This window comes from Algoriphagus aquaeductus, assembly GCF_003253485.1.
GTDB lineage: Bacteria > Bacteroidota > Bacteroidia > Cytophagales > Cyclobacteriaceae > Algoriphagus > Algoriphagus aquaeductus.
The window spans coordinates 1-57671 of the sequence record NZ_QKTX01000004.1; the positions used below are offsets into that span (position 1 = coordinate 1).

Annotated in this window: 53 protein-coding genes (1 of these 53 running past the window's edge); 27 read left to right on the plus strand and 26 right to left on the minus strand. The window is 43.9% G+C overall.

All coding sequences use genetic code 11. The features are described 5' to 3' along the window. The first annotated feature begins 414 nt into the window (after positions 1 to 414). The 18 genes from CLV31_RS06290 (at position 415) to CLV31_RS06370 (ending at position 15876) form a co-directional block, all read left to right on the plus strand. Entirely contained in the window at positions 415 to 1443 is a 1029-nt protein-coding gene (locus CLV31_RS06290; protein ID WP_111392041.1) for a zinc-binding alcohol dehydrogenase family protein, read from the plus strand. Then, positions 1440 to 2258, plus strand: a complete 819-nt coding sequence (locus CLV31_RS06295) for a sugar phosphate isomerase/epimerase family protein (protein WP_111392042.1) — start codon at positions 1440 to 1442, stop codon at positions 2256 to 2258. Before CLV31_RS06290 ends, CLV31_RS06295 begins: the two co-directional genes overlap by 4 nt. Before the next feature lie 382 nt (positions 2259 to 2640). Further along, positions 2641 to 2982: an L-rhamnose mutarotase gene (locus CLV31_RS06300; RefSeq protein WP_111392043.1), complete on the plus strand. Its 342-nt coding sequence runs from the start codon at positions 2641 to 2643 to the stop codon at positions 2980 to 2982. Positions 2983 to 3252: 270 nt separating this feature from the next. Continuing rightward, on the plus strand, positions 3253 to 3588 hold the full coding sequence (locus CLV31_RS06305; protein ID WP_111392044.1) for a HopJ type III effector protein: 336 nt from the start codon (positions 3253 to 3255) through the stop codon (positions 3586 to 3588). Positions 3589 to 4088: 500 nt separating this feature from the next. After that, a complete protein-coding gene (locus tag CLV31_RS06310) occupies positions 4089 to 5303 on the plus strand; it encodes a tyrosine-type recombinase/integrase (RefSeq protein ID WP_111392369.1) in 1215 nt (404 codons plus the stop codon). 44 nt (positions 5304 to 5347) lie between these two features. Further along, positions 5348 to 5917 carry a hypothetical protein gene (locus CLV31_RS06315; RefSeq protein ID WP_245943337.1) on the plus strand — a complete coding sequence of 190 codons (570 nt, stop codon included), beginning with the start codon at positions 5348 to 5350 and terminating at the stop codon, positions 5915 to 5917. A 178-nt stretch (positions 5918 to 6095) separates the two neighbouring features. After that, complete coding sequence (locus CLV31_RS06320; RefSeq protein ID WP_111392046.1) at positions 6096 to 6983, plus strand: DUF695 domain-containing protein; 888 nt, start codon at positions 6096 to 6098, stop codon at positions 6981 to 6983. 193 nt (positions 6984 to 7176) lie between these two features. Continuing rightward, entirely contained in the window at positions 7177 to 8907 is a 1731-nt protein-coding gene (locus CLV31_RS06325; protein WP_111392047.1) for an NACHT domain-containing protein, read from the plus strand. 163 nt (positions 8908 to 9070) lie between these two features. Next, complete coding sequence (locus CLV31_RS06330) at positions 9071 to 9931, plus strand: helix-turn-helix domain-containing protein (protein ID WP_111392048.1); 861 nt, start codon at positions 9071 to 9073, stop codon at positions 9929 to 9931. Between the two features lie 69 nt (positions 9932 to 10000). Then, entirely contained in the window at positions 10001 to 10534 is a 534-nt protein-coding gene (locus tag CLV31_RS06335) for a carboxymuconolactone decarboxylase family protein (RefSeq protein ID WP_111392049.1), read from the plus strand. Positions 10535 to 10560: 26 nt separating this feature from the next. Then, positions 10561 to 10986 carry a hypothetical protein gene (locus tag CLV31_RS06340; protein ID WP_111392050.1) on the plus strand — a complete coding sequence of 142 codons (426 nt, stop codon included), beginning with the start codon at positions 10561 to 10563 and terminating at the stop codon, positions 10984 to 10986. Between the two features lie 2 nt (positions 10987 to 10988). Beyond that, entirely contained in the window at positions 10989 to 11201 is a 213-nt protein-coding gene (locus CLV31_RS06345) for a hypothetical protein (RefSeq protein WP_111392051.1), read from the plus strand. After that, the gene (locus CLV31_RS22245; protein ID WP_111392052.1) at positions 11198 to 11434 is read left to right on the plus strand and encodes a thioredoxin fold domain-containing protein; all 237 of its coding nucleotides are present in this window, start codon (positions 11198 to 11200) and stop codon (positions 11432 to 11434) included. Before CLV31_RS06345 ends, CLV31_RS22245 begins: the two co-directional genes overlap by 4 nt. Before the next feature lie 3 nt (positions 11435 to 11437). Continuing rightward, on the plus strand, positions 11438 to 11848 hold the full coding sequence (locus CLV31_RS06355) for an OsmC family protein (RefSeq protein ID WP_111392053.1): 411 nt from the start codon (positions 11438 to 11440) through the stop codon (positions 11846 to 11848). A 170-nt stretch (positions 11849 to 12018) separates the two neighbouring features. Next, on the plus strand, positions 12019 to 12942 hold the full coding sequence (locus CLV31_RS06360) for a toll/interleukin-1 receptor domain-containing protein (RefSeq protein ID WP_111392054.1): 924 nt from the start codon (positions 12019 to 12021) through the stop codon (positions 12940 to 12942). A 201-nt stretch (positions 12943 to 13143) separates the two neighbouring features. Continuing rightward, positions 13144 to 13404, plus strand: a complete 261-nt coding sequence (locus CLV31_RS21715; protein WP_146250872.1) for a hypothetical protein — start codon at positions 13144 to 13146, stop codon at positions 13402 to 13404. A 235-nt stretch (positions 13405 to 13639) separates the two neighbouring features. Next, on the plus strand, positions 13640 to 14104 hold the full coding sequence (locus CLV31_RS06365; RefSeq protein ID WP_111392055.1) for a hypothetical protein: 465 nt from the start codon (positions 13640 to 13642) through the stop codon (positions 14102 to 14104). 254 nt (positions 14105 to 14358) lie between these two features. After that, positions 14359 to 15876, plus strand: coding sequence for a M20/M25/M40 family metallo-hydrolase (locus tag CLV31_RS06370; RefSeq protein ID WP_111392056.1), 1518 nt, complete (start codon positions 14359 to 14361; stop codon positions 15874 to 15876). A 1160-nt stretch (positions 15877 to 17036) separates the two neighbouring features. Here CLV31_RS06370 and CLV31_RS06380 read toward each other — a convergent pair. After that, positions 17037 to 19292 (minus strand): helix-turn-helix domain-containing protein, encoded by a 2256-nt coding sequence (locus CLV31_RS06380; protein WP_111392058.1) that lies wholly within the window; start codon positions 19290 to 19292, stop codon positions 17037 to 17039. Between the two features lie 115 nt (positions 19293 to 19407). Here CLV31_RS06380 and CLV31_RS06385 point away from each other — a divergent pair, with 115 nt between their 5' ends. Continuing rightward, entirely contained in the window at positions 19408 to 20025 is a 618-nt protein-coding gene (locus tag CLV31_RS06385) for an FMN-binding negative transcriptional regulator (protein ID WP_111392059.1), read from the plus strand. 348 nt (positions 20026 to 20373) lie between these two features. On the opposite strand, the gene CLV31_RS06395 is transcribed toward CLV31_RS06385, so the two are convergent. Together CLV31_RS06395 and CLV31_RS06400 are read right to left on the minus strand one after the other, a co-directional pair. Then, on the minus strand, positions 20374 to 21765 hold the full coding sequence (locus tag CLV31_RS06395) for a S8 family peptidase (RefSeq protein ID WP_111392061.1): 1392 nt from the start codon (positions 21763 to 21765) through the stop codon (positions 20374 to 20376). A gap of 258 nt (positions 21766 to 22023) precedes the next feature. Then, positions 22024 to 23631 carry a DUF748 domain-containing protein gene (locus tag CLV31_RS06400; protein ID WP_111392062.1) on the minus strand — a complete coding sequence of 536 codons (1608 nt, stop codon included), beginning with the start codon at positions 23629 to 23631 and terminating at the stop codon, positions 22024 to 22026. 227 nt (positions 23632 to 23858) lie between these two features. Between CLV31_RS06400 and CLV31_RS06405 the strand changes: the two genes are divergently transcribed. From CLV31_RS06405 to CLV31_RS06420, 4 genes are all read left to right on the plus strand, one after another. Continuing rightward, entirely contained in the window at positions 23859 to 24653 is a 795-nt protein-coding gene (locus tag CLV31_RS06405; RefSeq protein WP_111392063.1) for an endonuclease/exonuclease/phosphatase family protein, read from the plus strand. Next, a complete protein-coding gene (locus CLV31_RS06410; RefSeq protein WP_111392064.1) occupies positions 24650 to 25489 on the plus strand; it encodes a 3-keto-disaccharide hydrolase in 840 nt (279 codons plus the stop codon). Before CLV31_RS06405 ends, CLV31_RS06410 begins: the two co-directional genes overlap by 4 nt. A 256-nt stretch (positions 25490 to 25745) precedes the next feature. Further along, positions 25746 to 27923, plus strand: coding sequence for a carotenoid oxygenase family protein (locus tag CLV31_RS06415; RefSeq protein ID WP_181452581.1), 2178 nt, complete (start codon positions 25746 to 25748; stop codon positions 27921 to 27923). Between the two features lie 6 nt (positions 27924 to 27929). Continuing rightward, positions 27930 to 33056: an adenylate/guanylate cyclase domain-containing protein gene (locus CLV31_RS06420; protein WP_111392066.1), complete on the plus strand. Its 5127-nt coding sequence runs from the start codon at positions 27930 to 27932 to the stop codon at positions 33054 to 33056. 7 nt (positions 33057 to 33063) lie between these two features. Here the strand turns inward: CLV31_RS06420 and CLV31_RS06425 are convergent, their stop codons facing one another. The 20 genes from CLV31_RS06425 to CLV31_RS06520 form a co-directional block, all read right to left on the minus strand. Next, a complete protein-coding gene (locus tag CLV31_RS06425) occupies positions 33064 to 34470 on the minus strand; it encodes a Gfo/Idh/MocA family protein (RefSeq protein WP_111392067.1) in 1407 nt (468 codons plus the stop codon). 158 nt (positions 34471 to 34628) lie between these two features. Further along, positions 34629 to 34838, minus strand: coding sequence for a YgaP family membrane protein (locus CLV31_RS06430; protein WP_111392068.1), 210 nt, complete (start codon positions 34836 to 34838; stop codon positions 34629 to 34631). Positions 34839 to 34961: 123 nt separating this feature from the next. Further along, positions 34962 to 35291, minus strand: a complete 330-nt coding sequence (locus tag CLV31_RS06435) for a type II toxin-antitoxin system RelE/ParE family toxin (protein WP_111392069.1) — start codon at positions 35289 to 35291, stop codon at positions 34962 to 34964. Continuing rightward, a complete protein-coding gene (locus tag CLV31_RS06440) occupies positions 35281 to 35514 on the minus strand; it encodes a hypothetical protein (protein WP_111392070.1) in 234 nt (77 codons plus the stop codon). Before CLV31_RS06440 ends, CLV31_RS06435 begins: the two co-directional genes overlap by 11 nt. A 38-nt stretch (positions 35515 to 35552) precedes the next feature. Beyond that, positions 35553 to 36590, minus strand: coding sequence for a glycoside hydrolase family 113 (locus CLV31_RS06445; RefSeq protein WP_245943338.1), 1038 nt, complete (start codon positions 36588 to 36590; stop codon positions 35553 to 35555). A 3-nt stretch (positions 36591 to 36593) separates the two neighbouring features. Continuing rightward, positions 36594 to 37346 carry a DUF6503 family protein gene (locus CLV31_RS06450; RefSeq protein ID WP_111392071.1) on the minus strand — a complete coding sequence of 251 codons (753 nt, stop codon included), beginning with the start codon at positions 37344 to 37346 and terminating at the stop codon, positions 36594 to 36596. A gap of 174 nt (positions 37347 to 37520) precedes the next feature. Continuing rightward, positions 37521 to 38252 carry a hypothetical protein gene (locus CLV31_RS06455; RefSeq protein ID WP_111392072.1) on the minus strand — a complete coding sequence of 244 codons (732 nt, stop codon included), beginning with the start codon at positions 38250 to 38252 and terminating at the stop codon, positions 37521 to 37523. 182 nt (positions 38253 to 38434) lie between these two features. Further along, positions 38435 to 39712, minus strand: coding sequence for a glycosyltransferase family 87 protein (locus CLV31_RS06460; protein WP_146250873.1), 1278 nt, complete (start codon positions 39710 to 39712; stop codon positions 38435 to 38437). A gap of 44 nt (positions 39713 to 39756) precedes the next feature. Beyond that, positions 39757 to 40683: a hypothetical protein gene (locus CLV31_RS06465; RefSeq protein ID WP_245943339.1), complete on the minus strand. Its 927-nt coding sequence runs from the start codon at positions 40681 to 40683 to the stop codon at positions 39757 to 39759. After that, the gene (locus tag CLV31_RS06470) at positions 40637 to 40990 is read right to left on the minus strand and encodes a HepT-like ribonuclease domain-containing protein (RefSeq protein ID WP_111392074.1); all 354 of its coding nucleotides are present in this window, start codon (positions 40988 to 40990) and stop codon (positions 40637 to 40639) included. Before CLV31_RS06470 ends, CLV31_RS06465 begins: the two co-directional genes overlap by 47 nt. Continuing rightward, complete coding sequence (locus CLV31_RS06475; protein ID WP_111392075.1) at positions 40980 to 41282, minus strand: nucleotidyltransferase family protein; 303 nt, start codon at positions 41280 to 41282, stop codon at positions 40980 to 40982. The genes CLV31_RS06470 and CLV31_RS06475 overlap by 11 nt, the downstream gene beginning before the upstream one ends. A 19-nt stretch (positions 41283 to 41301) precedes the next feature. Continuing rightward, positions 41302 to 41994 carry a glycosyltransferase family 2 protein gene (locus CLV31_RS06480; protein ID WP_111392076.1) on the minus strand — a complete coding sequence of 231 codons (693 nt, stop codon included), beginning with the start codon at positions 41992 to 41994 and terminating at the stop codon, positions 41302 to 41304. A gap of 8 nt (positions 41995 to 42002) precedes the next feature. After that, positions 42003 to 43472 (minus strand): cellulose synthase family protein, encoded by a 1470-nt coding sequence (locus CLV31_RS06485; RefSeq protein WP_111392077.1) that lies wholly within the window; start codon positions 43470 to 43472, stop codon positions 42003 to 42005. Beyond that, a complete protein-coding gene (locus CLV31_RS06490) occupies positions 43473 to 45017 on the minus strand; it encodes a 4Fe-4S binding protein (RefSeq protein ID WP_111392078.1) in 1545 nt (514 codons plus the stop codon). Further along, positions 45014 to 46366: an NAD(P)/FAD-dependent oxidoreductase gene (locus tag CLV31_RS06495; RefSeq protein ID WP_111392079.1), complete on the minus strand. Its 1353-nt coding sequence runs from the start codon at positions 46364 to 46366 to the stop codon at positions 45014 to 45016. The genes CLV31_RS06490 and CLV31_RS06495 overlap by 4 nt, the downstream gene beginning before the upstream one ends. 39 nt (positions 46367 to 46405) lie before the next feature. After that, positions 46406 to 47170: a DUF547 domain-containing protein gene (locus CLV31_RS06500; protein WP_111392080.1), complete on the minus strand. Its 765-nt coding sequence runs from the start codon at positions 47168 to 47170 to the stop codon at positions 46406 to 46408. 86 nt (positions 47171 to 47256) lie between these two features. After that, positions 47257 to 47760, minus strand: a complete 504-nt coding sequence (locus CLV31_RS06505; protein ID WP_111392081.1) for a rhodanese-like domain-containing protein — start codon at positions 47758 to 47760, stop codon at positions 47257 to 47259. 51 nt (positions 47761 to 47811) lie between these two features. After that, a complete protein-coding gene (locus CLV31_RS06510) occupies positions 47812 to 48525 on the minus strand; it encodes a Crp/Fnr family transcriptional regulator (RefSeq protein WP_111392082.1) in 714 nt (237 codons plus the stop codon). Between the two features lie 73 nt (positions 48526 to 48598). After that, positions 48599 to 49075, minus strand: a complete 477-nt coding sequence (locus tag CLV31_RS06515) for a type I restriction enzyme HsdR N-terminal domain-containing protein (RefSeq protein WP_111392083.1) — start codon at positions 49073 to 49075, stop codon at positions 48599 to 48601. A gap of 52 nt (positions 49076 to 49127) precedes the next feature. Continuing rightward, entirely contained in the window at positions 49128 to 49811 is a 684-nt protein-coding gene (locus tag CLV31_RS06520) for a ComEA family DNA-binding protein (RefSeq protein ID WP_111392084.1), read from the minus strand. Positions 49812 to 50001: 190 nt separating this feature from the next. On the opposite strand from CLV31_RS06520, the gene hemA reads away from it, so the two are divergent. Then, positions 50002 to 51270, plus strand: coding sequence for a glutamyl-tRNA reductase (gene hemA, locus CLV31_RS06525; RefSeq protein ID WP_111392085.1), 1269 nt, complete (start codon positions 50002 to 50004; stop codon positions 51268 to 51270). Between the two features lie 86 nt (positions 51271 to 51356). After that, the gene (locus tag CLV31_RS06530; protein ID WP_111392086.1) at positions 51357 to 52916 is read left to right on the plus strand and encodes a WG repeat-containing protein; all 1560 of its coding nucleotides are present in this window, start codon (positions 51357 to 51359) and stop codon (positions 52914 to 52916) included. 14 nt (positions 52917 to 52930) lie between these two features. Here the strand turns inward: CLV31_RS06530 and floA are convergent, their stop codons facing one another. The 3 genes from floA to proS form a co-directional block, all read right to left on the minus strand. Continuing rightward, complete coding sequence (floA, locus tag CLV31_RS06535; RefSeq protein ID WP_111392087.1) at positions 52931 to 53941, minus strand: flotillin-like protein FloA; 1011 nt, start codon at positions 53939 to 53941, stop codon at positions 52931 to 52933. Positions 53942 to 53943: 2 nt separating this feature from the next. Beyond that, the gene (locus tag CLV31_RS06540) at positions 53944 to 54402 is read right to left on the minus strand and encodes an NfeD family protein (protein WP_111392088.1); all 459 of its coding nucleotides are present in this window, start codon (positions 54400 to 54402) and stop codon (positions 53944 to 53946) included. 92 nt (positions 54403 to 54494) lie between these two features. Further along, complete coding sequence (proS, locus tag CLV31_RS06545) at positions 54495 to 55976, minus strand: proline--tRNA ligase (RefSeq protein ID WP_111392089.1); 1482 nt, start codon at positions 55974 to 55976, stop codon at positions 54495 to 54497. Between the two features lie 119 nt (positions 55977 to 56095). Between proS and CLV31_RS06550 the strand changes: the two genes are divergently transcribed. Continuing rightward, entirely contained in the window at positions 56096 to 57496 is a 1401-nt protein-coding gene (locus CLV31_RS06550; RefSeq protein ID WP_245943340.1) for a hypothetical protein, read from the plus strand. Between the two features lie 80 nt (positions 57497 to 57576). After that, a protein-coding gene (locus tag CLV31_RS06555; protein ID WP_111392090.1) for an OmpP1/FadL family transporter crosses the window boundary here: on the plus strand, positions 57577 to 57671 show its 5' portion. Its footprint extends 1420 nt past the window's final position; the window shows 95 of its 1515 coding nt (coding positions 1-95); it begins with the start codon at positions 57577 to 57579; the stop codon falls past the right edge of the window.

Sequence of the window (57671 nt, forward strand, 5' to 3'; positions counted from 1 at the left end):
GTTTGCCCAAGAGAAGAACCTCTGGCTCATGTATGCCCGATGGAATTTATTAATGAATGTTGAACCAAACGGTCAACGCTATTTAGGGAAGGTCAACATTCGGTGTTCATCATTCGATGTTCGGTATTCGATATTTCTTGGATATTAGGAGTTTATGAGATTTTGAGATTAATAAAACTGATTATACGCTATTCTGCCAGTTGACGAATATTCCACTGATTTTGGGCTGGAAGACCGATGACCGAAGACCGAAGATTCCCCAAAATATGGCGTTAACTTGGTCTTCTGACCTTCAGAAATGCTACTTGCAAGATTCCGTATATTCATTTTAATAAAATAGAAAGATTGAACTAGCAAGAGAGTCAAAATTCGCTCTCTATGTCATAAATCGCACTTCGTAAATCGTACTTAAAAATGAAAGCATTTTTCCTTACCGAAATCGGTAAAACAGAAGTGAGGGAAATCGAAAAACCCAGCCCAAAATCCGGAGAAGTGCTGCTCGAAGTCGGCAAGGTCGGATTTTGCGGCGGTGACCTCAATGGGTTCAAAGGCCTTTTTCCCCTGCAGGAATACCCCAACGTACTCGGCCATGAAGTCGGGGCGACCATTGTGGAAAAAGGAAATGAGGTACCGGAGACCATCCAAATCGGCACCCGCGTCACCCTCTATCCATACCTCGCCTGCGGCACCTGCGTGGCCTGTCGCAAAGGCCGCCCTAATGCCTGCAAAACCAACAAAACCATGGGCGTGCGCCGTCCGGGTGCCATGACCCGATACATCACCGCCCCTTGGCAGGATGTGTTTCCTTCCGACAAACTCAGCCTCAGCGAACTCGCCTTGGTGGAACCCTTGACCGTAGGTTTCCATGCCGCAAGTCGGGGCCGGGTCAGTTACGAGGACCGGGTAGCCGTGATCGGATGCGGCATCGTGGGTTTGGGTGCAGTAGCCTCAGCGGTCAACAAAGGCGCTCAGGTCATCGCAGTGGATCTGGATGATTCCAAACTTGACATTGCCAAGCAAATCGGAGTGGCCCATACCATCAATCCCAGTAAAGAAGACCTTCATACGCGACTCCAGGAAATTACCAATGGAGACGGACCGAATGTAATTATCGAGGCCGTCGGCAGTCCGCAGACCTATCGCAGTGCGGTGGAAGAAGTAGCCTTTTTAGGCCGGGTGGTCTGCATCGGCTATGCCAAGGCTCCGGTGGAGTTCAACACCTCCCTCTTTGTCCAAAAGGAAATCGAAATCCTCGGCTCCAGAAACTGTGTGGGCAAAACCGACTTTCCCGAAGTGATCGCCTACCTCGAAGCCGGAAAATTCCCCGTGGATGCCGTCATTTCCAAAGTGATCCCGATCGATGAAGCACCCGAAACCATGGACGCTTGGGCCAAAAACCCGCAGGGAATCATCAAAATCATGCTCAACCTCGAAGACCAATGATCCGATCCGCCGTCACGCTCAACCTGATTGAAAGCATGTCCCAAGGTCCATGGATCTTTTGGCATAACCTGGAGGAAAGCCTGAAAAAGGCCGCCCAGCTCGGTTTTGATGGAGTGGAGCTCTTCACCCGATCCGGCGCAGACCTCGATGTCCCTCACCTGAAAGAACGACTCCATCACTACGGGCTGCAACTCGCCGCTGTGGGTACCGGTGCAGGTAAAGTACTTCATGGCTTGACCCTCACCGACCCCGATGCTGCGATCCGCCAAAAGGCAATTGACTTTATCAAAGAAATGATCACGTTTGGCGCCCAATTCGGTGCTCCTGCGATTATCGGTTCCATGCAGGGAAATATCCTGCCCTCAGGAAACCGGGAAGAAACCTTCGCGCTATTGGCCGAAGGCCTGAAGATTCTCGGTAATCATGCCGGATCTCTGGGAGTGTCCCTCATTTACGAACCGCTCAACCGCTACGAAACCAACCTGTTCAACACCTTGGAATCAGGAAGTGGTTTTCTGGAAAGAAACGACCTGAGCAACGTCAAACTCCTGGCAGATCTTTTTCACATGAATATCGAAGAAGACAACCTGGCCGAATCCATTCGGAAATTTGGAAAGGACATCGGGCATTTTCACTTCGCCGATTCCAACCGAAAACCCATGGGTTTTGGTCATACCGAGATGGCTCCGATTGCCGAAGCCTTGAGGGAAACCGGATATGAGGGCTATGTCTCTGCCGAGGCATTCCCTTTCCCCCATCCCGATGCCGCCGCAGAGCAGACCATCAAGGCGTTTCAAAGGTTTTTTAGGCATTAGTAAAAATTACGATTTACGAGGTCTTGGGAAAGTGTTGAGGCTTGTGACAAGGGATGCTTTTTCTTGTTTCAAACTTTATAAAAATCGAATATCAACTGCTGAACACCGAACGCAGGACCCAGAACGGCGAACACCAAAGAAAGGGACAATCCGCAACCAAAATCCCAATAATCTCAAAAGATTGCTTCGGGGCTTTGAAAATTTATCGTTAATCTCAGGTTTGAAAAATGCCCCTCGCAATGACGAGACAACTCGACAACGCGTAGCGGACCACCCGACAACCAAAAAATATCGAATCCTGAACGCTGAATATTGAACGCGGAATATATCGAACACCGAAGTTTTACAAATCCGAAATCAACAATCCGAAACCCGAAATCCCATGAAACGCTTCTGCCTAGCCCTTGACCTGATCGATGACGCCGAATCCATCCGTGTCTATGAAGCCCACCACGCCCCCGGTGCCGCATGGCCCGAAGTCACCCAACACGACATTGACTGTGGGATTCTGAACATTGAGATTTTCCGAACCGGCAACCGGATGTTTATGATTCTGGAGACGGTGGACGACTTCACTTTTGAGAAAAAGGCCGAAATGGACGCCGCCAATCCCATTATTGCCAAGTGGGAAGCGCTGATGTGGGGATTTCAGCAACCCCTCCCCTGGGCCAAACCCGGCGAGAAATGGGTACTGATGGATCGTATATTCAAATCCGGGTTATAAGTTTTAACCACACAGAACACGGGGATTTTATAGAGCACCCAAAGAGGAAAGGCTTTTCTTTTTTTGATCAGCCGACCAAATAATAGTCTCATTGAACTACGAGAATCCCTTCTTTGTGAACTCTCCATTTTCCTCCGTGCACTCTGTGGTTAAAAAGTCCATTTAAAAGTAAACTCAGTGCTCACTTAGGAGATCTTCTTTGTGAACCCTCCTTTTTCCTCCGTGCACTCTGTGGTTAAAATCCCGATATTCGCCCCAAAATCGAACCCCATGACCTTATCCGAAAAAATAAACCAAGCCCCAGAGACCATCACGTTTCCGGAAGTCATCGCCTATATCGATGCCCACTACGACTTCACTCCCACCCGCTTCACCAACGGCACGGCAATCAACGAGGCGGGACAGAACAACGGCAGCTGCAAGATATTTTCCTTTGCCAAACTTCTGGGCTTAAGTCAAGCCCAAACCCTCGAGCTTTTCGGTGATTATTATCGAAAAGATGTCCTTGACTATCCTTTCGGCTCCGACCACCAAAACATCCGTAACTTTATGCAAAGCGGCTGGGAAGGGATCCAGTTTGAAGGAGAGGCGCTGAGGAAAAAGTAAAAAAGTTGCCGCTCTACAGACCTTCCAGGTTTTTGAAAATCTGGAAGGTCTTTTTTTTCCTGGATCAACAAGCAACATTCAATGGGGTATGGGATTTATCAACTAACTCACTATTCCTGTTTTATGATTATCCCCTTTCTCTCATTTACAAAGTTGAAAGCAACACAAAACTTGTAATTCCTGTGAAGTGGCTCCGAAGGAGCCAAACAATTCATGCACCTGTACGAAGTGCAGGGAAAACAAGCTATTGATTATCCTTGAGCCCTGGAAGGGTGAAACATCAAAGATCCGACCCTTCCTTTTACAGTTTTTTACTTTAATCCCCGGCTTCACAGGGGATCATAAATTGTTTCAATCCTTCGAATCTTGGTCAGACTAAAATTTGTCTACTTGCCAAATGCATGGTTTTAATTCTATGAAAGGCTTGATTGCGGATATCCGTTTCCTATTTTATTTTCAAGCCAGATTCTTTAGATTCCTATTCACTTTTAGATCATGCTATGAAACAGATTTTTGTCAAAAGTGGCATTTGGAAAAAACAAGGGTTGGTTTTGATCGAGTTCCCATTCGATCAAGAGCTTATAAAGCTCGTCAAAACCATTCCGAATATCCTGTGGAACGCCGGGAGAAAAGCCTGGATTCTTCCTTATCGAGACGAAACTTTGAACCAAATCTTGGACACTTTCAAGGGAAAAGCCTGGGTGGATTACAGTCAGTTCCAAAAAATATTACCCGAAGCGCTTCCTCCGGTTTTACCCAATCTAAGCCCCCACCTCACTCAGGAAATCGATGAATTCACCGCATGGATGCAAAACAGGCGCTATGCAGCATCTACAGTCCATACCTATTCACAGTGCCTGAGTTTGTTTTTCAGGTATCTCCAAAACAAAAATCCGGAAGAAATTACCAGCGTAGATTTGGAAAATTTTCATCAATCCTATATTCTTAAGAGAAAATACTCCGCTTCTTTCCAATCTCAGGTAATCAATGCGGTGAAATTGTATTTTTCGACCAAACTAAATAGGAAACTCAACCCCGTCACAATCGAACGGCCAAGACAACCCAAGCTTTTACCCCATGTACTCAGCAAAGAAGACGTGAAACAGATCCTCGAAGCCCATACTAATATCAAGCATAAGACCATGCTGAGTCTCACGTATGCATGCGGACTGCGAAGAGGGGAACTGCTTGGACTGAAGCTAACTGACATTGACTCGAAACGGGAACTCCTCCGAATCAATCAGGGCAAAGGGGCAAAAGACCGGATAGTGCCGATCAGTCCGAAGGTAATCGAGATGCTGAGGGAGTATTACTTAGCAGAAAAGCACAGGGTATATTTATTTGAGGGGCTGGTAGCAGGACATCCTTATTCTGAAAAGAGCCTGGAAAATGTCATGAATCAAGCAGTGAAGAAAGCAGGACTTAAAGAAAAAGCTACCCTCCATTGGCTTCGACACTCCTATGCCACTCATCTGCATGAGGGAGGTACAGATCTAAGGCTTATCCAGGAACTACTCGGCCACCGCAGTAGTAAAACAACCGAAATCTATACGCATGTTTCGACAAAATCTTTACAAAAGGTAAAATCACCGTTTGATGATTTATGGAAAATAACCGCCACAAAATCTGGCCATTTATGGCGCTTAGCGACCCAAAAAAAAAACACTAAGCCCAAGTTTAAGGCGGTAATAAACAAGTTAGCATACATTAAATGAACAGAAGCAAGATTTACAGTATCCTTTCATTTTTATTGCTAGTCATGGCAATTATCCAGGCTCCTTTATTCTATTACTACACCTTTGGAATGATAGCAATATTAATTATTGCTCCATATGTAGTCTTTGGATTTGGATTGACAATTTGGCTTCTGGTCATAATGGTTAAAAAATCAGATCAGATAAAAAGAACGCCCAAAATTATCCTTGGATTAACATTTTTAATTGGAAGCTTGACCTTGGTTTTTGGTGAATCGCTGATAGAAAAATTAGACTGGAGTTTAAGGAAAAAAGAAAGAGAAGAGATAATTGAATTAATAAAACAGGGCAAGATCCAACCAAATGGAGAATTTAATAATGGAATAGCAAAATTAAGCACTTGGAATTTCCCTCCGATTTCTAATGGTGGAAATGAAATCTTAATTTATCAGTCAAGCGAAGGATTTTTTACAGTTAAATTTTTCATAAATAGAGGATTTTTAGATCATTATTCAGCATTTATATATTCAGAAGATAAAGATGAAATAAAAGAAATAGAGGAAAGAATTACCTATTCAAATGGATTACACAAAAACAAAAAAATAGATAATAACTGGTATAGAGTATCTTATTGAAAAAAGGGAAAACGTATGCTAACATCACCTTGGAAGACAGCGGGCGGTTCCGAGTAAATTGAAAGTTTAGTATCTTTAAGAAGTTAGGAGTAGGCTGGAAGAGAACGGCTCCGAATGCCCGCCGTCTCCAAGCTGAATCCCGTTACCTGCAAGCGTAGAACGACACAACATCGAGACAATGACCAAGAAAATAATCATCGGAATAACTATTTTAGCACTAACAATAACAGTATTTTCAATGGGACTTTTTGACAAATTATACGGCAAGACAAATCCTACACAAACGACATCAAATTCTCAATCCAAAGTTGGACATCAAGAAGAATGGGAGTTTTATTTCAGTAACGTGAATGACAAGTTAGGTTCAATATATGTTAACCTTGGGCTTCGTAAAGTAGCCCCAATTGCAGACAAACCAAATGTTGTTTGGGTTTCTATCAAAATGAATAACCCAAGAGAAGACGGACTTTCATCACAAGAAGAAAGCGGTTTGTTGGGCGATATTGAAGATGCTTTGGTTGAGAAAATTATTTCTAAACATAACGCTATTTACGTTGGACGGCTTACATCAGCCGGTGACAGAGATTTATATTTTTATTTTGGTGACACAACACTTTACGATAAGACAATTTCAGAAGTTATGGTCGCTTATCCAAAATATCAATTTGACTTTGGTTCAAAGGAAGACAAAGAATGGGGTGGCTATTTTGACTTTCTCTATCCCTTACCGCAACAATTTCAAAGCATTCAAAACAGAAGAGTAATTGAACAATTAGAAAAAGGTGGTGACAACCTGACAAAAGAAAGAGAAGTATTTCATTGGATTTACTTTAAATCGGAAAGTGACCGAGAAATTTTTTTAGAGAAAATTAAAAATGATAATTTTTCAATCGTTGACAAAGGAAGCGACAAATCTTATGGCGAGTTTGCTTACCGACTTCAACTAAAACGAGTTGACAAGGTTGATCAAAACAGCGTTGATGAATATGTTATTTATTTATGGAAACTAGCTAATGAAATTGGTGGTGATTATGACGGTTGGGAAACATCAATAGAAAAAGACTAACTATGACGATAGACAAAACGCCAGCAGGTAACAGCCGTTTTGCAAAAGCGGGGGTTTCGTGCTTCTATGACAGTGAAGTGCAAAATTCAAGCTTTGTGCTTCTAATGATGTTTAGTGCTGAAAATCCCCGCCTTCGCAAAGCGGCAAAACGTTATAAGCCATTTTAGGACGACGCTACATAAAACAATAAAACATGGAAATCAAAGACATCTCAACTTTTTTTAAAGGCCCTTTGGAGAAATTGACAACATTAGTTGGAAACGAAGTTCAACAGACTTTTTCAAATCGCCTTTTGGAGTATCAAGTGGAAGAATATAAAAGGAATTTTTTCTCAAAAACAATTCTTCATAGAGCCGAGCCTAAACCACTCAATGAATTTTATCAACCATTATTCATAAGACTTCATAAGAAAAACATAGAAGACAAAAGAGTTTCTACAGCATCAGCTAAAAAACTCCTGAATAAGTATAACTACATTACAATAATTGGAAGTGCTGGTAGCGGTAAAAGTACGATAGTTAAATACCTCTACACAAACTGCTTTAAAGAAGGATATAAAATTCCAATAAAAGTTGAATTAAGGTATTTGAATGAATTTAAAGGTTCAATTAACGACTATATTTTCAATGAAATATTTCATTTTCAAAAACTTGGTTTTTCTAATTCAATTATTGATAGACTATTAAGTTCAGATGGTTTTGTGTTTTTCTTTGATGGATATGATGAATTAAACTCAGCTATAAAATCTAAAACGACTAAAGACATAGATTCATTTGTTCAAAAATACCCATCAAACAAGTATGTTATAACTTCAAGACCTTATACAAGTGTAGACCTCCTTCCTCTTTTCTCAAACTTTTATGTTTGTGACCTTGAACCTAATGAAATTGCATCTTTTGTTAAAAAACAAATTCCAGAATCTGAATCAGAATTAGCAGAGAAAATTATCAAGGCTATAAACAAGTCAGAGAATCGCTCTTACGGAACATTTCTGAGTAACCCTTTATTACTTTCAATGTTCATATTGACTTTTCAATCATACTCTGACATACCTCAAAAGAGAAGTGAGTTTTATGACCAAGTGTTCGATACATTATTTTCAATTCACGATGCAGTATCTAAACTTGCTTATGTTAGAGAAAAAACATCTGGACTTTCAAAAGACCAATTTGAAGAAATACTACAATTGTTTTCATTCCTATCTTATTTCGAAGAAAAATTCATTTTCCCTAGTAATTATCTAACAGATAAACTAGATATTATTAAGTCGAAAAAGAAAAATCTGACATTTGACAATGATAAATTCATTGAAGATTTACAAGTTGCAATCGGAATTCTTAATAAAGAAGGGTTAGACTATACTTTTCCTCATAGGTCGTTGCAAGAATATTTTGGAGCATTATATATAAGCAAAGTTAGTTCTGATAACAAAAAAGTTTTATACGGCAAATTGAAATTAGAAATAGAAGAGAATCTAGGGAGTTTAATGTCTAAAGACCATTTTTATGGTTTGCTTGCTGAAATGGATTATAACAACCTAAGTTCACTTGTTTCAATTCCATTAATTGAAAGCATACATAATGAACTTAAACAAATTGAAGATATAACTGACAAAGTTGCTTACCAGTATTACGGCAAACTCTTACTACCTTTTTACATTTTATTAAAGTCACCGACAAATCATAAAGAAATTCACGAAGAATTGGTTGACAAAAATATAAGATATACCTTTTTTGGACATCGTAAAAACAGATTTGAAATGCCGAAAGATTTACCAAAAGAGATTTACGAATCAATGAATTTTAAACTTATGAAAAGTAAAGTTCTAAATTTTAAAAATTGCGGTGATAGAATCATTCAAGCATTAAGACAAACTATCATAGACAATGAAAAAAGTGACAGTGAAATAATTGGACTGATATAAAAACGGCTTATAACAGGCGTTTGGCTCAATGGCGGGTGAAGTGGTTAATTGAACATTCTACCTCGCATCAACTTTTGTGGTGTATTGACAGTTTTGTGCTCCGAAATCCGCCACTGCGCCAAGCGCCAAAACGTTACCTGCCATTTTAAAATAACAACTTCTAATGATATACAAGGGACAGAATAACGAATTTATTGAATTAACCGACCTTCAAAAAGGCAGTTCGTTATTTTTTGACAATACGGTTTCTTTTCCACTAACATTTGTTTGGATTAGAGGGCAAAAGTCCGAAATAAATTTTGAGGGAATTAATTTAAACCTCAATAATAACTCTATTATCTGTCTTACATCTTTTCATAAAGTTGAATTCAATATAATAAAATCTGCAAGAGCTATAAAATTTAACAGAGAGTTTTATTGTGTCAAAGACCACAACAGTGAGGTAAGTTGTAAAGGTCTTTTATTTTATGGTGCAAATCAACTGCCATACTTTCAAATACCAGATGACGAAATGGAAAAGTTTGAAACATTTTGGCGAATGTTTCAAATTGAAATGCAGTCAAAAGACGACCTGCAATTAGAGATGCTTCAAATGATGCTAAAAAGGTTTATCATACTATGTACCCGTATCTATAAAACACAAATGAATCTTACTAAATTAGAATTTAAAGAGGTAGATATTGTCAGAGAATTTCAATTTTTAGTAGAACAACACTTCAAAACAAAACATTCAGTTCAGGAATACGCAGACCTCTTAAATAAGTCTGTAAAAACCCTGGCAAATACTTTTTCAAAGGCTTCGGATAAAAGTCCTTTACAAATCATACACGAAAGAAAGGTTTTAGAAGCAAAGAGAATGCTTAGGTTCACGGATAAGCCTATAAAAGAAATAGCCTACGAACTTGGCTTTGAAGACATACAGACATTCAGCCGTTTTTTTAAAAAAATGGAAAGTCTAAGCCCTACCGATTTCAAAAAAATGCTTTTGGGAAGTATTGCCAACTCATCGGGAACGATGACCTAACATAACCCTCCTTAATCGCCCCATCTTTGCATCGTAATTAAATCATTAACATTTTAAAATTTAAAAACGATGACAAAGTTCACTGTTCCTACCCGAGGAGAAGTATCGGAAAACAATCAAGCTATTTTTGATAACTTGCAAAAAGGCTTAGGATTTGTGCCAAATTTGTATGCTTACTATGCCAAAAATGAAACGGCATTGGGCGATTATCTTGCTTTGCAAAATCGCAAATCAACACTCAAAGCCAAAGAGAGAGAAGTTATCAACTTGGTAACAAGCCAAATTAACGGTTGCCGTTATTGCCAATCGGCTCATACTGTTTTGGGCAAAATGAACGGATTCACGGATGAGCAGGTAATTGAAATGCGTAAAGGGTCTGCATCTTTTGATACTAAATTAAATGCTTTGGTGAAATTTACAGCCTCCGTGTTGGAAAATCGTGGAAGAGCAACCGAAGAAAGCAAGGATGCCTTTTTTGAAGCAGGTTACACAGAAGCCAATTTGATAGATGTGGTAATTGCAGTTGGTGATAAAACCATCAGTAATTACATACATAATGTGGTTGACTTTCCCATTGACTTTCCAATTGCCCCTGAGCTTTAAATTATTAACTTTTAAAATTTTTCAAGATGAACACAAATAAAATAAATTGGAAAAACGCCATTATTGGCGGCGTCTTAGGTACAATTGCCTTTGATATCATTGGTTTCTTTTTTACAGGAACTTGGTGGGATATACCCGGTCTTTTGGGTGAAAAAACAGGTTTAGGCTTTGCCTATGGAGTTTTTGGCCATTTTTCAAATGGAATTCTATTAGCTATTTTATATGCAGGCATAGCTCCATCTTTGTGGGGACCTACTTGGCTTAGAACTCTCTTTTTTGTTACAGCCGAAACAGTTGCACTTGTTTGGTTTTTTATGTTTCCGCTATTAGGTGCGGGTATCGCAGGTACTAAAATGGCGGCAATTATTCCACTTGTCTCTTTGGTGAGACACATAGCTTATGGGGTGCCTGTTTGGTATTTTGTTCATAAATTTCAAAATAAAGAAAATTAAAGATGCCAAGTAAAATAGTTATAGCATTTTCAGCCATCGCAATGGTGGCTGTTTATGCCTTTGCAAATCCAAAAGTGGATTTCAAAGCCGACACAGAAGAGGGTATTCAGTTCCATAACGGAACTTGGGAAGAAGCCATACAGATTGCAAAAAAAGAAAACAAATTGATTTTTTTAAACATTTACGCCACTTGGTGTGACCTTGTAAGCAACTGAAAAAGAATACTTTTTCAAGTGCAGAAGTTGGAACATTTTACAATGAAAAATTTGTGAATGTGGCTCTTGATGGTGAGCAAGGTGAAGGCAAGATGCTAATGCAAAAATATGCTCTTAGGAGTTTTCCTTCATTGCTTTTCATAGACGGAAACGGAAAAGTGGTTGGTCAAACTGTTGGTTATCATAACCCGAGTCAATTCCTTGAATTAGGTCAAATATTTTCAAAAAAGTAAATTATGGCAACAGTAATCAAAATAAAAAACTTACCCGAAGGCTACCAAAGCATTATCACCAATGGCACACATACCATAGTAGGTGATGAACCAGTAAAAAGTAAAGGAACTGATTTAGGTTTAAGTCCTTCCGAATTGGTATTGAGTGGATTGGCAATGTGCAAAGTAGCAACCGTTCGTTTTATTGCTCGAAAGAATAATTGGGGAATAGGCGAAGTAAGAGCAGAACTTTCACAAGAAGTTAAAAGGGACAGCAGTGGTTTAAAAACCAACATCAAAGTCGCTATTTATATTGAAGGTGATATTTCGCAGGAGCAAAAAGACGAACTACTTAAAGAAGCCAATGCCTGTTATATACATCGCCAAATAATGGGAGAATGGAATATTGAACACGCCACCGAGTTGCAACAATAAATAAACGGCAGGTAACAGCACCTATACGCAAGTGGGGGTTCAGTGCTTCGGTTGACAAATTTTCGTATATTTGAACTGTAGTTCTTCGTAGGAAAGTTTAGTGCAAGAAAGCCCCCACCTGCGTATAGCTGCAAAACGTTAGCGGTAATTAATAGAAACAAATAGTAGCAATGGATAATCCAACAGCATTTATCTCATACTCACATGATGATGAGGAACATAAAGGATGGGTATTAAAACTTACAAACAGGTTGATAAGCAATGGCGTGAATGCGGTTCTAGACCAACACAATTTATCCTTAGGAGGCGACTTGCCAAGTTATATGGAAAACGGCCTTTCTAATGAAAATAGAATTATTTGTGTATGCAGTGAACGATACACTGAAAAAGCTAATAAAGGTCAAGGTGGTGTTGGTTACGAAAAGATGATTATGACCGGAGAACTCCTGCAAAACATAAACACAAAGTGGATTATACCAATTATTAGAAAAAATCCAGGATCCAAAGTACCCAAGTTTTTGACGGGAAAAATTTATGGGAACTTTAACAACGATGATTCATTTGAGCACGAATATGAAAAGCTTCTAAGAGAGCTTTTAAATATCCCGCTCCACCCTAAACCTAAACTAGGTCAAAGCCCCTTTATCACAATAAAGGAAACTGGAAGAATAATTTTCAAACCTAAATCTGAAAAATATCACTCCCCAGCCTACTCAGGTATTGTCAAATTTGACTATTCAAATAATAACGGGAGCTATTCAATAGGAGAAGGTGATTTATTGTTTGAAACAAAATGGTCTGGCGCAGGTGCAGACTCAATCCATGCCTATACTGATTCATCATCAATTGATTGTCTGGCATTAGTCACAAAACATGAAAAGATTGAGGATATAATCAATGTCGATGAATTTGATTACTCATCAAGAGTGAGAACACCTGCTATTGGTGACATTGTGATATGGCAGAACCGTAATGGTTACTTCGCTGCAACACAAATAATTGACGTAAAACATATGAGAAGAAATGCTGACTTTGATGAGCTGACATTTAAATACGTAATCTTAACTAATGCAACATCTGACTTTTCAAAATAAAATACCGCTAACAGCACCTAAGAAAACATGGGGCGGACAGTGGTATCTTCAAGGTTCATTCTTTGTAAGTACCTTTGTCATGGCAGACAGGTAATCGCTTCGAAAGCCCCACGTTTCTTAGCTGCAAACCGTTAGCGGTCATGCTATGACGACAGTGCAAACTCAAACGGACAAGCATAAAACAAACGAAAATCACAAACAATGGCAAAACTTTTCTTCTCACGATACACTATTACATCGGGCGGACAATACACCGACAAGTTTGACTTTCTTTTGAACGGTTTAAAGAACGAAGCAAGCACAACTTACCGCAGCTATGTGTATCGCTTTTTTGACACAGAAGTTCTTGAGGTTATTGAAAAATATTGGGACAAAGGGATCGAGTGCAATTTACAAACTAGGAGTTGGCTCATAGTTGGCTCAGTTGGCTCACAATGGGCTCAAGGTTGGCTCAAAGGATAAAACAAATGAGCAGAAAAGAACACCGAAGCGATAACATCACCTATACGCAAGCAAGGGTTTCGTGCTTCGTAGGACAGGAAAGTGGAGAATTTAAAGTTCAGTTCTTCGTAGGAAGTTCAGTGGTAAAATGCCCTGCCTGCGTATAGCTGCAAACCTTTACCAGCAATGTTAGAAGACCACACAACCACCTAAAACGACTGGTAAATGCTTGACAAAACCAAAACTTGCAATTTTTATGATAAAAGCAGTACGTAAGATGATAAAACAATTGTCCTCAGAACCCAAAAAACTCTTTCTAATAGACAGCATAGGAGCTTTGACTACTGCATTTTTATTGTTTGTAGTACTGAGAAATTTCAACGAATACTTTGGAATGCCTGAAAGTATACTGACTTATCTTTCAGTAATTGCTGTTTTTTTCTGCATTTATTCTACGACTTGTTTTTTTGTCATTAAAGCAAACTGGACACCTTTTATTAGGATTATTAGCATTGCAAATCTGCTTTATTGTGTCTTGACTATTGGCCTTGTAATGTTCTATAACCCTCAACTTACCACTATTGGGACAGCTTACTTTTTAGGGGAAATAGCCATTATTATTGGACTTGTTTACATTGAACTAAAGGTTGCAACTGAAATAAAAAATACCAGAATAGTTAAATACAAAAACGACTGCGAAGGAAACACAGAAAACCGGTGAGGTTTTTATGAGAATGGAATCGGGATACCCGGAGGGACTTTACCCAACCTATACGTTGAGGCTTTTTCATGATGCTCCTTTCCCGATTTCTCAGTAAATCTGTAGCATCAAATCACCCGAGCATGAAATGCCCATGAGTAAATGCTTCTCACACAGGGGGATGATTATCTAAGGCATTGCCCCGATGAAAGATCGGGACAGGCTACCTGCCTGCGGTAGGCAGGTCTGACCATTAAAAATTACGTTATAAACAGATGAAATATTTCCCCTTACTCCTCGCCTTCCTGATTTCCTCTGGACTTTTTGCACAAGCTCCGGATCGCGCCCGTTTGGAATCCCTCACAGAGCAACACTGGCAAGCAGGCTTACGACTCCTCAACGAGATCGTTTCCATGCCCAACGATGCCGTCTTTCCGGAGCAAATCGAAGTCAATATCCAATGGTGCGAGCAGGTTTTTGCTGCCCGGACCTGGACCACCGAGCGATTGGAGACAGGAGGAATCCCCTTGCTTTTGGTGGAGAAAAAGCAGCCCAATGCCGCCAAAACCGCCCTGTTCTACTTCCACGTCGACGGGCAGGCCGTGGATATCAGCAAATGGGATCAGCCCAACGCCTACGAACCTGTACTAAAAGCACAGGCTGCAAACGGAACTTGGGAAGCACTTCCCATGGAACGACTGCGAACCGAATACCATCCCGATTGGAGGATTTTTGGACGCTCCACATCGGATGACAAAGGGCCCTTGGCCATGCTGATCACCGCTTGGGACGCCTTGACGGAAGCGGGGATTTCTCCGGATTACTCCGTGAAAATCATCCTGGACTTCGAAGAGGAACAGGGTTCGCCCCGACTTCCGGCTGCAGTCATCCAATACCAAGACAAGCTCAGCGCCGACCTGATGCTGATCATGGACGGCCCACGCCACACCTCCAATCTTCCTACGCTCAGTTATGGTGCCAGAGGGATTTCTGAGCTTTTTCTCACCACCTACGGTCCCAAACTCCCGCAACACAGCGGCCACTATGGCAATTATGCCCCCAATCCTGCCCTGCTGATGTCCCAACTGTTGGCTTCCATGAAGGATGAAAACGGTCGGGTGGTCATTCCCGGATTCTATGATGGGATCACTTTTACAGAAGCAGAGCAAAAGATCTTTACTGCGGTGCCGGACAATGAACCTGCGGTAAAAAAACAATTGGGGCTAGGCCGGACCGACCAAGTCGGCAAAAGCTATCAGGAAAGCATCAATTATCCATCCCTGAATATCCGGGGAATGTCTGCCGGATACACCGGAGCGCAGGCTACCACGATCATCCCCGCCACGGCAGTGGCCGAACTGGACATGCGCCTGGTCCCCGAGTCCGATCCCCTGAGGCTATTTGGGCTGATCAAAGATCATATCCGGAAACAGGGTTTCCATATCGTGGATAAGGACCCAACGGACGAGGAGCGCATGACTTTCCCCAAAATCGTAAAGGTAAACACCTCGATTTCCTATCAGGCCTTCCGCACACCGATGGATTCACCGACAGGGGCCTGGCTGAGAAAAGCCATGAATCGGGCCTTTGGTCAGGATCCGGTGCAGATTCGGATTTCCGGAGGATCGATTCCTATTTCCCCTTTTGTGGATGCCTTGGGTATTCCTGCCGTCACTATCCCCACCGTCAATGCCGACAACAACCAACACAGTCCAAATGAAAACCTCCGACTGGGCAATTACAAAGAAGGGATATTGACCATCATGAGTGTGCTGAGTGAGAAGATGTATTAAGAGTAGGGGGTAAGGAGGTATGGGAGTTAGGAGGTTGGGACTGACGAGTGACGATTTACGACGGGCAGCGTGAAGATTATGACCACAACCGGTTCAAGTTTAAGCCTTCCGACTTGGACCCACCTGTTTGCTGTCTGCAGACTGCTTTTTATTTTAGTACAGATCGCGCCTTCAGCGCTCTTGTCATCCTTCCTTATCATCCAGCCCAGAATTGAATTCTGGGTTTTTACAGAACCTGCCTTTGGCAGTAACAACGACTGGTTCAAGTCTTCAGACTTGGACCCACCTGTTTGCTGTCTGCAGACTGCTTTTTATTTTAGTACAGATCGCGCATTCAGCGCTCCCTTCATCCCTCCTTATCATCCAGCCCGAAATTGAATTTCGGGTTTTTACAGAACCTGCCTTTGGCAGTAACAACGACTGGTTCAAGTCTTCAGACTTGGACCCAACTGTATGCAGTCTTCAGACTGCTTTTTATTCTATTACAGATCGCGCATTCAGCGCTCCTCTCTTCCGTCCTTTACATCCAGCCCGAAATTGAATTTCGGGCTTTTACAGAACCTGCCTTTGGCAGTAGACCACAACCCGTTCAAATCTTCGGGCTTGGACCCAACTGTATGCTGTCTTCAGACTGCTTTTTATTCTATTACAGATCGCGCATTCAGCGCTCTTCTCATCCTTCCTTATCATCCAGCCCAGAATTGAATTCTGGGTTTTTACAGAACCTGCCTTTGGCAGTAACAACGACTGGTTCAAGTCTTCAGACTTGGACCCAACTGTATGCAGTCTTCAGACTGCTTTTTATTCTATTACAGATCGCGCATTCAGCGCTCCTCTCTTCCGTCCTTTACATCCAGCCCGAAATTGAATTTCGGGCTTTTACAGAACCTGCCTTTGGCAGTAGACCACAACCCGTTCAAATCTTCGGGCTTGGACCCAACTGTAAGCAGTCTGCGGACTGCCTGGTCACCCATATAAAACAAATGGTTTGGAGGCAAGGAATTTAGGAGGTTGGGAAGTTGGGATTGACGATGGGCAGCTCTTCAGTGCTTTTTGAAGCTTGATTTAAGATCAACAATTCATCTTTTTGTGACCTTTTCTTTACTCTTTGTGAGCTCCGCGGTACAGAAAAAATTTCTTTCCCAAGTAGTAAATCCCGCTCATTCCTCACTCCCGCTATACAGCACCAGCCTCAGCGTGCCGAAGTCGTATTTCCCACCGAAATGTTCGAAATAGGCCTTGAGTGAATCAAGCTTTTCTTCCACATGTCGGATTTCCTGGATGGTTTTTGAATCAATCAAATCTTCGAGCTGTAGTTGCCCCAATTTGACGCCATGGGCCAGGTGGCCCATGATGGTGGAAACGGTATAGCCCCGCTCTTCCGCGATCTGCTCAGGAGTCTTACCTTCCAGAAAAAGACGGATACTCCAGGCTTTGGTATCTTCTTTCTTTTCTTTTGGAGGCTTGGGTTCCTTTGATTTTTTCCGGCCGGATTTGTTTTTGGAGGAAGTCTTTTCGGGTAGTTCTTTTCGAATCTGTTCCACCAGATTGATCCGGACTTGCCTGACCCGAAAGTCGATTGCTTCCATTTTCTCAGCCACTTCTCCTTTGAGGATGGCTTGGATCAGATTTCCGCTTTTGGCAATGGCGGTATATTTTCGGAGTAGCTCTATTTCGAGTTCTTCGATCCCGTTTTGATAAGTTTTGATACGGGCAAAGTCTTCAATTCTAAGCTGATGTCTGAGGAGAATTTCCAGGGCTTTGACCAGCAAATCGAGGTAATAGGCTGTTCCTTTTTCGACCCGTTCCAGCAATTTTCCCTCCTGCCCGGCCTGGATGAGTAACTGGAGTTGCTGCCGAAACTTGCGGGTATTTTCCCGCTCCTTTTCCATGATCTCAAAAATCACCGGCAGATCCTTTCTCAAATCTTCCTCCTCAAACTCCATCGAAGTCTCCTGATCCCGATCAAACTGAGTCAGAGAAGCCATCAAGGTATCAAACTCAAAAGTCGAATCGATAAGCTGATGGAGGTAGGCTTGCTGGTTTTGATAAAGAAGTGCGACCAAGTCTTGGGAAGCTGACTTGTATTGGGTGAATTCGACCACCTTGGCATCCGAATAGATCACGTCTGTCTGCACCCGAGTCCTCAGGACCAACCCCTCCAAACTTCGCAATCGGCTGAGTGCGACATAGACTTGGCCGGGGGCAAAGGCTTGTCCCACATCCACAATGGCCCGATCAAAGGTCAAGCCTTGGCTTTTGTGGACCGTCACGGCCCAGGCTAGTTTGATCGGAAACTGCGAAAAAGTGCCGATCACTTCCTCTTCGAGCTCTTTGGTGTCGGGATGGATTCGGTACTTTTTATTTTCCCACAGCTCCTTTTTCAAAGTAAACTCCTCTCCGGAATCATCCATCAAGACCACCACCTGATCGGATGTGAGTTTGCTGACTGTCGCCAGCTTTCCATTGAAGTATGAGGAAAGCCCCGAAGTGTCATTTTTGATAAACATGACCCGGGCACCGACTTTGAGCTCGATCGACTGGGGTAAAGGATACAAGTGCTCGGGAAACTCCCGCTCAATCTCTGCATCATAGAACAAGGCCTCCCCTTCCAGACTTCGGAGTTCGCGGAGGTTGATCTCATCTGCCTTGTAATTATGCGTAGTCAGTGTGATGCAAGGGGGAAGATCCCGGATTTCATCGAGGGTTTTGTAATGCTGATTGAGGATGCGGACATCCTCGGAGGTGGAGCGATTGTCGCGAAGGTTGTTGAGAATGCGGATAAAGGTCTCATCCTGCTGACGGAAGATCTTATCCAGCTCAAGGTAAACCAAGCCGGAGTTTTGAAGCGCCTTGGCCTCAAAGAAGTGCATGGATTTGTAAAATCGGCTCAGTACGCTCCACTCCTCATCTTTCACCACCGGAGGCAACTGATACAAGTCCCCGATAAACAAGACCTGAACCCCGCCAAAAGGAATCTGGTAATTTCGTTTTACGCTACGCATGCGGTAGTCGATGGCATCCAGGATATCTGCCCGAAGCATACTCACCTCATCAATCACAAGCAAATCGATGGATTTGAGGACATTTCGACGAAACTGATTCAGCGGATGCCTTCGAGCGAGCGTCTGTTGGGTGAAAAAACCGTGTCGGTCCGTGTAATTGCCCTCCGGCTCACGCACCGGGAGAAAAGTCCCGAAAGGCAACAGAAACTGGGAATGAATGGTGACCCCTTTGGCATTGAGTGCGGCAATACCGGTGGGTGCCAAAATCACAAATCGCTTGTGCGTGTGCTGGGCAAGTGCCCTGAGAAAAGTGGTCTTTCCTGTCCCTGCTTTTCCCGTTAAAAAAATGGGAGCACTGGTGTTGTTCACAAATCGTGCCGCCAACGCCAGCCGGTCAGTGGATGTATTCATTTAACTAAATTAGCCTTTTACTCTGGAATTTTCTGAATTTGAGGAAAAAGTAAGGGTAATTTTTGTGGGTTGAGGAAGTTTGGGCAACTTTTGAAGTTTGTAATTTGATTCACTCATGTATATCCATCCTCTCAATGCTTGGGAAAGCGAACCTGAAGTCATCGAATTTATCCGGAAAAATGCCTTCGGCAGTCTGATTTCCATGGCCGACGGTCGTCCTTGGGCCACCCACCTGCCTTTGGTACTGGATCAAAATCCAAACGGTCAGGCCGTTTTACATGGACATCTTGCCAAGGCTAACGCGCAGTGGAAACAGCTTCCTGAAAACGAAGATGTGTTGGTCCTTTTCCAAGGGCCCCATGCCTATATTTCTTCCTCCTGGTACAACCATGAAAATGTCCCAACCTGGAACTACCTCGCTGTGCATATCTATGGTAAAATCCGGATGATCGAAGGAGAAGAATTGATGCATCACCTGAAGACCCTGGTGAATATCTATGAACAGGGCCGTCCCAACCGGGTACAGGTAGAAACCATGAGCGAAGCCTACGTAGAAAGTCAGATTCGAGCCTTGGTAGGAATAGAAATCAGCATCACCGAAGTCCAGGCAAGCGCCAAGCTTTCTCAAAATCGGGATGAAGTCAACTATCAAAATATCATTGCCAAGCTTGAGGAAAGTGAGCTGCCGATGGATCAAGAAGTGGCTGCTGAGATGAGAAAAAGAAGGCCTTAGCTTCGGTTTTCAAAAAAATCTGAAAAACCCATGGTTTTCCGCAATAGCATCACCAACCAAATTGGCTTTGATTAATGGGTCAGATGCTTCAGACTTCCCGACTCTCGTCGGTAAGGTGCTCGGCACAGGCGACCGATACTTCGACAAGCTCAATACAAGGACCGAAGAATTCTTGATTTCAACCTTTTTGAGAAAATTCATAAGCTCGGTAAGCGTACTGGTAAGAAAGCAGATAATCCTTAAAAAACAGGGCAAGTTTTGAAAACCTGTCATGTTTAAAGCTGGGAAAAAGGACAAAAAAAGAGCCCCAATCGGGGCTCTTCAGCTATTAATACCTATTCAATGGGTTTAAAATCCTGATACATTGAGGCGGCCATTAGTCACCACCCGGCCTGAAAGTGAAGCAGTAGGGGTGGCCGAGCTCAAGATGGCATTTTTGATCTGGGCAGCCGTGGCCGAAGGATTCAATGAAGCATACAAGGCTGCTGCTCCGGACACATGTGGAGTGGCCATGGAGGTACCGTTGTAGCTGGCATATCCGGATCCGATTGAGGCATTCTTTCCTTTGCCTACAGCCACCGGCACGGTAGACCAAATCCCTGAACCAGGAGCTCCGATATCAACTGAAGTGGCTCCATACTGAGAAAACGAGGATAACGCACCAGAACTGGTAATCGAAGCCACGGCAATAATGTTGGGAGAAGTATAACTGGAAGGATAGCTGGGTGTGGCATCATTGTTTGTGCCGGAGTTACCTGCTGCTGCGATAAACAAAATGCCTGCGGCATCTGCCCGGTCTATGGCGTCCTTCAGGGCTTGTGAAAAGCCTCCTCCACCCCAGGAGTTGTTGGTGGCAACAATTTTCAAACCATGACGAGTCTTCAAATCGGTGAAGTAATCCACCGATTTGATGGCATTGGCTGTAGTGCCGCCTCTGGATCCCAAAAACTTGGCACCGATCATTTTCACATTCCAAACCACACCGGCCACTCCTTTTCCATTACCGCCTACACCACCGATCGTACCGGCTACGTGAGTACCATGATCATCGCCTGTACCGTCGAAAACGGTATTGTTGTTTCCGTCAAAATCCCAACCATAGACATCATCCACCAGTCCGTTTCCATCGTCATCTACACCGTTTCCGGCGATTTCACCCGGATTAACTCCGGCATTGGCCGCAAGGTCTTCATGATCATACATGTATCCTTCATCGATGATACCGATGTAAACTGTAGCCGAACCCAACTTATTTTCAGCCCAGGCCTCATTGGCCCGGGAGCCAAATTGGTTATTATTGGCAGACATTCCCCAAAGCTGACCGCTGGAAAAATAGGTGTCATTTGAAGTGGCGAAGTGCTGGTAAACCCAGTTGGGTTCGGCATATTCCACTTCCGGCATATTGCGCAGACGCTCAATGGCCTCCAACGTACCCAGGTTACTTTGGACTAAAAGAAGGTCTCCATTGGGACCGCCTTTCCGGGCATTTGCCAGTTCCATGGCTCCGGTTTTGATTTCCTCCACTACTTCAGCCTGAATCATCGAAAGGATGTCCTGTGAAAGCCGGGTTCCAACAGTGGTAGTCTTATACTTGATCAATAATTGACCCGGAACGAATTCCTGATGGGTAACGCGCTGAACCGCGTCAGACACGGCTACTTCATTTTCGATGATTTCACCGCAAGAGGCTGCTACACCCAATAGGGCGGAAAAAGACAGCACAGAATAAAGTTTTCTCATAAGGTAAATTTGGTTAATGGTATTTTGGAAATGTAGCCGTTCATCAGAACATTCACAATACCTTCATCCACCTTTCAATAAATATTTTTTTTGGATAAACAAAACAGCACTTTATTCCTAAAATCTTACCGTTTATTTCAATTTGAACTAATTTTTAAATTTTATTTTTAGAATAATTATTCCCAGGAATCCTTTTCTATGGTTGATTAACCCCTTGATCGGTAAAAAATAAGGATAAACAGCTCTGATTTAGAAAACCTATTTCTCAGAGGATCTTAAAATATCCTTCGCTGCACCCCCGGGCACGATATTCAACATCCCTTCTTTGGTGCTTTGCCACATCAGGTAAAAAGGTCCCCGATACACATTCCTTCTCAGCGTATAGGAAGGAGTCAGGTACTTTCGGTCCCCCGGCATATTGGAGTGATTCAATGCCAGATTGGCCACTGAGGAGAGCAATTTGTTTTTCTTTTGGGTTCCCTTCTTAAAAAGTTCAATTTTCAAATCCGTGTAGTCGAAAACAAAATTGACACGTGCTTCCCGGGGATTGGCGTGGATATCCAGATTCATCCGGTGGAGTTGACCATCGACAATATCCCCATTCATGATGGGCTTGAGGATCGCATTGATCTCGGTCAATTTAAAATTTCTGAAATCGGCGGAAAGCCGAAATTCATCCCGGTCGTAGGGAACCTGAAGATCCATATCCAGATTTCCTTTCCCTTCGATTTTTCCCTTGATTTTCGCATCAAAATGGGAGTAGATCATTTGATATTCCGGAATGGAAGTAATTCGGGTCACCGTCCCTTCCAAGTGAGTAAAATGGATATCCCAATGCTCTCCCGATGGGGGCACATTTTCACCATAGGTAATATTCCCGTTTCGAATCAAAAGCGTGTCGAGCTTGAGTGGAAATCCGATTTTTTGGATCATACCCTGAAACATGGGTTTCGCCTCCTCAACAGGTCTGGGCTTGAATTTATTCCTGAAATCCGTCAGCCTAAATCCTGCTAATTCCAGCTTTTGCGCTCTCAAGTCCAAATCCGAATAAAAATTGCTGGTGGCTTCAAAGCCCTGAAAATACAAACTGTCCAAATGGACTTCGATCAAATCTGTCTGAAAATCCAACTTTCGGGAAGCGGCTTCCAATCCTTCCGGAAACCTCAACATCACGTCCTCCACCAAAAAAGTCTGGGCTTTGGTATCAAAATTCACCTTTCCGATTTTCAGTTCTTGCCCATTGGTCAGCAGGTATCCCAGACTATCAATAGACATCCTGATTCTGCCGTATTCAAAAGGAATAGGGTGGCTCCATTGGACAGAATCTGTACTCAGATCATTGGCTACAATATTCAGATTAATGACGCTTCCGATCACCTCATCACCCAGAAAAATAGTCGAATGGGCATTCCCCAATTGAAAATTTCGTATCCCTCCTCTGGAAAGAATATCTCCAAAAAGACTTTGAAATGCCTCTCCGGCCTGATCCTCCTCAGGGGTATCCACCGGGATGAATACCTGAAAAACCGGTTGGTAAAAGCGCAATTCCTGAATGTCCAAAATCCTCCTAAAAAACAGTTTGGTGATGTCGAATGAACTCAAAAATGCCTGAGCCACCTCTCCTTCCACAAAGGTGCCGGATGGCTTTCCCACAGGCCGAATCCGTAACCCATTGACGGAGATCACCCGCCTGAAAAGATCGTATTCCACTTTTTCAAAGCTGATGTCGTAGTTTCGGTCCGGATTGGCATTGATTATCCCCACGAGATTTTTATTGATCCACCGTTCTCCGAGATAAACTCCCAAGTAGAGACCGAATCCAATCAGAAAAATCAGAATCAAAAGAACACTAAAGAGTTTTTTCATAGAAAAAGAAGTGAAAAAGTAGCCCTTGGATATCCCATAGAAGTGCCACTAGAAGGTAAGATAATCAAACAAACTGAAAATTGGCAGAGGCGAACCGGTAGCTTCACCCAACCTGACAGTCTGATAATAAAAAATGCCCCCTGATCAAAAACCTTACGGTCCTGAAGGAATTTTACCCGTTTGAAAAATTTGCAGCCGCTATAGAGTACAATTTTTTACATTTGGAAATGAAGCAATCCTTACTCTTATTCTTGTTTTCCTGGATTTGGTTTGGCAATACCAACGCTCAGGAAATCAAAATTTTAACCTACAATATTTTTCATGGCGAATCTCCGGATAAGCCGGGTACTCCAAATCTTGAAAAAATCAGTGACCTTTTTGTTTTGATGCAACCCGAGGTCATTGCCCTTCAGGAGGTGGATTCGCTCACAGGGCGTTACCTCAGCATCTACCCGGATTCCCTGGACCTGATCAAGCGAATGATCCGAGATACCGGCTATCGGGGTTACTTTGCCAAAGCCATGGATTTTGATGGGGGTGCCTACGGAGAGGGACTTCTGGTCAAAAAAGGATCTCAATATCATACCCAAAAACTACCCAATCCAGCCGGTGGAGAACCCAGGGCTGCAGCTTGGGTAAAAGCGGAGCTCAAAACTTTAGAGGAATTTTACTTTGGGGGCACCCACCTTTGTCATGAATTCGAAGCCAATCGTATCGCCCAGGTTGATTCGCTTTTCACCTATGCCGAAACCTTGAACAAACCTGTAATTCTGGCTGGAGACTTTAATTTTACGCCAGATTCACCCGAATACAGCCGAATACCCAGTCATTGGAAAGAAGCCGGTGCAGAAGCCGGAAACACTCAACACACCTATGGAACTGCCGAATCCGGTGCAAGAATTGACTACATCTGGTATGATTCCCGAAAATTTGAACTAGTAGAATACAAAGTTCTGGACTTGCCCTACTCCGACCACTATCCGGTTTGGGCCGTTCTCAGGATGAAAAAAGAAACCCCATGAAAAACAAACTGCTCGCCATCGGAACCCTACTCCTAGCTGCTTCATTTTTCCATTTTTCTGTCAAAAAGGATGAACACAAATGGATCGAACTTTTCAATGGTAAAGACCTAACAGACTGGACTCCCAAAATCCGAACTCACGAATTGGGAGTCAACTTTGCCAATACATTTCGGGTAGAAGATGGTTTGATGAAAGTCCGCTATGACGGGTATGAGAAGTTTGATCAACAATACGGACATATTTTCTACAAAGAGCCTTTTACCTACTACCTGTTGACGGTCGAATATCGGTTTGTCGGCGAGCAATGCCCCGGAGGCGAAGGCTGGGCTCTACGAAACAGCGGGGCCATGCTGCACGGGCAAGACCCAAAGACCATGCTGAAAGATCAGGATTTCCCGATCTCGATCGAGGCGCAGTTTCTCGGTGGAAATGGGACAGACAAGCGCAGCACTTGCAATCTCTGCACCCCTGGAACCCATGTGGTCATGGATGACAAGCTTTTCACTCCTCATTGCATCAATTCCCAATCGGAAACCTACCACGGCGATCAATGGGTAAAAGCCAATTTTATCGTCTTGGGAGACCGGGAAGTTCACCACCTAGTCGGAATGGACACGGTCATCAGTTATTACCAACCTCAAATCGGCGGAGGGAATGTCTCTCCTGTGGACCCTGAGGTGAAAAAAGATGGCAAACTCATCGAAGGCGGCTACATCAGTCTGCAAAGCGAAAGTCATCCGATTGATTTTAAAAGAGTGGCCCTGATTGATTTGTCACCGGTAAAAGACCAGCCGGAACAACTCAAAAAATGGGTAAATGAAGGGCTGAAAGACTGAAAAGCATCCCATTCAAGCACGTTTGCCCGTCTTGCTGAATTCAGATTTGGCAGACGGGCTTTTTTTTAAGGGAAACCAAGGCAAAACGAAATATTTTGGACCATTTCAAGAATAAAATTTGGAAAAATTCCAGAGAATCTAAATTATTTCCCTAAACCCATACCTTTTTCCGACATTTTTTAACTTATCTTCCATGAAAGGATCCGAATGCTAACTAAATAGCCCTTTCGAAATGAAGCTGCTAAAATTTCTAGCCATGATATTTAATATTTTTAGAAAAAAGCGAGATAAAAAGTCCAAAAACGGGACTCCAAAAGAACCACTGCTCAGCACTTCACGGGAGGAATTTGAAGGCACACTTGAGGTAAAAGAGGGGAAACTTCCCGAGGACATCCACGGTGTATTTCATGTTTCTTTTCCTGTGGGTTCGGTCAACTCCGGAGGTCTCCCCTTTCCCAAGAAAAAGGCCAATGGGGAAGACAATCCCGAATATGGAAGTCCCATCATGAACGGAGACGGATTTGTGATTCAACTGGATTTCAACCCAAATCCCAATCCAAAAGTTAAAACCAAACTGATGAAAACCCCTTGCTACTATGCCGATGAAGCGACTAAGGAAGGGACCAAACACCATGGTTTGATGGGCTTTCACAACATGGGAATCACCCGAATGAGCATGGTACTGGGCGGAAGAAACCAACTGAACACTGCTACACAGCCTATAAAATTTAAAAACCAAATCAATGGTAGCCTTCTCGCCACCTACGATGTGGGCCGACCCTATGTCCTCGATCCCAAAACCCTGGAATTGGTCACACCCGTAGGCCGTGCAAGGGAGTGGATGACGGCACAGCCCCCGATGGTCCCTTGGCCATTTGGCTTGATTCAGACCTCGGCCCACCCGGCCTTTGATCCGATCACCCAAGAGCTTTTCACCGTCAACTATTCCAAAAACAAAGGTTCCTACACCCACTTAGAACAATCCCTCCACCACCTCAAGCATAATCGACACCTCTTCAAATCCAAGCTGGAAGCGCTTGCCAATGAACTCGTGGATCATGAAGACACCGAGCAGGTCAAGTCTCGGGTCAATCAGTTTTTTCACCATCTCAATGACCACGTCGGCGGAAAAAAACACGATCCCGAAGAACCAAAGGGAGATGTTTTTATGAATCTCTTGCTTTGGAAAGGAGAAGGAGCCCTTACTTCCTGGACGCTAAGTGACCAAGATGGAAGTAAACTGGCCATCTATGAGTGCATGCATCAAATGGGCCTCACCGAAGACTACATTATCCTGACTGACTGCTCCTTTAAGTTTGCCATGGACATGCTTTTTGACAATCCATTTCCCGAAAGCAAAATCATCGAGCGTCTGATCCGAAGATTGGCTACCGTCAAAATGGAGCCTTTTACCACCACTTATATCATCAAGCGAAGGGAACTCAAGCCTCAGGGAGGGTTTGCGATTGCTTACCGATTGGATCTGCCGATCCCTTTGGAGACGATCCATTACAGCTGCAACTACGCAAATCCCAACGGGGTGATCACACTGGTAGGTATTCACAATGCAGCCACCTGCATCGCCGAATGGGTGCGAACATTTGACATCAGAGCTTTGGACAAGCGACCTGTAGATCCGGATTATTACAGCCTTTTTGCGGTAGGAAGCATGGATATCAGCCGAATCGGCAAGTGGAAAATAGATGCGGAAAAACTAACCCTCCTCACCGATCAATCGCAAGTATACGGCGATGCCGGTAAGTACAATGAAGAAAACTTAGGACCCAATACCTGGGCAATCTCTCTCTATGGCTATCGTGGAATTTTGTCTGCGGATGAGCCGGTCCGGGAAATCAAGCAACTCTGGTACCTCAGCGACGGGACTACAAAAAATCTGCTCACCCAGTTTATTTACAACCTGTACAAAGATTATAAGCATCGGGAAATCGACCTGGAGCTTATCAAAAAACTCACTGAAAAAGAATTGCCTTTTGGCATGACCCGGCTCAACGTGGAGACCATGCAACCGGAAGAATATTTCCAGTTTGACCGGAATGTATTCCCTCGTGGAGTTCATTTCATCCCCAGAAAAACACCTCGTCCAACCCTTGACCCGGAGCTAGACGGCTATCTGGTCTGCCCGGTACAGGTTGGCAATTCCCCGGTGAATCCGACTGCCTACCGCTCTGAATTTTGGATTTTTGATGCCCAAACCATAGCCAAAGGTCCTATTTGCAAGCTGTCTCACCCCAAAATCAAATTTGCATTTACCCTCCACACCTCCTGGATCCCTGAAGCCCAGCCTTCAGACCAAAAATTCATCATTCCGGTCAGATCGGATTATGACGAAGTGTTGAAAAATCTTGAACTTGGAGTGGATCGGAAAATGCTCGAAGAATTCTTCGAAACCCATGTGTACCCCCACTTCAACTAGTCCCATATGATCATCGATTCCCCCCAAATCACAGATCTCGAATTAATTCATGAGAGCTCGCGCAGCCGTATTTTCAAAGGTCAGGCGACTCATGAGGAAGTCTTGATCAAAGAGGATCTAACGGGGGATCAAGGCAGACTCTTCAACGAATCGAGTATTACGGTCAAATCCTTTCATCCTGAGATGAATTCCGGTGTAGTACTCCATCAGGGAAGGTTGGTCATGCTCCGAAAATTCATCTTCGGCAAAAGCCTGAAGGAACTGATTCCAAGCGGAGGAATGGACTCCCATGAATTTCTCCAAATCGCCCTCTTACTGGCCGAAGAACTCCAACACCTTCACCAGAAAAATATCCTTCACAATGATGTCAACCCCCGAAATTTTATCTGCAACTTGAAGGAGCAGTCAGTCACGCTGATTGATTATGAGTTTGGCTCTACCATCGAAAATCTGGAGCTTCAATACGAGCAAAATCCCCAGCTCATCGGCACCATGGAGTACATCTCCCCGGAGCAGACCGGGAGAATGAACCGCAAAATTGACTACCGGAGTGATTATTATGGATTGGGGGCCACTTTTTATGAAATGATCTGCGGTCGTCCTCCTTTTCTGGAAGAAGATCTGTTGAAATTGATCCATTGCCACCTGGCGATAGCTCCGCTCCCTCCTTCTGAATTGAAAAGGAGTATCAGCAAGCCGATAGACCAAATCATCCTCAAGCTGCTCTCCAAAAATGCAGAAGACCGATACCAATCCATTGCAGGCCTGCTTTCCGATCTCAATCTGGTTCTGGATTTGGAAACCTCCCATACCCGAATCAAACATTTCAGGCCGGGACTCCAGGACATCTCTTCCCGACTCACGATATCCCAAAAACTATACGGAAGAGAAGCTGAAGTCAAGACACTCGAACTGGCCTATGCCAAAGCGCTGAAAGGGGAAAAAGTATTGCTGACCATTTCGGGACAAAGCGGGGTTGGAAAAAGTATTTTATGCCAGGAGCTATACCGCAAAATCAGCGGTAACAGTGGGTTTTTCCTTAGTGGAGCGTTTGATGTGATGGACAGGCAGACCCCCTATTTGGCATTTGAAAAAGCATTCCGCCAATTTGCGGATTGGCTCTTGATCTCTTCTCCGGAAACCCAGCAACTCTGGGCCGACCGAATCAGAAAAGAAACCAAGGGTCTCGGCCGAATTCTTTTTGACTTAGCTCCCAACCTCGAACTGATCCTGACCGATCAGCCTGAACTCTTGCCACTCAAAGGCTTTGAAAATCAGCAACGCCTCCAGTTTGCCATCAATGCTTTCCTCCAAAGTATAGCCCGGGAAGATGCTCCCGTGGTCTTGTTTCTGGATGATTACCAGTGGGCCAATGAAGCCGCAGTGGAACTGCTCAATTCGCTTCTGAGCAATTACGGATTGAAACACCTACTTTTGATTGTTGCCTTTCGGGATCAATCCGGGCATTTTGATAATTCGCTCAAAACCACGCTGGACCAACTGCTGAGCGGAAATGAACCCTCGGCCCAGGTCCACAGCTATCAACTCCAACTTCAGCCTCTTCTGAGAGAAGATGTCATCCAATTGCTGTATGACACGCTGAAAGCCAGCGAGGAAGAAGTCCGGGAGTTTGCCGTTTTGGTACATTCCAAAACCAAGGGCAATCCTTTCTCCATCACCAAACTCCTCGAGCTGCTTTACAGCCAAAAGCTATTGACATTTGATTACCCCAAAAACCGCTGGACCTGGAATCTTCACCTGATCTATTCCCTCAACCTCAGCGATGAAGTCGTCGATCTACTTTTGGATAAAATCAGGGAATTGGATCAAGATGCCTTGACCATGGTCAAAATTGCTTCCGTATTTGGACTGGAGTTTTCCATTCACCAGCTCGAAATGATCTCGGGTCAGGAGGCAGCGGCTATCCACCGGTTTCTCTGGCCTCTGATTCAGGAGGGATCTTTGGTGCCCGTAGGCAATGATTACCGATTTATACCCGAATACTATTCTGAACAGGGAAAAGATGTCAGGTTCCGCTTTGCTCATGCGAGGATCCAACAGGCGGTCTATTCCCTTTTGGAAGGAGAAGAAAAAGAAAAGCGGCATTTTGAAGTGGGAAAGATCTTTCTCGATCGGTTGACCGACAGAGAATTGACTGAAAAATCCATCGAAATCGGCACCCACCTCTCTCTGGGCTATTCCTTTCTCAAGGATTCGGCCCACAGCGAAAAAGCAGCCCGGATTCTCCTCCAGGCAGGAAATAAATCTGCCTCTTCGGCAGCTTTTGAATCCGCTCTTCAGCTGACTATCAAAGGACTTGACCTCCTAGAATCGAAACTTCCTCCGGCTGAACGATTCTCCATTTCTCTCAATCTGCTGGAGTATGCTTTTCTCATCAAAAACGAAGAAAAACGACAACTCTTCGAAAACCAAGCCTTTGGTTTGGCCCAAAGTCAGACCGACCGGATTTTGGTCTATGAGGTCATTGTGAGATCACTCTCCTACGCCAATCAGCCCCATAGTGCTATTTTGATCACGCAAAAAGCGCTGCAAGAATCCGGATATCAAATTCCGGACAAAGCTTCGACCCTGCAGATCATCTGGGAAGCGGTCAAAATGCAGTTTAAGCTTCCTTCCGGAAAAATTGCCAAACTCAGCACCCTGCCCCGAGCTGAAGATCCTCAAATCATCGCTTTGTTTAAATTGATTTCGGCCGCTTTCCCTGCCTATTATTTTGCCAATATCGAGACTTATCCTTTGCTGATTTTCCTGATGCTCAAGCTGACCCTGAAGCATGGCTTGAGTCCGGAATCCCTGGTCGGCATCGCCAGTTATGGGATCATTCGGGCATCAGCAATGAACAAACCGGCAGACGGATACCGGATTGTACAAGAGTGTCGAAAACTGGTAGAGCATGAGGATTTGAAAAAATTTGCAGCCACAGTCAAATTCATCCATGTTTTTTTTGTCGGCTATTTATTGGAAAACTCCAACGACTCCATTCCAGTTGCTGCCGAAGGTTATCAAAATGGCATTGCAACCGGTAATATGGAGTATGCCTGCTGGAATCAATTCTTCCAGGTGGTGGTGGATTTTCATATCGGAAAAGATTTCAAAAGCCTCCACCAAGATACCGAAGAGCTGATCAGATTCTTGAGGCAATACAATTTTTCGAGCCAGGAAGACATGATCAAAGGGATTCTGAACAGCATCGCAGTACTGAAAGCCGATGCCAAAACCTATCCCGAAAAACTCGATGAACTACTCCAAAACAAAGAGCCTGAATACATCAAAGCCAAGGAGGAAAAAAACAAAGTGTTCCTCTATACCTACCATGGGTTCAAAGGAATTACTACGCTATGGTTTGGAAAAAACGAAGTAGCGTTTGAACATTTTCAAAAGGCAAAGGAGTTTTCCAAAAATCAGCCACTGGATGTTTCCCTTCAATATTTCGAGCTATGCCGGGGGCTAAATGCCGCCTATTTGCTCTGCCAGTATCATCCCTTAGTCAAGCGGGAAGCACTGCAAAAGGTGCTCAAACAAAGCCTGAATCATTTCAAAAAGATTGAGGCCATCAACCCGGAATTTGGAAAGCCGGTAGGACAGTTTTTACAGGCTATTCTCCGTGGACAACACACCGGATCTGTCAACCAAACTCTGGTCGAGGAGGCCATCCGCCATTTTGAAAAACTGAATCAGCCTAGGTATTTGTTGTTGCTCCACGAAGTATACAGCCTTCAATTGGCCCGACAAAACCATCCCAAAAGTGAAGTCCACCGAAATCAGGCAATTAAGCTGGCCAACCTACTCCAGTCACCTGGAAAAGTCCATCAGTTGATTTTGGAGGATCCACAAGCGGAAAATACGCAGCAGACGAACTCCGGATTTTCCGGGCAAAAAACCTCAGGCTCTATCGAACTCGCCTCCATCGATACTCTGACCCTGGTCAAAACCATGGATGCCCTGATCAGTGAAATCAAACTGGAATCCTTGCTGGAAAAACTGATCACCTATGCCATGGAAAATTCAGGGGCACAGGAAGGTCATTTTTTGATTAATCGAAACGGGGAGTGGATTGTAGAAGTATCTACCTTGGCCAATCACAGTCTGCACACCCATTTTCCCAAAACAAAACTCGAATCCTATCCTGAAGTGAGCACCGGCCTGGTCAATTTTGCCAAAGCTTCCAAAGAGCCGGTACTTTTAGGAGATGCAATCCACACCAAACCCTATGATTCAGATGAGGTCGTACAGCGAAAAAATCTCAAATCTGTTCTTTGCATTCCTTTCATCAGTCAATCGAAAATTTCCGGGATGATCTACCTAACCCATAGTCAGACCGGCAATGCCTTTCAAAAAGGGCATATCAGTCTAATGAGGCTGATGGCCGGGCAAATTGGAGGAATCATAGAAAATGCCCTCTTGTATGAAAACCTGGAAAACCTGGTCCAGGAACGGACTCGGCAATTAGAGGAAGAAAAGCAGAAAAGTGACTCCCTGCTCCTCAACATTCTTCCTAAAGAAATCGCCTCCGAATTGATGATCAATGGAGAGGCTGCAGCAAGGCACCATGAAAATGTTTCGGTGATGTTTATCGATATCAAAGACTTTACTACGGTGGCCCAGGCGATGACTCCCGATCATTTGGTAAAAAATCTCCACCAGTTTTTCACCAGGTTTGATGAAATCATGGAAGAATATGGATTGGAAAAAATCAAAACCATCGGTGATGCCTATATGGCAGCCGGGGGAATCCCCACCCCCTCTGCTGACCACGCAATTCGGATGGTCAAAGCAGGTTTTAAAATTCTGGAATTTGTTGATGCTTATAATCAGGAGCGGAAAACGATCGACCAAGCACCATTTGCCATCCGAATAGGCATTCATTCCGGCCCTGTAGTGGCAGGAGTGGTGGGGACCAAAAAATTTGCCTATGACATCTGGGGTGATACTGTCAATATCGCTTCCCGAATGGAGAGCAATTCTGAACCGGGAAAAATCAATATCTCCGATGACCATTACAGGGCAATTGCCGGCCATTTTGAATGCCAGCACCGGGGAGAAATACCCGTAAAAAACAAAGGGGCGATGCACATGTATTTTGTGAATCACCCCCAATCAAAGCTCTCCTGAAATACGATTACACTCTTACTTTGGTTGTCCCTCCTCCATTAAGCGTAATATCGACCGGCTTGTTGGTTTTCCAGTTCCCTCCTGTAAAATCCGGCACATCGATCGAGTTGGATCGATTGGCCACCGACCACTCACTAAGCGGAGTGATACAGCTCCAAAGTGCGGCATCATACACGTCCTGATCAAGCGGAAGGCCATTTCTCAGGCAGTCAATCAGTCTCCAATCCATCATAAAGTCCATTCCACCGTGTCCGCCGATTTGTTTGGCAAGCTCGCCTACTTTTTGGACGATTTCGGGCGTATATTTTTCTTTTAGCGCCATCATTTCGTCTTCTTTCATCCAATTATGGCCTTTGGATACTTTTTGATCGGGGTACTTTTGGGCATAGCCTTCTGTCCCGCTGACCACATGAAGTCTGGAATAGGGACGAGGTGAAGTCACATCATGCTGGATCATAATCGATTTACCCTTTTTGGTCTTCACCACCGTAGTATTCATGTTACCTCGATAGTTTTTGGTGGCGTAGTCATTCCAAAACACATCCTGCTCGGCCAGTTCTTGTGCCTTTTTCTTCATTTGAAAATCTGCTGAAGAGACCGAAGTCAGGTAATCCATCTGATCTCCCCGATTGATATCCAAAATCTGGCAGATCGGACCCAGGCCATGCGTGGGATACAAATTTCCATTTCGGAAGTTTTCCTCCAGTCTCCACATGCCCTGATAGCCTTTTTCCTTTGCAAAATTGAGCGAAAGCAAATCATGGATATAAGCTCCTTCGACATGCAGTACTTCCCCAAAAAATCCCTCTCGGGCCATTTTCAGGGTCATGATTTCAAAAAAATCGTAACAGCAATTTTCCAACTGCATGCAATGCTTTTTGGTGCGCTCAGAAGTCTCTACCAATTGCCAGCATTCGTCCAGCGTACGGGCAGCGGGCACTTCTACGGCGGTATGCTTTCCGGTTTCCATGGCAAAAACTGCCATCGGCACGTGCCATTCCCAAGGGGTGGCGATATAGATGAGATCCAGATCAGGACGCTCACACATTTTTTTCCAGGCAAAGGCACTTCCCGAGTAGAGTTCCGGCTTATGGATGGTGCCTTCGAGCGATTTTTTGGCCTTTTCGGCCCGCTCGGGCAAAAGGTCACAGAGGGCTTTGATCTCTACCCCTTCGATTTTGCTCAGTCGATCTACTGCTCCAGGGCCTCGCATACCCAAACCCACTACTCCAATTCGGACCGTCTCGATCTTTGGCGCAGCAAATCCGCACATATTGAAGGATTGAACCCGACTCGCTCCATACTTTGCTTCCAAAGGAAGCTGTTGAAACCCATCGGCCAAGGCACTGCCTGCTCCAAAAAGTCCTAATCCCGCCAAACCGGTGGACTTCAAAAATTCTCTTCGTTTATTCATAGCACTGGAATATTTTTTGGTGTTTTGCAGTGGCTATTTACTAAAAATTTTAAAAAAGTCCGTACCGACTGTCAGAAAGAAAAAAAGCCGGAAGCAATTACCTCCGGCCTTTCCCTCAATTTGAAAGCACTATCAATTATCTATATTCCAAACCACCCTCAGGCGGACTTAGTCTTGCAGGTATTAATTCCAAACAGGGCATAAAGCGGACAAAAACTGATGACACTGGTCAGGACAAAAACCCCGACAATCACCAGCGCAACAACACCCAGAGTACCGTCGACGACGCCAAGAAAATACAGGGCAGTTAACACGGCCGCAACCAAGAGACGGATCGACTTATCGATATTTCCCATGTTCTTTTTCATGGCGTCGTGAGCTTAGGTAAAGAAAGGACTGTTTGGCTTTAAATCTGAAGTAAAGCTACGCCCAACCACCTTAAGCAACCATGACAAAAGTCACAAAGAGGGGTGATTTTCAATGGAATTGATTCAACCTAATTCCTCAGAAATTAGAGATTTTATCTTCTCTAGCGAAATTGAGCTTTGTTCGCTTTTATCGTAAATAGATAACAAAAAAATCTTGAAATCAGGAAAAAGGACGAAAGTGATCACTCTAGCTCCGGCTGATTTCCCTCTGCCTTTGGATTGGATAGCCATGCGAATTTTAAAAATATCACCCCCGAGGGAGGTACCCATTTCGGGATTTTCTTTTAGATTTTTCGCCAAAATCCTTATCTCGTTTTTAAGAGAAGGATATTTTTTCGAAAGTCTTTTTGCTTCCTTTTTGAAGTTTGAAGAAACTAAAACTTCAAAGCTCATTTAAAAAGTCTTCAACAGGTGTTCCTTTTACTTTGCCTGCTTTAATTTCCTTAAGTTCCTGAAAACCATTTTTCAGATTTTCCACAACTTCCTCATCTGAATCTCCTAATTCAGATCTAACAGAGTCGAACCCAAGGCTATGGACAAGCTCCATAAAGAACTTATACTTTTCCTCAGGCACTTTTATGATTACCTCTTTCATTGATTTGCTCGTTGGATTCATAACTGGAATTTAGTCGAAAATGTCTCAAAAATTAAAATTCAATCCGAAAAATACGCTTTCATCACTTTTTCCGCCTCCTTCCCTTGAGGAGTAAAATCAGGTTCGCGATCATGTCGCTGCGGATACCACTTCCAAAAAAATACCCCAGCCAACCAATCCTTTTTCCAGGCAGTTTGAAAAAATGCCTCATAACAAAGCGCCTGAACTTGCTCCGAAAACTCAGTCTCACGGCGTTCATTAGGCCACACCCAGGGTTGTACAGCGGCATCAACCGTATTGCAATAGCCGATTTCGGTGAAAAGAACCGGTTTTTTGAATTTTCGGATTACCTTTTCGATCGATGGAAGGTGGGAATTCCAAGACTGAGTAAGTTCCTGAAGCGACGGGTTATGATTTTTGGACAAGGGAAAATAGGCCTGCACCCCAATATAATCCAGCGCATCCCAGAATTTGACCTGCTCAAACTCGGTGAAGTTGGCGGCATAGGTCAATTTTCCGGAATACACTTTTCGAACTTCAGCGATCACAGCCCTCCATTCTTTTTCCTTGGTCGAAGTCTTTTCAAGCTCTGTTCCCACACACAGCATAGGCATTTTCAGCTCCTCCGCCAATCGGGCATAGTCCAGAATAAACGCTTGATAGTTGGCAAACCAGCTTTTCCAGTCTTCTTCGGATTGCATCTCGATCTCTCCTACCCAGCCTTCCCTCACCCAGAGATGGGGCTTCATCATATTCATCATTCCAAATTGGGAAGTAGAATCAATGGTTGATTTGATTCCAAGCGGAGACTCTCCCCACCAGCGGCGCTCATTGCTCATGTCCCAACGGATTTCCGGGGAATGCTTTTCAGATTGCCAACCGAAAGGGGTTTGAGAGAGGGCATTTGCACCTGTGGCAGATAAGGTTGCCACTTCTCCCCCGGCAAGCGGCTGCCTGCTGCCTACCCAACAGACGCCTTTCCACTTTTCTTCTGCCTTGATCAATTCTTCTTCGGGAAGTGCCCACCAACCTAGGGCAAACAAAAAAACAAAGCCCACTGAGCTGAACAGGTATTTTGCATGTGCGGGCTTTGACATCGATTAATTTTTAGGAAGGGCTTCGACTCGGATATTTTCCAGGTTGATTTCAGAAAGTTTCTCTAAGCTTCCCGCTTCAAAGAGCTCCTGCATCCTGTCGAGTGGGGTGTCTTTATCAGCAGGTTTGTAATTGAGGTAGTTTTGGAATCGGATTCCACCCACTTCCTGTACTCCACTGACTTCACGAAGCCTCACTCCACCCCCATCGGTAAAGTACAGGTACGCCATGTAATCCATCAGGTGATCTTCCTTGCCAAACCAGTACAAAAACTCATCCTCGTAGTGATCTCCTCCGCCTTCAGCTTTGAATGTTACCCGGATGAGGTCGTATTTCTCTCCTTTGATCTCAGTCTCACCAACCAGAGTTTTGACCGCAGCAGGGTCATTGAGTCCGTAAGGTAAAAAAGCAAAATAAGCTACGGAATTGACCGAACGCGAAAATGCTCCGATTCGCTCTTCGGTAAGTGTATCTATTTTCACACCATTGACTGTTCGGGTAAATCCGGTGTTGTTTAATACATCTCGCACTGTCCCAGTAGAGTCGGTAAACTCACGGATGTATTCATAAGCAGTAGGAGACTTGAAAATGGTGTAATGTATGTTGCGAAAATCAAAGTCGATTTTCACCTGCTCGTAGGTGTCGCCACCATGCGCTTCAATGGCGGCATCGACGATTTTTTCTGCTTCTGTTCGCTGCTTGCAGGAAATAGCTGAAGCAACAATAACCAACAAGAAAAGAAATTGGGTGATTTTCATAGTCTTAAAGATAAGGGGAAATATGCTGGAAATTCAGTTGAAATACATAGAGATAGAATTGAAATAATAACTCCTTCAGAGTTAGAAATGCTTAAAAATATCTCGCGAAGTATATTTCACCGACCGAAGGGAGGTGTATCTCCAGTGTATCTCACTAGTATTTCAATCTTCTTTCTACTGTTTTTCAACCTGATACTCTAAATACCGATACTCTGCCCGGAGAAACAAGCGTTCGCCTTTTTCATTGACTCGCCAGCTTTCTCTGGTGCCGTGCAACTTGAGTCCCTCCACATCTTCTCCGGAAAGGTCATAGACCAAACTGCGGTGATCTTTGAGTTGAACTTCATTTCCGACCATCAAGAAAGTTACGGGATCAAAAAAGTACCACCAGGTATCCGAATCCTGACCATAATCCACGCGGATGGATTCGACTTCGGCACCATTTTCAAGCGTTCGCTTTCCTTCATAAATCAGCTTTCCCCCTTTATCCATCAATTTCCAAGGCTGAGCTACGGTGTAAAAAGCAGCATCAAAATCCTTCTTTTTGGCCGCTAAAAAGCCCTCGTTTTGCACCTCATTACCGCCCATTTGATAGCGGATTTTAGCTCCATCCCAGTGAATTTCGTGCTGAATGCTATCCTTTTGCCAAGTGATTTTTCCTTCGAAAAAGGGCTGAAACCGAAACTCATGCCACTGATCGAGTTCGGATTCTATGTTGCCGTTTTCGTCCAAAAGGCGGGTCCATTTCCGGAATTTAAGTTGGGACAGATTCTCCCAAGCTTCCTGACCTCCATGAGCTTCGATGGATTTTTCCAACAGGTCTTGGGCTTGCTGCTCAGGGCTTTTGGTACAAGCAAATTGAAAGGCTAAAGTGAGTAGAAGAAGAGTTCGAAGGAATAGTTTCATAAAGCGAAATTATAGGTTTTAATCATTTGAATTTTCTCAAAAAAGTAGCCTCAGAATAGTTGTCGTGATTTTTACAGACAGAAATTAATTCATATCAAAAGAACCGATTTTTTTTAACCACATAGGCACATGGAAAACATTGCATAAAGAATTAATAAAAAAGCTATGTGACTCCTATGTGTCTATGTGGTTTTGTTCCTTTTAGAAAAGTAATCCAAATAGATTCCCAGAACTACCAGACCATACTCCAAAATCAGAAATATAGACTGCTCTTGGAAATCAACATTTCCATAGGCCTGATAGGAGAAGATCGCTCCTAAGCTCCAGAGCAAAACCGTCAATTTCCCCCGTATCACACTCAATCCCAAAGCCGGTAAAATATACCAAGGATGCACAACGGGCTGAAGCAGCAGATAAATCAGGTAAATCAGTACCATCAAATCAACGAGTTCGAAGAGGGATTTTGGTTGCCTCTTCCGGGAAAAATACCCGATCAGGATAACTGTAGACAAACTGAGGATTTTCGTCAAAAAAGCGATCGTATTATATCCCTCAATCCAATACCCCACTTCACGAAGCAAGTAATAGATCGAGGCGTTAAACTCAAATTTGCCCTGATACAATTTGATACTTTGGGCAAAATTGACCCACGATTCATCGATCAAAATGGGAATGAAACAAACGATGACAGCAAGTGTAGTTCCAACCCAAAACCGGACCGATTTTCTCGATTTCTCAAAAGCCAAAAATGCCGGACCTAGCATCAGGGGAAGTAGCTTCATCCCAATCGCCAAGCCCCAGAATCCACCGGATAAGCCCAATTTCCCTTTTTGTATTGCACAAATCGATGCCAAAAGAAACAGCAGCACCAAGCCCTCAAAATGAAGATTTCCCGTGACTTCCATAATCACCAAGGGATTAAACCAATACCAGAAGATTCGTTTGACCGAAAACTGAAACGCCATCAACAACTTCCAAAGGAGTATAAAAACGCCGATTTCGCCCAACAGTAAAACTAGGCGAAGGACATAATACCCATTCCAAACAAAGCCCATCGAAACTTGGGCTCCCAACCAGAAAATCGCCTGATTGAGCGGTGGATAGACGGAATAATAATCGGGAGAATTCAGGTTCTCAAACAGAAGATTTCTGTAGGCATTATCAGGATCAACGTTTCCCTCTTGCCATTCCCGAGGTGTTTGAACGTAGGGATTCTGGCCGATTTTAAGCATTTCTCCATCCCAAAGGAATCGAACAAAGTCATCTGACCACTGAGGAGCAAATGGAAAAACAGCCAATCGAAGCAGCAGTCCTGCGAATAACACCTTACGAAACCTGAGCTTTTCTCCTGCTAAAAAAAACAGCCCGGCCATTCCTGCAAAAGCCATCGAAAACAGCAAAAAAGTCAAATCAAACGCCTCTCTCGGCACTTGTGAAAGAAAAAACAAGATTATTGCCATCGCTGTAACGATGGCGTATTTTAGACTTGTTTTGACTGATGAGATCAAAGCCCCAAATCCTTTCTCAAAGGTTCGTACACTTTCTCATTCTGCTTCCAATACTCAAGCAGCTGCATATTGGTACGGGTTGCCATGGTCACTTCCTGTTTTCCGTCTGATTTGGTCCAAGTTTCGGTGAAACCTAAGATCTCGAAAGGAAAAAACTGCTGGTAGCGGATGGAGATTTTTCTTCCAATCTTGGAATAAATGACCTCGATTTCACCTTGATTAGACCCCAGATCTTTTTTGGAAAGTGTCGCTTCCTCAGCCTTGAGTGGAATGTGCGAAAAGCGCTGAAAAATCAAGCTTGGAATCAATTTGATATTTCCCATGGGCACTAGGTCCGGATTTAACCGGATCAGATTGAAAAGCTCCTCTTCGGCTTTTGCATCTATTTTCGATTCCACATCGCCTTCCGATTCGAAATAGGAAAACAGCTTGGCGTTGTATTTTCCGGATTTGAAATTGAGCTGGGTGAAGGACTGCCCGCACCATTCGGTTACCGAGGATGTCAATTTTGGGGAAGAAACTTCCTCATAGACAGGCGTAAAAACCGAAAGCATAGTGTGATAAGGATAGACTCCAGTTACAAAATCCCGGGTCATGTTCAGTTTCAACACCTTTTGAGCATCAGAAGGTCGATCCTGAGGATTATCGAGCTTGACTTGTTTGGATTTGGAAAAATCCTCCGTCACAAAGATCATCACCGCTTTTCCCGGCCGAATCTCTCCATAGCGACTTTGCTGCAGGTCAAAGACATTGATTTCCGCCTTTCCCTGATACCAATACTTGGCGAATTGCTCTTCTTCTACCCCTTCTCGGCCGGAGGAGCTGCATGCTGCAAAAAATGAAAGAATAACCAAAGCCAAAATCGGCTTCAGGCCTTTAATCGTCTTTGGCGTCAAATTGCTTAATGAGTTGCTCGGTTTCATCTTTGAGTTTAGGCAAGTTTTTAATGGAAATCCCCCAAATGGTTTCTGAAGAAACAGAGTCATAACCATGAATGATTCTATTTCTAGTATCCACAATTTTCCTTGAATTAGAAATTTCTATTTCAGGATGTGCTTTTAGGATTTGATTGACCGCTTCTCCGATGATCTCAATATTTCGCTCAACCGCCTTCTGGGTTTTGAGATCCTTTTTAAACTCAAAATAATCTCTGGGCATGGGCAAAAAATCAAAAATTTGGTCAACAGCCGTCTTTATATCCAACAACCTACTCAAGATCTTACCCTTCATAGATCATCATCTTGGAACGCTCGATTTCCTTTTTGACCACGGGATTCAAATCCGATCTCTCTTCCAACAAATCCACCGGTCTTCCAAGGATTTCTTCCAAACCGAACTTAAGATTGAAATATTTTTCGGAGTATTCCAGTGGATCATTCTCGTATAAATCCACAATCAAATCCACGTCACTTTCCTGCCCAAATCGATCAGTCAAAACCGAACCAAAGGCATAAAGAGACTTTACCCCTTGGAGTTTGCAAAGCTTTTGGATCGCCGGAAGGTAGGGTGAAAGATTTTGCATGGCTTGGATCAGTTGAGTTTTACCAATAACGAAATATCGTAAAAATAATCTTATACCCCGCCCCAATCACTCCTTTGACCGTGCCGCTGACTTTGGAGACTCCGATGCGCTTGCGATAGTTGACCGGAACTTCGGTATAGCGAAGGCCAGCTTTATGGGCTTTGATCTGCATCTCGATGGTCCAGCCGAAGTTTTGATCGATCATATTTATGTCTAACAGTTTTTCCCATACAATCGCCCGAAAAGGACCCAAGTCGGAGAATTTAGCCCCTTGGATGAACTTCATCATCGTCGTTGCCAGCCAGTTGCCAAAGACCTGTGGAAAAGTCATGGAACCGCTTTCGCGTTGCCCCAAGGCTCTTGACCCGATGACCATATCGGCTTTTCCATCCAAAATCGGCTGCACCAAATCGCTCATTTCCTCCGGAAAGTCGCTATAGTCTCCATCCAAAAACACCACGATATCCGGCTGGATTTCCTGATTTTTGATCCAATCCATGGCCGTCAGACATGCTTTTCCATAGCCTTTTTGGGCTTCGAAGACGACTTTGGCTCTTGCAGCTTCGGCTACTTTTCCGGTTTGGTCTGTCGAGTTGTTATTGGCCACGACTATGTGACGGACAAACTTTGGAATCTCGGCAATGACTTTTGGGATGGACTTTTCCTCGTTGTACGCGGGAATAATGACGTCAATAATCGGCGGGTGATTCATGGAATGATTTATCGACCGAGGCCGTAGGATTTAAAGGAGGAAACAAAGACCAAGGTATAGCCGAAGGCGAGCATGGCATGAAAGGGCAGGAAAAGGAAGTTTCCCTCACGGAAAGCTAATCCCACCATCACCCAAAATACCATTGCCAAAAGCCCTTCAAACCACGTGGTAATCGGCATGCGATGAAGGATGTATCGATTGGAGCTCAAAGAAACTTTCCCGGATTCAAGATTGAATTTTGGGGTGCGGATAAAGGGGGATTTTTTCCCGGTCAAACCTTCCCAAACCGCTTGCGCATTGTGCAAGGCGAGCCCCATAGAAACTGAAAGGAAAAGCGGCAATTGCCAAATCACACCGAAAAAGGAAGACAAAAATGACTTTCTGGCAATAAAATACGAGGCCAGATACACTCCGGCAATCAGGACAAATCCAATCAGAAAAATCCCCGAAAGTCGGACCATCCACTCGGGAATCAGCCCCTGCACTCCAGCCCACCAAACCCCAATGCTACTCAAACTGGTCAGCAGCACCGCGATGAAAATCGTGGAATTGAACAGGTGGGCAAAGGAATGAAACTTGATCCGAAAGGGTAAATTTTCCTGACTCACCTTTCCGGCATGCTTTACAGCACATTCGGCACCGCCTTTGGTCCAACGGAATTGTTGGGATTTGATGGCCGACATGATGGGTGGGAGTTCGGCGGGCGATTCGATTTCAGGTCGATAGACAAACTTCCAGCCTTTTCTCTGAGCACGATAGCTCAAGTCCAAATCTTCCGTCAAGGTATCGTCGTGCCAGTTGCCCGCATCGAGGATGCAGCTTTTTCTCCATATTCCTCCCGTGCCATTGAAATTGATAAAAGCTCCCTGCCGGTTTCTTCCCATCTGCTCAATGAAGAAATGCGCATCCAAGGCAAAAGCCTGCAATCGGGTCAGGAGAGAATAGTCTCGGTTCAGGTGAGTCCATCGGGTCTGAACCATCCCGATTTTTTCGGAAGAGAAAAAAGGAATAGCCTTGAGTAGAAATTCCGGATCGGGTACAAAGTCCGCATCGAAAATGGCGATGAATTCTCCCGAAGCTTGCTTCAATCCTTCACGAAGTGCCCCGGCCTTAAAACCTTTTCGATCTGTTCGATGTAAGTAGCGGAAGTTGATTTCAGGGTATTCTTTGAGTTTGGCTTGGATCAAGTCCACCGTCTGATCGGTACTGTCGTCGAGAATCTGGATTTCCAGCAATTCTTTCGGGTAATTCAGCTTTGCGGCAGCATCAATCAGGCGCTCGACGACATAGAGTTCATTAAAAACGGGAAGCTGAATGGTGACTTTTGGCCAAGTCGAAGGAATAACCTGAGGTGTGGAAGCCCATTCTTTTCGGGCTTTCAGAAAATGAAATAACAAATGCCCCTGGGCCAAACTGTAAATCAGGATAAATAGCATTCCCAAGAAATACAGTCCGCAGCCAATATAAAGGAAAATCATTTACGCGTTGAGCTTGATGGAGTCATTGCCGATGAGGATCGGCAGGTCAGCAATTCGGTTTTCTTCAGGCCCATTTTCCAACTTCAACACCCCACGAGGACACACGGCAGAGCACACACCACACCCAACACAGGACGAACGCACAATGTTCTGTCCACGCTGCGCATAAGCACGGACGTCAATTCCCATTTCGCAATAGGTCGAGCAATTGCCGCAGGATATGCACTGACCTCCGTTGGTCGTGATTCGGAAACGCGACTTGAAGCGCTGCACGATCCCAAGGTAAGCTGCCAAAGGACATCCAAAGCGGCACCACACCCGGTTTCCCATAAATGGATAAAATCCCGTCCCCACTACTCCTGCGAAAGCTGAGCCGATCGCAAAACCATAAAACGAATGTAGCTGATTGGTGACATTGCCCAAAAAGCTGAAGCCGGAAAAGTAGTTGGCTATCGTCACAGCAGTCATCACCACGGCCAAAACCAGGACGCTATGAATGATCCACCGCTCGTATTTCCAGGCTTTTAGCGATTTGTCTGAAAGTTGCCGAAAAGGATCTCCAACCGTCTCCGCCAAGCCTCCACAACCGCAAACCCAGGAGCAATACCAGCGCTTTCCATAGAAATAAGTGAAAACCGGCACGCCCACGATAATCAGCAAAATCCCCCAAATCAACATAAACATGCCCATTCCTCCACCGGAGAGAAATGTCGATATCTGGTAATCATAAAAGAAATCGTAGTCGAGTGGCCAGATATTTTTGAAATCGTAATAAGGCTGATTGAGCAAAACCAAAATCTCGGGAATCAAGAAGGCAAAAGCAGTCTGAAAAAACATGACTGAAGCGGTGCGGAGCTGCTGGTATTTGTTGCCCCGATATTTTCGAAACATTCGCACTCCCATTACCAATATTGCGAGTGTATACACCATTCCATACAAAAACCACTGACTGGCAGGACCGCCCGAAAGCATTCTGGAAATCGGCTCCACCATCCAAACCAAGTTGACCAAATAGGCTGGAAACCAATAAAGCAAGATGTAAAACAGAATCAAGTAGCCTCCGGTAATCATCCCCAGCCAACCCCGATTTTTGAGTTTGGAGTGGAAAATTCCGTTGTTTTTAATTCCTGAAGGTTCATCGGAATACTGCCTGAAATTGTACAAATAACCTCCCAATACAGCCAATCCGATCGACAAACCCAACCAAAGCCAGGGATTCTCTGTGACCGGACTGCTTACCGAGGCTTTGGCCAAGGCAAATCCATAATCATCCCAAATCACCTGATCCCAGAGTTGCTGGGCTTTCAGGTTGTCATTGTAGGTGTTGAAGTTTTCTCCAAAAGCGGATAGGAATGAGAAATTGGAACCAAACTCCTGCCCATACATCGGAGCGAGGATCTCAGTCATTTTCTCCTGATGAATTTCTTTGGTATTGGCCAAAACCAATTCCTCAGAAAGCGTGTAGGTACCCAAAAAAGGAACCACCGTAAAGACAGTCAACCCGATCAGAAACAATCCCAACCCTATTTTTTCGATCGTCTTCATACGCTTGCTCCGAATAGTTTTTGGATAAATGATTTCTTGGCAGGCTGGAAGTTGCCTCCGAATTGCGCCTTGAAGGCTTTTTGAATCTCCAAGTAATAAGGAGCAAAAAACTCCGGATCGAAGTTGGCTTTATCCAACTTGGCGATCACTTTTTCTCCAGACCATTTTTCGCGGACTGCCTGATCGAAAAACTCATGCCGAAGCCGGAATCCGAAATTATTGACACCTAGAATACGGCCATCTTGATCCATCAGCATTCTGAAGCAGACTTTTCCGGAGGAATGCTCCCAATAAAAACTATTGACCTCCGAATCCTTCCAAGTCGAAGGAACTGTGCCATAGGTTTGGTATTCGATATCCAGGAATTTGGCCGAGTTGAACCAAATTCCGGGTTGGTAGGGAACAGGTTTTTTGCAAAGATTATGTGCCAAAGTCTCTCCGTGCATGCGTCCGGTATACCAAACTTGCTCGATGGTCCTTCGGTCTACAGCAGGCGGATTTTCAAATTCCGCACAGTCACCAATGGCATAGACATCCGGGATATTGGTTTGAAAGAAAGCATCCACTTTCACTCCTCGATTCACCTTCAATTCGGTATTTCTCAGAAAATCCACATTCGGACTTACCCCTGCGGTCAATCCCACAAACTCACAGGAAATTTCTTCTCCTTTGGAGGTAATCACAGCCCGAACCCTTCCCCCGGAATCTGAAAGAATTTCCTTCAATTCGGTCTCCAAACGTAAGTCAATATGATGCTCGCGAATGTGTCTACCGACCAATTCGGACTCTTCTTTGGGAAGAACATTGTCCCAAAATCCTTTTTCTCGCACCAAAAAAGTCACGGGGATTTTTTTGTAAGCCAGCATTTCGGCCATCTCAATCCCGATCAATCCACCGCCTACAATGACTGCCCGCTTCACTCCCTGATGCGTATTTTTCTCCATCTGATCCAAGTCCTGCCTGGAATACAAGCCCTGCACACCCTTTAAGTCTTGACCCGGCCAACCAAATTTATTGGGTTTGCTACCCGTGGCGATGACCAAAACATCATAGGTCAGCTTTTCACCTGAATCAAAAACCAAGGTCCTTTCACCAAACTCAACCTTCTGAACCCAAGCCTTCTTTAGCTCAATTCGATTTTTCTCCCAAAACCAAGACTCATAGGGTTGAGTATGTTCAAATTTCATGTGGCCCATGAAGACGTACATGAGGGCCGTTCTGGAGAAAAAATACTCAGACTCACCGGAAATGACCGTAATGCGGGTATCCGAATCCATTTTCCGAACGTGTCGGGCCAGGGTAATTCCGGAGATTCCGTTGCCGATAATAACAAGATGACGAGCAGGCATAAGGGTGAGTTGAAGGCAAAAGTTACCCAAAAATTCGGGTTACTCGTTGAGGTTCCAGTTGTAATCCAAATGGGAAATCTTTGCGCTGGATTTGATTTTTACTTTGGAGTATTGATTGAGAAAATCGATGAGGCTTCCCTTCTTCGTGAAATCACCTTTGAACCAAAGGAAAATCGATGAGATCTGTACTGCATCTGGAGTGATTTTGTTCCGGGTAGGATCGTTAATAAATGCTACAGCGACCTTTTGCAGTTGGGAATCAAGCTTTTCGGGCACAAAAGCTTCATTCAGTAAAGGAGGACAAGAAACCGAAGCGCAGTTGATCGCAAAATGAATTCTGGGCTCGTCAAATTCCTTTCGGATAATCGAGTGCTCAATTTCATCCAAGCTGGATTCTACTCCTCCGATTTTGAAAAATTTGTAGTGCCAGACATCTTTGATTAGCGGTATTTTCAGTTTGGGTCCCAAATCCCGAATACTTTTCGTGGGGTAATTATCGACGATCAATTTGACCGTAAACGCATTATAGGCATTAATCCAGTAAGCAAGTTGCTGATTTTTAGACCAGGTTTTTCTGTCAGGGGCGTTTTCAGAAAGAAGCTTGGTGTATTGTTCCAGTTTTGCTTTGTCCTTGATGAATCCTTTATAATCGACCATACCATTGGGCTTCACATGGGCCTTGACCAATTGATCCCAAATCTGATGACTTGGAGGAGTAGTGCCCGCCATGCCCAGGGAAGAGCTCTGGCAGGAAAGCAAAGCTGATAACAAGAACAGATAAATAAAATTGATAAGCAGTTTCATTGACTTTTAATTTCCTTGAAATACGAAGCTTAGGAAAGATAAGATGATCTGGTATCAGAAATTGTCAAACAGCTGACATTACCGAATCAGTAGACTCGTTCCCCTTTCTCCAACCAGATCCCCCAGGTTTTCGAATAGGTATGGACTTTTTGAGTGGGCTTTCCATTGCTTACGACCGGTTTGCCTTCATTGACCCAATGGATGATGCCACCATAAAGGTTGTACACTTGTGCAAAGCCTTCTTGTTGGAGCTTTTTGCCGATATCCTGTGATCGAGCCCCTACTGTGCAGTAAATAATCACCGGCTTGGATTTGTCCAAACTTGCCACATTGCTCAGGGAAAACGTATCATATCCTACCCATTTGGCACCTTGAATATGGCTCACCTCAAACTCACCCTTTTCTCTCGCGTCCAAAATTTGATAGTCGCTGATTTTTGTGACTTGTTCTGGCTTGATTGTAGGAAAATCCCCATCATAAAGTCCGGAGAGTAAGGTCCGATAGGCAAGAGATTGGCCCCAAGAAAATCCGGAAATGAAGCATAGCAGAAAAAATAAAATTCGGGTCTTCGGAATGACTTGATTGCTCATGCGATGAAAGTTCATAATCCGAAAACCCGAATTTGCTTGCTCAGGTTCTGATCAGGCATAAAAATCTGAAAGCCTCGCCAGACCTCTCCGGTCCTTGACGATGATTTTTTTTCCATCGAGATCGATAAGATTGTCCTTTTTGAATTCGGAAAGCAATCGAATCACCGATTCGGTGGCCGTGCCGACGATTCCGGCAATTTCCTCACGACTGAGGATGAGGTCAATCTTCTGGGATTCTCCACCTTCTACTCCATAGCTGGAAGCCAATTGAAGAAGCACAAAAGCCAATCGCTCCCGAATACTTTTTTGAGTGGCATCAGTGAGCTTATCCTCCATTACTCCGATTTCATGACTGAGTTGCTTAGTCACTCGCTTGAAGAATTCAGTATTTTTCAACAAGGTATTGAGGAACGATTCTTTGGGAATAAAGCAAATCTTGGCATCCTCAATGATCATGGAGGAATTAGTATAATTTTCCTCACCTAACAATGCGGCATAGCCTAGAAAGTCACCTTTTTTCGCCAGATGGAGGATTTGCTCTTTCCCGTTTGATGCGGTCTTATACACCTTCACCACACCGGAATTGATGCAGAAAATCCCCAAAGGTTTGGTTCCTTCATAGTAGAGGATTTGGCCCTTTCTGTGGGAAATCAGGTTTTTATGATCTGAAATCGTACAGAGCTGGGATTCAGGAAGTGCAGCAAACATTGAGTGCTTTCGGCTGACGCAAAGTTCGCAGGGAGTATTGTGTGAATGGTTACTCATATCTTTAATTGCCGGGTAAAAATCACAGTTTTAATTTACTAAAACACTGATTAAAATCATAAAAACCAACTAATTACTTTGGCTTATGAGGTAAATCAGTGCTTTGAACCAATTTTTGTTCAGCTTCCACCCAGGAAAACACCAAATGCTTCAATCCATTGCTCAAAATAAGGTGTGGGCATTGGATTTTTTGGTGGTAAGTCATGGCTTGACGCAGTACATTTTCATTGAGACTGATCTCCGGTGCCTTACACTCAATCAGCAAATAGGCTTTCCCTTCCCGGTCAAAAACCACTAAATCGGTTCTTTTTTGAAGCTGATTGTATTTCATCCCTTTTTCTATCGAAACCAATCCTGCAGGATAATCGAGATGTCTGATCAAATAATGGATCCAATGCTGCCTGACCCACTCCTCAGGTGTCAACAATAGATTTTTTTTCCTCAAAGAATCAAAAATCAGAAGCCTTCCATTAGATTCCTGAAGATTGGGCTCAAAAGAAGGAAGGTTGAGATGGGGTAATTTGACCAGTGGGTCCTGTCCGGAATTCATAGCCCAAAGATGGCCAATTTACCACTAGAAATCGCCAGAATCTGACTTGTAATCAGTTAAAATCTAAGTAAGGTACAATTTTATCTACCCAATCTTTTTTGAAGATTTTTACTTTCAATAAATCAGAAGCCTTAGAAAAATCACCATTTTGTTTTCGATAAGCAAGGATCACTTTTGCTTCCTGATAACTGACATAGGGATGCTTGGCCAATTCCTCCAGCTCCACGCGATTAATGGGTATTTTTTTGGTAATGACCGGAGAAAAATCAAAGTACTCCCAGATTGCTTCAATGGTTTCAGGTTTCAGGCCATAGATTTCCTCCAGTTGGGCAGGAGAAACAAATCCCCCCAGATTTTCCCGGTATTTGATTATTCTTCCTGCAGTAGATGGTCCGATTCCGGGTACAATTTGTAATGTAACTGAATCCGCTTCTGCAAAGTCGATTCGGTTTATCCGTTCTGCCACCTTGGGAAGAGCCGCTTTTCTGGCAGTATCTTGAGGGTTGAAAGTGGGCAAGGGAGAAGCTACCAAGGTAAATCCGGCCTCCTCAAGACTGTCCAATTGGTGCAAGTATTGCCGGTATATCAATTCGGATTGCTGATGCTTAACGTAGCGAATCACATTTGGAATTAACCCGAGAATAACCATCAATGGAATCAATAAGACCAGCCCCCTGGACTCTTTTCCGGAAAATCCCAGATAGGTTTTAAACCAAAAGTACAGTCTGCTTTTCATAAAAAAGTGCAATAGATTTATTCAATAACGGATAAGTTAAGAATATTGGCATATTTCACCAAACAGCTGGAAATTTGAATTCTAAAGGCTAAAAAATTATTTAGATCGATTCCAAATTATACAAGGCTTACACGAAAGAAACCTTAAGGGTGGGATCATCTGTTAAATTTGCGGAAGTTATCGCGTAGAAATGCAGATCAAGTTTAGGGCAATCAGTTTATCACACAAGACCGCACCTGTTCAGATCAGAGAATTGATTTCTCTTGATGAGCAGTCCATACAGCGTATTTTGCTGAAGCTTAAGGAGTTTTTCAGCCTGAGTGATGCCCTGATCATATCTACTTGCAACCGAACGGAGGTATATTATGGCCATGAATTAGACCTAAGTACCGAAATCATCAAATTGGTCGGATTGGAACGAGGGATGACCGATGTGGTCAATTATCTGGAATACTTCAAAGTCATCGATGATGATTTGGAAGCAATCAACCATCTCTTTCGGGTTTCTATGGGACTCGAGGCGCAAGTGGTCGGGGACATCCAAATCTCGAATCAAGTCAAAAGAGCCTATCAAACGGCTGCAGATATGGAATTGGCAGGGCCTTTCCTACATCGGCTGATGCATACCATCTTTTTCACCAACAAGCGGATTGTTCAGGAAACTGCATTCAGAGATGGGGCAGCTTCCCTGTCTTATGCAACCATAGAACTTATCGAAAGTCTGACTTCCAACACCTATCAGCCGCGCGTATTGTTAATTGGAGTCGGTGAAATCGGAGAGGATGTCGCCAAAAACATGGTGTACCTTCCCGAGGCTCAAGTCAAAATCACGAATAGAACTCAGTCTAGGGCTGAGGAAATCGCAGCCCCATTAGGATTTGAGGTCGTACCATTCGATCAGTGTACCCAGGCTATGGAAGAAGCCGACGTGATTGTATGCTCCATTATGAAAAATGAGCCATTCATCACCAAAGAATTGGTCCGGAAATTTGAAATCCCCAGTTACAAACTGTTTGTAGATCTTTCTGTCCCAAGAAGTATCGAAACTTCCATCGAGGATGTGCCAGGTGTGATTCTATACAACGTAGACAATATCCGAAGCAAAGCTTCTGAAGCTCTTGAAAAAAGATTGGCAGCTATTCCCCAAGTAGAATCCATCATCGGGGAGAGTATCGAAGAGTTTCAAAACTGGAAAAAAGAAATGATGGTATCTCCCACCATCAACAAGCTAAAACAATCTCTGGAGCAAATCCGACAGGAAGAACTGAGCCGATATTTGAAAAATGTAGGTGAAAAAGAATACGTGCTCATTGACAAAATCACCAAGAGCATGATGCAAAAAATCCTCAAGGTTCCTGTGGTTCAGTTGCGGGCAGCATGCAAAAGAGACCAGGCTGAAGAAATGATCGAAATCATCACTGACCTTTTCGATCTGGAAAAAGTAACCGCCGAAAAATAAAAAGATTAAAATCTACCAGTTATGACCAAAGGACTTTTTCAAAAGCCTTTGGTCATTTTATATTTAGGCCCTAAGAAAAACGTCCTATGAGGAATAAATACACCCTAGCATTGCTCACTTACATTTGTATTTCCATATCGGCGTTGGCCCAGACTTGGGAAATCTACGATCTGAACGGAAACCTTACCTCAAGGGCCATTTATGATGAAATTCAAATCCTAGGAGAAACTGTCACGGTAGGCAAAAACTCCGATGGCTTGTTTTTACTTTCCTCAGATCTTCGTCCTATGCTAAATCTTCAGGGAGAGGCCGTATTTCAATATTTACAGCCTTGGATAATAGTACAAGGACCAAAAGGAATCGGTGCGTTTCATGAATACGGGCAGCTTTGTCTCCCATTGGAATACGAAGAAATAAAAACGTATACCAATATTTTATTGGCCAGAAAAGGCAGTAGCTATTGGCTTTTTGAAAGAGGAAGTGGAAAAACAACCATCCTAGGACAAGCCGAAGAGGCAATCATTACACACCATGGAATGATCATTCTTAAGAAAAACGGTTCTTTTTACCTCCCGCTCTCCAAAGATCCCGGAAAACCCTATCAATTGCTAAGTCCAAACGAAGGGAATTTTCTCTTGGCTAAGGAGGCTACTGGATATGGCTTAATTAATAGAGAAGGAGAATATGTTTTGGATCCGATTGTAGACCAACTGGAACATACCCGAGGAAACTACTACTATGGATTTGATGAAAACCAATACCTTTTGATCCGAGGGGATGAGGTAAAAGCGCAAGTTACCTACAACTCCTATCATAAAATCACAAAGGAAGGCGATCTGATGCTGGAGTACATCCACGGGAAGCTACGGCGCGTCATGGAAGAAGACGGGATTTTGCTCGATGCGGTCGGAATCGAATCGGTTCAACTCATTGGCAAAGACCTGTATAATGTCCATTTCAGAGAAAATAAAACCGGATTGTTGGGTAAAAAAGGTTGGTTGGTCCAACCGACATCTGAAGCAGATTGGATTGGTCTTGGAAATGAAGGACTATTTCCTGCCAGAAAAGCCGGGAAATTCGGATACCTTGACACTTCCGGACAGTGGTCGGTTCCTCCTCAATTTGCAGAAACCCTGCTTTTTTCAGAGCAAGTAGCCGCGTTCCGCAATTCTTCCACTTGGGGATTGATCAATTCAAAAGGAACCGTTTTATCAGAAAGCAAATGGGATGAAATCAAGCCCTATTCCAATGGCATCGCCGTGGCCTCCTTAGGAGGTGCATACTATCTTTTAAATAACACCGGAGAAGTGGTCAACCCATTGGGTTTTGATAAAGTCTGTCGAATTAAAGAAGGGTATTTTCTAGTGGAGAAAGACCATAAAAAAGGGCTTTTGGACCAGCGGGGCAACATGCTGCTTCCTCTGGAATTTGATCACCTTCAGGTAGAGCAAAAAGATTTTATCATTGCTAACAAAGGTGGAAGCATGGGTGCCATCCGAGAAAATGGAGATATCATTTTCCCTTTTGAATACCAGCAAATTCAGGCAGACTGGATCGGCCAGAAAATCCTGGCCAAAGCCATGTACCATCCGGTGATTATTTCGATAGAAGAACCCGTTAAGGGTAAAAGAAAAAAGGGAGCTTAACTCCCTTTTTTCTTTTATTTGTTTTCTCCTTTTCCTGGATTTTGTTCCTTGGTATTCTTATCCGAATTGGCGATCGAATCTCGCATTGAGGTATCCGATTTGATGTTTTCCATTTTATAATAATCCATCACGCCAAGCTGACCACTTCGGAATGCCTCAGCAATTGCCTTGGGAACTTCTGCTTCTGCTTCAATTACTTTAGCTCTCATTTCCACATTTCTGGCTTTCATTTCCTGCTCCAAGGCTACCGCCATCGCACGTCTTTCTTCAGCTTTTGCCTCTGCCACTTTCAAATCCGCAGAAGCTTGATCGATTTGAAGTTTTGCGCCAATATTGGTACCCACATCTATATCAGCGATATCAATGGAGAGGATTTCGAAGGCAGTCCCAGCATCCAATCCTCTTTGAAGAACCAGTTTGGAAATTTTGTCGGGGTTTTCCAACACTGTTTTATGATTTGATGAAGAACCAATAGACGTCACGATTCCTTCCCCTACACGAGCTAAAATCGTCTCCTCTCCGGCCCCACCCACCAGTTGAGCAATGTTTGCTCTAACCGTAACTCTCGCTTTTGCAATCAATTGAATCCCATCTGCAGCCACTGCTGCCACATTTGGCGTGTTGATCACTTTGGGATTTACCGAAATTTGTACCGCCTCAAACACATCCCGTCCGGCGAGATCAATGGCGGTAGCCTGCTTGAAAGTCAGGCTGATGTTTGCTTTATCTGCTGAAATCAAAGCCCGGATGACCGCCGGAACGTTGCCCCCTGCCAGGTAATGTGTCTCCAAATCATTGGTGGTCAATTGAAGTCCTGCCTTGGTAGCGGTGATCATCGAGTTGACAATGACACTTGGTGGGACTTTTCGAATCCGCATCCCGATCAATTCACCAATTCCCACCCGGACATTGGCAAATTGTGCGGTAATCCAGAGATTGACCGGTACGAAATATAAAAAGATGAATAATAGGACTATGCCCGCAAAGGCGGCTACTAATACGAACAATGAGCTGTCTGCTTCCATATTTATTTTACTATGATTTTATTATTTTCAATTTTTATGATTTCTACCGATTTCCCTACTTCGATGAAACCTGATTCTGATTTGACTTCATAGAGTTCTTCTCCAAAGGCGACTTTTCCGAAAGGTTTGATGTCCGAAATGGCTATCCCTGTCATGCCGGGACTTAATCCATTCGTTCTTCCATCAAACGCTCCCCCGGTCAGAGAAGATTTCAGCGAAAACCGGTTCCAAACCCCCGAACTGAATCCATACCAGACAGCTGCCATGTTGAAGACCACAGCCAGTCCGGTAATCCAAAGGGCAATTGTGTAATCAAAAGTCAAAAACGCATACGCCACTCCGGCCAAACTCACCAGAAATCCCAAGATTCCTACCACTGTCGTGCCCGGTATAAACAGGATTTCAACCAGCAAAAGAACCAGTCCTGTTAATAGCAGACTACTTAGAATCAATATCTCCATAGATTAGCGAGTGAAGTTGGTCCAAAATACAAGAATAAGCCGAATACTTGGCTTAGGAATATAAAAAAACCCGGATAAATCCGGGCTTTGGTTTAATAAGCTTTCGCGAAAAGCACCCTGCCGTTTGAAGGCTTGCCTGTGAGGACGCAAGCACCGACTTCTTCTTTTCGATCCAAAGGAATACAACGGATGGTTGCTTTGGAAAGCTCTTTGATTTTTTCCTCAGTTTCGGTTGTCCCATCCCAATGGGCAGAGACAAACCCTCCTTTATTTTCCAACACCTCAATAAATTCTTCCCAAGAATTCACTTCTGTGGTTTTTTCGATTCTAAAATCGTTTGCTTTCTTGTAAATGTTAGCCTGAATATCCTCCAAAAGCCCTCCAATTTTTTCAACCAAAGACATCTCGGCAAGGACAAACGACTCTTTGGTCAAGGTATCTCTACGGGCAATTTCAATTGTTCCATTTTCCAGATCCCTTGGCCCCATCGCAATTCTCACCGGAACCCCTTTGAGCTCGTATTCGGCAAATTTCCAACCTGGCTTTTGAGTATCCCGATCGTCATATTTCACAGAAATCCCTGCCTTTCTCAGTTGGGACATGATCTCTTTTGCTTTCACGGAAATCGCTTCCAATTCAGCCTCTCCCCTGTAAATAGGTACAATCACCACTTGATGAGGAGCTAGTTTGGGAGGTAAAACCAACCCATTATCATCTGAATGGGCCATAATCAAAGCACCCATTAATCGGGTACTTACTCCCCATGAAGTACCCCAAACATAATCAAGACCTCCTTCTTTAGTGGCAAATTTCACATCAAAGGCTTTAGCGAAATTTTGACCCAAAAAGTGGGAAGTCCCGGCCTGCAAGGCCTTTCCATCCTGCATCATGGCTTCTATGCAAAATGTCTCATCTGCCCCGGCAAAACGCTCATTCTCAGTTTTTCGGCCTTTTACCACAGGTAGAGCCATAAATTCCTCAGCGAACTGCGCATACACATTCATCATCTGGACAGTTTCATCCATCGCCTCTTTGGCCGATGCGTGTGCAGTATGTCCTTCCTGCCACAAAAATTCAGCAGTGCGGAGAAAAAGCCGGGTCCGCATTTCCCACCGCACCACGTTGGCCCATTGGTTCACCAACAAAGGCAGGTCCCGGTAGGATTGAATCCAATTTTTATACGTGCTCCAGATTACTGTTTCGGAGGTCGGCCTCACGATGAGCTCCTCCTCGAGTTTGGCTTCGGGATCTACTATGACTCCTGAACCATCCTCTGCATTTTTAAGGCGGTAATGGGTCACTACCGCGCATTCTTTGGCAAAGCCCTCGACGTGACTGGCTTCCTTGCTCAGGTAGGATTTTGGAATAAAGAGAGGAAAATAAGCATTGGTATGGCCAGTCTCTTTAAACATCCTGTCCAATTCTGCCTGCATTTTTTCCCAAATGGAATAACCATAGGGCTTGATCACCATACAGCCTCTCACCGCGGAGTTTTCAGCCAAATCGGCTCTTTTCACCAATTCATTATACCAGAGAGAATAATCTTCACTACGCTTTGGAAGTCCTTTACTCATAGAGTTGTTATCTATTAAAATGTGCTTATTTTTGCTTAATTAGGGTCGGCAAATATAATCCAAAAAGCACAACCTGAGGGTTATCGTCCCGTATAAGAAAGCAACAATCTACTTCAATTATGAAGAAAATATCAATTATCCCCGCTTCAGTTCTCTTAGGATCATTAGTCATCGCATCGTGCAGCACCAATAAAATGGCGATGAACAGCGCAGATGACAACCTTTACTTTATGGCATCTGATGTGAAAATTGCCACGCAATATGCAGTTGCCAATAATAACCCTTCCACATTCCAAAATCTGACTCAAGATCAGACCGTGTCTCAAGAAAATTTCAGTTCCAGAAATGTGAATCCTGAATATATCTCCAGATATGGTCAGTCTACGACTCAGAGTGGTGACGAGGTGGTTTATTTCGATGATACTCAAGATCAAGTTGCCCAAACTCAGCCTAATATTGATGTTTACAACAGTTTCTCTGTAAACAACTTCAATTCCGGATGGGGAAATTCCGCCTTTAATTTTGGAATGGGCATGGGCTTCGGAATGAATCCTTTCGGTATGGGTTTTTATGATCCATTCTTCAATCCTTTCTGGGGATTCAGGCCAGGGTTTAACGTCGGACTCAACTTTGGCTGGGGAAGACCTTTTTACCGCCCAATGTGGGGAATGGGTATGGGAATGGGATTTGGAGGCTTCTATGATCCTTTCTGGGGAGGTGGATTCTATGACCCTTTCTGGGGTAGAGGTTTCATGGGATCTCCTTGGGGATGGGGTAGACCTGTATATGCCTACTCACCGGTATTTGTATTACCCGGAGGAGAAAATGGGGGCAGAAGGATAGCATCCGGTGCAAGACCTACCAGAGGTTCTGCTCTTACTTCAGGTTCACCTTCTATGGGACAGGCAGGAGTAATGCCAAGCACAGCGAGAGCACAAGCCCGGGCTAATGCCTCAAATAATGGAACAGCCGGAACTTCTACCCGAAGCTTGGTATCATCTGAAAGTGCAAGGGGAGCAAGCAGAGATTTTAGCAGTTCTCAAAATGATTACTATAATTCAGGAAGAAGCAGAGTTGCCACGACAACCAGAAATATGAATTCGGCAGCAGCAGATCGGGGATCATTATCAGGTAGCAGAGGTTCTGCAGTACCAAGTGCAAGACCAATGGTAACTTCTCCTTCTAATACAAGAACTTACAGTTCACCATCTAGAGGTGGTACCTCTTCAGGATTTGATCGAGCTACCAGTCCTTCCTACAACAGATCAACAGCACCATCATATAACAGATCAACAGCACCGTCATACAATCGAGTTGGAGGTGGTTCATCATCTCCGTCTTACAACAGATCCGTGACGCCAAGCAGATCAAACAACTCTTCAACCTTCAGTGCTCCAACTAGATCGAGCACGATTGGAGGGGGCAGTAGCTATTCTGCACCTAGCAGAAGCTCTGGCGGTTCAGTTGGGTCCTCAGGAGGTGGAGCTTCCGGAGGTTCCAGAGGAGGAAGGGGGAATTAATTCCCCCCTTTTTTTTGCGCTTTTTTTATCCGCCCCAAGTCTTTCCTTCGTTTATTCCCTATAATCAACTATCATTTATAATGAAGAAATTTTCTTCTTTATCGCTCGTTTTCCTCATTTCAGCAAGTGTATCCCTCGCTCAAAGTGGATATTTTGAGGACGCTTACAGGTTCAG

Excerpts from the sequence above, each read along its gene's own strand:
- CLV31_RS06290 (WP_111392041.1), top strand. The coding sequence starts at position 415 with ATGAAAGCATTTTTCCTTACCGAAATCGGTAAAACAGAAGTGAGGGAA.
- CLV31_RS06295 (WP_111392042.1), top strand. The coding sequence starts at position 1,440 with ATGATCCGATCCGCCGTCACGCTCAACCTGATTGAAAGCATGTCCCAA.
- CLV31_RS06300 (WP_111392043.1), top strand. The coding sequence starts at position 2,641 with ATGAAACGCTTCTGCCTAGCCCTTGACCTGATCGATGACGCCGAATCC.
- CLV31_RS06305 (WP_111392044.1), top strand. The coding sequence starts at position 3,253 with ATGACCTTATCCGAAAAAATAAACCAAGCCCCAGAGACCATCACGTTT.
- CLV31_RS06310 (WP_111392369.1), top strand. The coding sequence starts at position 4,089 with ATGAAACAGATTTTTGTCAAAAGTGGCATTTGGAAAAAACAAGGGTTG.
- CLV31_RS06315 (WP_245943337.1), top strand. The coding sequence starts at position 5,348 with ATGGCAATTATCCAGGCTCCTTTATTCTATTACTACACCTTTGGAATG.
- CLV31_RS06320 (WP_111392046.1), top strand. The coding sequence starts at position 6,096 with ATGACCAAGAAAATAATCATCGGAATAACTATTTTAGCACTAACAATA.
- CLV31_RS06325 (WP_111392047.1), top strand. The coding sequence starts at position 7,177 with ATGGAAATCAAAGACATCTCAACTTTTTTTAAAGGCCCTTTGGAGAAA.
- CLV31_RS06330 (WP_111392048.1), top strand. The coding sequence starts at position 9,071 with ATGATATACAAGGGACAGAATAACGAATTTATTGAATTAACCGACCTT.
- CLV31_RS06335 (WP_111392049.1), top strand. The coding sequence starts at position 10,001 with ATGACAAAGTTCACTGTTCCTACCCGAGGAGAAGTATCGGAAAACAAT.
- CLV31_RS06340 (WP_111392050.1), top strand. The coding sequence starts at position 10,561 with ATGAACACAAATAAAATAAATTGGAAAAACGCCATTATTGGCGGCGTC.
- CLV31_RS06345 (WP_111392051.1), top strand. The coding sequence starts at position 10,989 with ATGCCAAGTAAAATAGTTATAGCATTTTCAGCCATCGCAATGGTGGCT.
- CLV31_RS06355 (WP_111392053.1), top strand. The coding sequence starts at position 11,438 with ATGGCAACAGTAATCAAAATAAAAAACTTACCCGAAGGCTACCAAAGC.
- CLV31_RS06360 (WP_111392054.1), top strand. The coding sequence starts at position 12,019 with ATGGATAATCCAACAGCATTTATCTCATACTCACATGATGATGAGGAA.
- CLV31_RS21715 (WP_146250872.1), top strand. The coding sequence starts at position 13,144 with ATGGCAAAACTTTTCTTCTCACGATACACTATTACATCGGGCGGACAA.
- CLV31_RS06365 (WP_111392055.1), top strand. The coding sequence starts at position 13,640 with ATGATAAAAGCAGTACGTAAGATGATAAAACAATTGTCCTCAGAACCC.
- CLV31_RS06370 (WP_111392056.1), top strand. The coding sequence starts at position 14,359 with ATGAAATATTTCCCCTTACTCCTCGCCTTCCTGATTTCCTCTGGACTT.
- CLV31_RS06380 (WP_111392058.1), bottom strand. The coding sequence starts at position 19,292 with ATGAATACATCCACTGACCGGCTGGCGTTGGCGGCACGATTTGTGAAC.
- CLV31_RS06385 (WP_111392059.1), top strand. The coding sequence starts at position 19,408 with ATGTATATCCATCCTCTCAATGCTTGGGAAAGCGAACCTGAAGTCATC.
- CLV31_RS06395 (WP_111392061.1), bottom strand. The coding sequence starts at position 21,765 with ATGAGAAAACTTTATTCTGTGCTGTCTTTTTCCGCCCTATTGGGTGTA.
- CLV31_RS06400 (WP_111392062.1), bottom strand. The coding sequence starts at position 23,631 with ATGAAAAAACTCTTTAGTGTTCTTTTGATTCTGATTTTTCTGATTGGA.
- CLV31_RS06405 (WP_111392063.1), top strand. The coding sequence starts at position 23,859 with ATGAAGCAATCCTTACTCTTATTCTTGTTTTCCTGGATTTGGTTTGGC.
- CLV31_RS06410 (WP_111392064.1), top strand. The coding sequence starts at position 24,650 with ATGAAAAACAAACTGCTCGCCATCGGAACCCTACTCCTAGCTGCTTCA.
- CLV31_RS06415 (WP_181452581.1), top strand. The coding sequence starts at position 25,746 with ATGATATTTAATATTTTTAGAAAAAAGCGAGATAAAAAGTCCAAAAAC.
- CLV31_RS06420 (WP_111392066.1), top strand. The coding sequence starts at position 27,930 with ATGATCATCGATTCCCCCCAAATCACAGATCTCGAATTAATTCATGAG.
- CLV31_RS06425 (WP_111392067.1), bottom strand. The coding sequence starts at position 34,470 with ATGAATAAACGAAGAGAATTTTTGAAGTCCACCGGTTTGGCGGGATTA.
- CLV31_RS06430 (WP_111392068.1), bottom strand. The coding sequence starts at position 34,838 with ATGAAAAAGAACATGGGAAATATCGATAAGTCGATCCGTCTCTTGGTT.
- CLV31_RS06435 (WP_111392069.1), bottom strand. The coding sequence starts at position 35,291 with ATGAGCTTTGAAGTTTTAGTTTCTTCAAACTTCAAAAAGGAAGCAAAA.
- CLV31_RS06440 (WP_111392070.1), bottom strand. The coding sequence starts at position 35,514 with ATGAATCCAACGAGCAAATCAATGAAAGAGGTAATCATAAAAGTGCCT.
- CLV31_RS06445 (WP_245943338.1), bottom strand. The coding sequence starts at position 36,590 with ATGTCAAAGCCCGCACATGCAAAATACCTGTTCAGCTCAGTGGGCTTT.
- CLV31_RS06450 (WP_111392071.1), bottom strand. The coding sequence starts at position 37,346 with ATGAAAATCACCCAATTTCTTTTCTTGTTGGTTATTGTTGCTTCAGCT.
- CLV31_RS06455 (WP_111392072.1), bottom strand. The coding sequence starts at position 38,252 with ATGAAACTATTCCTTCGAACTCTTCTTCTACTCACTTTAGCCTTTCAA.
- CLV31_RS06460 (WP_146250873.1), bottom strand. The coding sequence starts at position 39,712 with ATGGCAATAATCTTGTTTTTTCTTTCACAAGTGCCGAGAGAGGCGTTT.
- CLV31_RS06465 (WP_245943339.1), bottom strand. The coding sequence starts at position 40,683 with ATGAAACCGAGCAACTCATTAAGCAATTTGACGCCAAAGACGATTAAA.
- CLV31_RS06470 (WP_111392074.1), bottom strand. The coding sequence starts at position 40,990 with ATGAAGGGTAAGATCTTGAGTAGGTTGTTGGATATAAAGACGGCTGTT.
- CLV31_RS06475 (WP_111392075.1), bottom strand. The coding sequence starts at position 41,282 with ATGCAAAATCTTTCACCCTACCTTCCGGCGATCCAAAAGCTTTGCAAA.
- CLV31_RS06480 (WP_111392076.1), bottom strand. The coding sequence starts at position 41,994 with ATGAATCACCCGCCGATTATTGACGTCATTATTCCCGCGTACAACGAG.
- CLV31_RS06485 (WP_111392077.1), bottom strand. The coding sequence starts at position 43,472 with ATGATTTTCCTTTATATTGGCTGCGGACTGTATTTCTTGGGAATGCTA.
- CLV31_RS06490 (WP_111392078.1), bottom strand. The coding sequence starts at position 45,017 with ATGAAGACGATCGAAAAAATAGGGTTGGGATTGTTTCTGATCGGGTTG.
- CLV31_RS06495 (WP_111392079.1), bottom strand. The coding sequence starts at position 46,366 with ATGCCTGCTCGTCATCTTGTTATTATCGGCAACGGAATCTCCGGAATT.
- CLV31_RS06500 (WP_111392080.1), bottom strand. The coding sequence starts at position 47,170 with ATGAAACTGCTTATCAATTTTATTTATCTGTTCTTGTTATCAGCTTTG.
- CLV31_RS06505 (WP_111392081.1), bottom strand. The coding sequence starts at position 47,760 with ATGAGCAATCAAGTCATTCCGAAGACCCGAATTTTATTTTTTCTGCTA.
- CLV31_RS06510 (WP_111392082.1), bottom strand. The coding sequence starts at position 48,525 with ATGAGTAACCATTCACACAATACTCCCTGCGAACTTTGCGTCAGCCGA.
- CLV31_RS06515 (WP_111392083.1), bottom strand. The coding sequence starts at position 49,075 with ATGAATTCCGGACAGGACCCACTGGTCAAATTACCCCATCTCAACCTT.
- CLV31_RS06520 (WP_111392084.1), bottom strand. The coding sequence starts at position 49,811 with ATGAAAAGCAGACTGTACTTTTGGTTTAAAACCTATCTGGGATTTTCC.
- hemA (WP_111392085.1), top strand. The coding sequence starts at position 50,002 with ATGCAGATCAAGTTTAGGGCAATCAGTTTATCACACAAGACCGCACCT.
- CLV31_RS06530 (WP_111392086.1), top strand. The coding sequence starts at position 51,357 with ATGAGGAATAAATACACCCTAGCATTGCTCACTTACATTTGTATTTCC.
- floA (WP_111392087.1), bottom strand. The coding sequence starts at position 53,941 with ATGGAAGCAGACAGCTCATTGTTCGTATTAGTAGCCGCCTTTGCGGGC.
- CLV31_RS06540 (WP_111392088.1), bottom strand. The coding sequence starts at position 54,402 with ATGGAGATATTGATTCTAAGTAGTCTGCTATTAACAGGACTGGTTCTT.
- proS (WP_111392089.1), bottom strand. The coding sequence starts at position 55,976 with ATGAGTAAAGGACTTCCAAAGCGTAGTGAAGATTATTCTCTCTGGTAT.
- CLV31_RS06550 (WP_245943340.1), top strand. The coding sequence starts at position 56,096 with ATGAAGAAAATATCAATTATCCCCGCTTCAGTTCTCTTAGGATCATTA.